Below are 42,935 nucleotides of genomic sequence, written 5' to 3'. Positions count from 1 at the left end.
CCTGGGCGACGGTTTCGTCCTGACGACGGGCACGGGTTGGACGCTGGCCGAGACCCAGGTTGACGCCGCGCGGTACAAATCGGCCGCCCGACTGGGACGCGACGCCGCGGCGGCCGGCGACACCAGCCAGGCGGTGGCCCGCTTCGAGGAGGCGCTCGCCCTGTGGCGCGGAATCCCCGAGCTGCCCGAGAGCCGACGGGGCACCTCCGAGAAAACGCGGTGGATCGAGGGCCACGCCGCACTGGTGGAGGACCGGGCCGACGCGCTGCTCGCGACCGGCCGGGCCGCGGAGATCATCGGCGAACTCGAGGCCGCCGTGGCCGATGCGCCCCTGCGCGAACGGCGTTGGGGCCAGCTGATGCTCGCGCTGTACCGCGCCGGCAGGCAGGGCGAGGCACTCGGCGCGTACCAGCGTGCGCGCGCGCTGCTCGCCGACGAATTGGGGGTCGACCCGGGACCGGACCTTCGCCGGCTGGAGGCCGCGATCGTCGCGCAGGACTCCGCGCTGGAAACGCCTGCTGCACAACAACTCCCGTCAGTGACTCGGGCGGTGACGTTCCTGCTGACCGACATCGAGGGGTCGACGGCCGCATGGGAGGCAGACGCCGGGGCCATGGCGGTGGCGCTGGCACGGCACGACGAACTCGTCGAGCAGGTCGTGACGTCCCGTGGGGGCCGGCTGATCAAGACCCGCGGCGAGGGCGACGCCACATTCTCGGTGTTCGAGCGACCGTCAGCGGCCGCCGCGGCGGCCATCGAGCTTCAAGATGCGATCGTTCACGAGCCCTGGGCGTTGCGCGAGCCCATGCGTATTCGCGTGGCTTTGCACACCGGGGAGGTCGAATTTCGCGATGGCGACTACTTCGGCCGCGCCGTCAACCGCGCCGCCCGCCTCCGGTCGCTGGCTAGCGGTGGCCAGATCCTCTGCTCGGGTGCGACGGCGGAGCTCGTCATCGACTCACTGCCCGATGACGTCGCGCTCGCCGATCTGGGGACGCGCCAGCTGCGCAATCTGGCGCGCCCGGAACACGTTTTCGAACTCCGATTGCAGACCACCCTGCTCGACCATCCCCCGGATTCGACCGAGGTGCCCCTGGAACGCCCGAGCCTGCCTCCCGTTCTCGCGGGCACCGGGCCGTTCGTGGGGCGCGGGCACGAGCTCGAGCGGCTGTCGTCGGCGTGGCAGGCCGCGCTCGCCGGTGGCACCAATGCACTGCTGATCGCGGGCGAACCAGGTGTCGGTAAGACGCGTCTGGCCGGCGAATGGTCGCGACAAGCGTATGACCAAGGCGCACTGGTTATTTACGGCAGATGCGACGAGGACCTCGGTGCGCCGTACCAGCCGTTCGCGGAAGCGCTGCGTGCGCTGGTGCCGTGCCTGGGTGCGGGTGGGCTTCGTGGGCTGCGGGGCGTGGAAGCGCTCCTCACACTGGTGCCCGGGCTGGCCGATCTGCTGCCCGACCTGGCGGCGCCCACGCGCGCCGACCCGGACACCGAACGGTACGCACTTTTCGACGCCGTCGTCGCGCTGTTGGCCATGGCCTCGGCGAGCGCGCCGGTCGTCCTGATCCTCGACGACCTGCACTGGGCGGCCAAGCCCACGCTGCTGCTGTTACGACATCTCCTGCGTTTCGGCGAACACGCCCGCATGCAGATCATCGGCACCTACCGCAGCACCGACCTCGATCGCTCCCATCCCCTGGCGGCGATGCTCGCCGACCTCCACCGCGACGGCACGGCCAGCCGGCTTAGCCTGAGCGGCCTCGACGAGGACGACGTGACCGCTTACGTCGCCGAGGCGGGCTACAACGACGAAGAGCTCGCCCGGGCACTGGCGTCGGTCACGGGTGGCAATCCGTTCTTCCTCATCGAGGCTCTGCGCCACGTGGATGAAAGCGGCGGTCGCTGGGACCAGAGCACCCTGCCCCAGGGGGTGCGCGAGGCGGTGAGTCGCCGCCTTTCACGGCTTCCGGCGGAGGCGAACAAGGCGCTTGCCGCGGCCGCCGTGGTCGGCAGCCGGTTCGCCTTGGATCTGGTGGAACGCGTGCTGGAGGACGACCTGGTCGACGCGTTCGACGAGGCGTGCAAGGCCGGCATCGTCATCGAAGAGCCCGGCGGTCGCTACCGGTTCAACCACGCGATTGTCCGGCAGTCGCTGCTGGCCGAGTTGCCGTCGGTGCGGCGGATGCGGCTGCACCAGCGCATTGCCGCAACGTTGGAAAGCGAGCCGGGCGCAGACGACGAGCTGCTGGCCGAACTGGCGTACCACTACTTCGAATGTGCGTGGGCGGGCAACGCGGCGAAGGCGGTCGAATACTGCCGGCGTGCCGCGGACCAGGCGATGGCACGGCTCGCCTACGAAGGCGCGGCGGACCTCTACGACCGCGCCCTGCACGCACTCGAGGAGATCGACGAGGAGTTGCCCGACCGCGACGCCCAGACGGCCGAGTTGTTGATAGCGCGTTGCGAGGCCCTGCTGGCCGCCGGTGACGTGGCTTCAGCGGCAAGTGCGGTGGCCCAATTGCAAAGCGCGAGCGCCGATTCGAGGCAACTGGCGGCGTGGGCCACCTGCTTCGACGGCCAGCTCTCGATGCTGATCCACCCGGAGCGACTGGACGACGTGGCGGCCGCGGTTGGCTCGGCCGCCGGCGAGTTGGCCCAATTAGGCGATGCCGCCGGAGAAGCTATGGCGCACACCGTGCGCGCCGGATGCCTCGCCCGGCTGGGACGAATCGGCGACGGCGAAATCGCTCTGGACGACGCTCTTTCGGCGGCGCGGCGCGCCCGTGAACACCGCCGGGTGAACGCGGTTCTGGCGAACGCACCGCTTGCGGCGCTGTGGGGCCCGAATCCCGTTCCACGCGCGGGTGGGCGGTGCCTGGACGTGGTGCGGCTGCTCCGAATCACCACGGAATCACCGGCGGTCGAGGCGACATCGACGCGGTGCCAAGCGGTGTTGGAGGCCTTCCGCGGACGGGGGGCGGCGGCGCGACGGATGATCGACTCGGCCCGGCGCACGGCCACCGAGCTCGGACTGCGCCATTCCCTAATGGAGGTCGAGCAGTTCGCCGGGATCGTGGAACTGGTGGTTGACGAACCCGCGGCGGCCGAGCCACACTTGCGCAAGGCCTACAACGGCTTTCGTCGCATGGGGCTGGACGCCGATACCGCCGAAACCGCGGCGCTGCTGGGCCGCGCGTGTCTCGCACTCGACCGAGACGCCGAGGCCGACGAATTGTGCACCGAGAGTGAGAGTCTCGCCGGCCACGCGCTGAAGGCCTCGATCGCCTGGCGCACGCTGCGGGCGCGGCTGCTGTCGCGGCGCGGTGATCACGACGCGGCGCGGCGGGTCGCCGAGGAAGCCGTCGGTCTCGCTGAGCGTACCGACGCGCTGGTGGATCACGGCGATGCGTGCCTGACGCTGGCAACGGTTGTGGGTGCCGCCGGCGACGTTGCGGGTGCGCGGGCCGCCGCCGAGCGGGCGGTTGAATTGTACGAGCGGAAAGGCGCTGCGGCGCTTGCCGAAAAGGCGCGCGGCCTGGTCGGCGATCGTGTCGTCGCGGCTCCTCAAGCGCCGCGAGAAGCTTCACCGCCCGTCGAACTCGACAACGCATGCGTCCGCTCGGTGCGTGAGTTGGACACCGCGATCGACCGGGATGCCTGGGAAGAAACTGAGCGGCGACTCGCGCCCGAGATCGCCCTTGAGAGTCGGCGCAAGGTCGTCGGATTCCCCCGCACAGTGGTCACGCCTTCCCAATGGGTCAACGACGTCGTCAAGAGCACGCGCGCGCTGGGCGGTGTATGGCACGGTCACGCAACCGTCGCCGTACGCGGTGAGCGGCTGGCGCTCACGCGATTGGAAGTGCACATGGCGGATACCAGTCCCGGTGCGCCGCGCGACGACTCGCTGCAATTGTTCGGCCTCGACGATGACGGGCGAATCCGGCTGCACCTGTGGTTCGACATCGATGACCTCGACGCCGCGCTCACCGAACTCGACTCCCGATTCGAGGCGGAGCAACCACCCGGGCGACGGTTGGAAAACACGGCGGCGCGGGTGTTCGAGCATGTCTGGTCACATTTCGCGACCCGCAACTGGGACGCCTTGGCGGACACCGTCGCCGACGACTATGTCGGCACCGATCACCGGCGGGTCGTGAGCGCTGAGACGCAGCTTAGTCGAGATGACGTGGTCAGAGACTTGCGGGCGGCGGCCGACGTCGGCTTCACGATCTCGATGATCAGCGCCGTGGCGATCCGCGGTGAGCGTCTCGTCCTGGCAGTTGTTCGCGCGGCCGGCCAAGACCCCGAGGCGATTCAGAACGACGCCCTCAACGTCGTCGAGATCGACGCCGACGACCGAGTCGCGAAGGTCTTCACGTACGACGTCGACGACTTCGGCGCCGCCATCGCACGGCTCGAAAGATGTTACGGCGCTGGCGAGGCGGCACCGTGTGCCCATGCGTGGCGTGTCATCACGGGAGCCTATGCCGCGCTCGACCGACATGAGATCGCCGCGACGACGCCGGACTTCGCGAGCATTGACCACCGACGTGGGGCAAGGTTCGCGCCTGGTGACCTGATCGCATATGTCCGTGTTACCTGGGATCTCGCAGGGGACGGCAGTACGTACGTCGAGGATGTGCATAGGTTGAACAACCTCGGGGCGGTCGTCACCCATGTGACGCGTGGAAGGTCGCGGGAGGGCTTCGAGGCCGAATGGCGGGAAATCTTCCTTCTCACAGTCGAAGGTGACCTCCTCAGTCGCTGCGAGCTCTTCGACGAGGCCGACATCGACGCCGCGCTCGCAAGGTTCGAACAGCTCAGCCGCCCGGCATCGCGTCTGGAAAATGCAGCAACAATGGCATTCGACCACTTCTGGTCGCACTTTGCGGCGCGCGACTGGGATGCGCTGGGCGACAGCATCGCCGATAGCTTCTCCGGCGCTGACCACCGACGGGTGGTGAATGAGGGAAGCAGACGCGGTCGAGATGCAGTGATCGAAAATCTGAAAGTGTCCGCAGACATCGGCTTTACGATATCGATGTTGGATGTCGTCGCGGTCCGCGGTGCGCACCTCGCTCTCGTACGCGTACGCGCCTCCGGCCGCGATCCCGAGACGATTCAAGGCGTTGCCTTGAATATCGTCGAAGTTGACGCCGACGAGCGGATCACCGCGATCGTGGTCTTCGATCTCGACGACATAGACGCCGCATTCGGAGAGCTCGATCGTCGATACCTTGCCGGTGAGGCAGCCAATTACGCCCATACCTGGTCGCTCGTTATGGAGGCATTCGCGGCGCTGAACCAGCGGAGAATTCCGAAGACAACCCCCGAATGGGCGAGCATCGACCACCGACGACTCGCACCAATCGGCGCGGGTGACCTAGGCGCATATCTCCTCGCTACATGGGAGCTCTCGCCGCAGTCTCGCATCTACATTGAAGCCGTGCACCGGCTAGGCAATATCGGCGCCGTGCTTACCCACGTGGCCATCGGGACATCGCCAGACGGATTCGACGCCGAGTGGCGGGTGACCGACGTTGTGATGTTCGACGGTGACCGGATCAGCCGCAGCGAGCTTTTCGACGACTCGGACGTGGCCGCCGCACTGACGAGGTTGGATCAGCTCAGCCGGCCGGCAGCGCGGCTCGAGAACACCGCAAGCGAAATCCACAAGCGCGTGCAAGCGTGTTTCGCGACCCGTGACTGGGATGCGATATCTGCGATGGCGGCCGACGATGTGTGCACCGACGATCGCCGTCGTACAGTGAATTCCGGCGTGCGAAAGGGCCGTAACGCCGTACTCGAAGAGATGGCGGCAACGTTCGAAATCGGCGTCGAGAGCTTGACCTCGGATATCATCGGCACCCGTGGCGACCGCCTCACGCTATGCCGCACCCAAACCTGGGGCCGGGACAAACGCCCAGAGGCGTTCCATACCGACGTCTTCGACATCTTCGAAGTCAATGCCGACGCAAAAGCTCTGGCACGGATCATCTTTGATATCAACGACTTCGACGCCGCCATCGATGAGCTCGAGGCACGATACATCGCCGGCGAGGCAGCCGCTCATGCACGCACGTGGTCAGTCATCGCGCAAAGCTTTGCCTCGATCAATAGGCGCGAAATGCCCACGACAACATCGGATTGGGTAAACATCGACCACCGGCGAGGGACGTCAATCGCGCCAGGTGAGATGGCTGCCTTGATGGGCGCCGCATGGAGTTCTTCGTCTGATCTACGTTGCTACATCGAATCGGTGCACCGTCTGAACGATCGCGGTGTGGTGATCACGCACGTCGCACGTGAAATCTCGCCCGACGGTTTCCACGCTGAATGGCGAGTGATCAGCGTCATCACGGTCGAGGGCGACCTGATCAACCGAACTGAGGTATTCGACGAGGCAGAGCTCGACGCCGCGCTGGCACGGTTTGATCAGCTCAGCCAGTCGGCGCACCTGGTGGAAAACGCCGCAACCCGAGCCGGACAGCGGTACCTGGCGTTCTTCGCCGCCGGCGACTGGGACGCCATGGCGACGATGCTGGACGACAACCTCGTATACGACGACCGCCGTCGTGTAATAGGCGCGGGTCCCCAACATAGTCGAGACGCTCAGATCGCCGACATGAGGACAGTCGCCGGTCTCTGGCCCGCGACCGTGGTGGCAACCGTGGTGGCGACTCGTGGCGCGCGCCTTACCCTCATGCGCCTGCGCTTCGCCGATCGCGATCACGGGCTCGACGCATTTCTCACCGACGTCGTCGGCGTGCTCGAACTCAATCCCGACGGGTTGATTACCTCAGTAGTCTTCTTCGATACCGAAGACGTCGGCGCCGCATTCGAAGAACTCGACTCCCGTTACCTCAAAGGCGAAGCGGCTACGCACTCGCGGGCGTGGTCAGTCATCATGGATGGCTATGCCGCACTGAACCGGCACGAACTACCCGCGACTACACCGGATTTCGCCAGCGTCGACCACCGTCGGGGTACGGCTCACGCTCCCGGCGAGCTGATTGAATACGTCCGCGCCGGATGGGATCTCGACCAGAGAATTCGAACCTACCCAGAGGTGGTGCATCGGCTGAGCGACCTGGGAGCCGTCTACACCCACGTCGCGCATGGCACGTCGCACGAGGGCTTCGACGCTGAGTGGCGAGGGATCAGTCTCGTCATGGTCGACGGTGAACTTGTCAGCCGCTCCGAAGTCTTCGACGAAGCAGACCTCGGCGTCGCAATTGCCCGGTTTGAGGATCTCACCCGTCAGACACGGCGGCTGGAGAATGCAGCGACCCGCGCGGAAGACCGATTCTTCGCGCACTCGGCGGCCAGCGATTGGGCGGCGGTCGGCGAAATCCTGGCCGGCAACAGCCTCGTCGACGATCGCCGTCGGGCGGTGAACGTCGGGATCTGGGACGGTCGCGATGCCGTGATGGCGAACATGCAAGCCTTAGCCGAGGGCCTTGCCCAGGTAACGCTGACGGCAATTGCGACCCGCGGTGACCGCCTCGCCCTCATCCTTATCCGCTCCTTCGAACCCCACTTGCAACGCGGCGAATTCGTCATCGAGATGCTGGGGATCACCGAGATCGACACAGACGGGCGAATTGCGGCCCACGTCTTATTCGACGCCACCGACTTTGATGCCGCCTTTGAAGGACTAGAAGCCCGGTACCTCGCCGGAGAAGCGGCCGAATATGCCCGCACGTGGTCGATCATCACGCAGGCCTATGCCGCGGTTAATCGTCACGAGCTACCGCCGACGACGCCGGACTGGGCCAACGTCGACCACCGAAGAGGAATAGCGTTCGCACCGGGCAATCTGGACGCATATCTCAGAGCGTCGTGGGACCTGCTCGCTCCAGGGCTCAGCGCCTACATCGAAACCGTGCATCGGTTGACGGAGCTCGGCGCGGTCGTCACCCGGGTTGTCGAAGGGACGTCGAGCGACGGCTTCCAGGCCGAATGGCGAGAGATCGGCATCTCGACGGTCGACGGTGATCTGATCAATCGCTCCGAGATCTTCGACGAAGCGGACATTGATGGCGCCCTTGCCCGCTTTGAGGAATTGCAAGCGCGGCCACACCGCCCCGTCAATGCGGCAAGCCAAGTGAGTGAACGGTTTTGGACCTGCCTCACGAGGCGAGACTGGACAGCGATGGCCGAGGTACTCGCCGAGAACGTTGTGTCGCATGACAACCGGCGGGTCGTCAACTCCGGTGTACTACGCGGGCGCGCTACGAATATCGCCAACCTGCGGGCGGTCGCCGAGGTCGGATTCGAACGTCTTGTCTCGACGGTCCTCGCGATTCGCGGGCAACGCCTTGCCCTCACTCGTATTTGGTCCTCCGCCCAGGGATGTGAGCCCGGGGAGATCAGCGCGGACATGATCGGCGTCGTGGAGATCGACAGCGACAATCGGATGATTGTTCACTCCATCTTCGACACCGACGACTTCGAACCCGCCGTTGCCGAACTCGAAACCCGGTACATCGCCGGCGAAGCGGCCACCCACGCGCGCGCATGGTCGCTGGTTGTGCAAGGCCACGCTCAGTTCAATCGGCGCGAGCCTCTCGCGATGATGCCGGACGTGGTTTACATCGACCATCGACGAAGCGTGACAATCGAGGGCGCCGATCTGGCCACCTCCGTTCGTGCCGTGTGGGACCTTCTCCCGCAGGTGCACGTCTACGTAGAGACTGTGCACCGGCTAACCGAACTTGGAGCCGTCGTCACCCAAGTGGTGAAAGGGACTTCACAAGAGGGATTCGACGCCGAGTGGCAGACGATCACTATTTGCACCTTCGAAGGTGACCGGCTCAGCCGATACGAAGTCTTCGAAGAGGACGACCTGGACGCCGCGCTTGCCAGGTTCGAGGAGCTGGGCCGCCCGACACGGCGGCTGCAGAACGCAGCAAGCCGAGCCGAAGACCAACTTTTTGCGCGCTCGGCGGCTCATGATTGGGCGGCGATCGCCGAAATCCTGGCCGAGGACAGCGTCGTCGACGATCGCCGTCGGGTGGTGAATGTCGGATTCTGGGACGGTCGCGAGGCCGTGATGGCGAACATGCAAGCCCTGGCCGAGGGTCTTGCGCAGGTAACGCTGACGGTCATCGCGACCCGCGGCGAGCGCCTCGCGCTGATTCTCGTCCGCTCCTTCAACCCCGATTCAGAGCGCGGGGAATTCGCCATCGAGCTGCTGGGAGTCGTCGAGATCGACACCGACAAGCGGATTGCGGCCCATATCTTCTTCGACGTCGACGACACCGATGCCGCTTTTGATGAGCTCGACGCTCGCTATGTCGCCGGTGAGGCTGCCGCCCACGCGCACGCCTGGTCGGTTGTCGCGAGTTCATATGCCGCGATGAACCGGCGCGAGCTCTTCCCGACCACGCCGGATTGGGTGAACATCGATCACCGACGACCGGGCATCATCGAGGAAGGAGGTCTGAACGCATCCCTCCTTTCCCTGTGGCAACTGACCAAGCACGTCATCTTCCGCGTCGAGGCCGTGCATCGGTTGACCGAACTCGGAGTGGTTTGCTCCCATGTGGCGCACGGCGTTTCGCGGGACGGCTTCGACGCCGAGTGGCGCGGGATCGAAGTCCAGACCGTCGATGGTCCAATGATCAGCCGCTGCGAAATCTTCGACGAAACGGATCTCGACGCCGCGCTCGCAAGGTTCGATGAGCTCGTCGGAAGCACCGGTGACTGAGACGGTGGCACAACAACCGCTTTATCTGTTTGCGGACAGCCAGCTGCTGTTCTGGAAGCGCCGAGACCGCCTGCTCCTCGAGGAAGCCCTCGATGGGTTGGCGCGCGACACACCGCTTAGCGCGGCCTATATCGGTGCCTCCAACGGGGATCGTCCCGAGTACTACGGGATCTTCGAGGCGGCAATGGACGCGCTCGGGGTCACCGACCGTCGGATGATCGATTCGTCGTTCGGCCCCGCCGATCGCGCTTTCCTCGAGCGTGCCTGGTTGATCGTCCTCGCCGGCGGCGATGTACGGCTCGGCTGGGACACGTTCGAGCACACCGGCATGAAGGACGTGATCTTGCGCAGGCACGCCCAAGGGGCGGTCCTGGTGGGTGTTTCGGCGGGAGCGGTCCAGCTCGGACGCTATGGGATCGTCGAGACGCCCGATTCCGCCTCGCTCGAACTACTCGCTGTGTTCAACCTCGTCCCGATGGTGATCGACGCGCATGACGAGCGGGGCGGCTGGGGGCGGTTGTCGCGCATGATTCATGTACTCGAGGGGGCGGTCAGCGGGCTGGGGATCCCGTCCGGTGGCGGAGTCATCCTGCACGTGGACGGCACTATCGAGCCTCTGCGTCATCCCGCGCATGAATTTCACTTCGAGGGCGGTCGCGTCACCCACTCGGTGTTGGGCGCCGAAGACGACAGCTGATTTTCTCGCACCGCAACGAAGTTCGGGACGATCAGCATCACCATCGCGTTGTGACGGTTGGCCGTTGCAATAGTGACTTTCGGCCCGAGTAACGAACCCCCGCCGGTGTCCAGAGTGAATACCATGCCAACCGCCGGTAATAGCCGCATAAAGGAGCCAGCTATGTTCTTCGCGCATCTGATCCCGCGTCGGCTACTAGTCGGGGCCGTCGGTACTGGCGCGGTCACCGGCACGCTTCTATGTGCCACCGCGGCAACCGCTGCCGCTGACCCCCCGCCCCGGCCCCCCAACTGCACGGCAGCGGACGTAGCCGGCGTCGCGGCGGGTGTCGCGGCGGCGCTCTCGAGCTACCTGTTCACCCATCCGGACCTGAACGGGTTCTACACCGACCTTCAGGATCGGCCCAAAGATCAGATCCGCGACGACGTGCAGCAGTATTTCGGCGCCAATCCGGAGGAGCAGGCCGATCTGGAGAACATCCGCCAGCCGATGGTTGACGTCAGACAGCGTTGCCAGTGGACGCCGCTGCTCGGACAGGGCGGCGCAACCCCTTGAGCGATCGGGACAGGAACACCCGAACTTGCCACCGGTCAGAGTTAAGGAGATCCGGATGAACTCGTGGGTGCGGTCATGGACCGCGGGGGGCATAGCGGTATTGGCGCTCACGGCAATTCCTGAGCTGTATGCCGTCGTACAGCCTTCCGGTGTGGCTAACGCGGACGTCTGCGCAAGCGTCGGCAACCGCGTCTCAGTGAGCGGGTGCACCAACGTCGCCGATACGATCAACGCCAACGTCCCGCCGCCGGGCGCGTATGCGCCACTGCCGCAGGACTTTCCGCCCCCACCGCCACCGGTGAACGTCTGTGTCGGAGCCGGCCGGCGAATTCACGTAAGCGGATGCTTCTGAAGCGGCAGTCCCTACACCGATCGCCGCGCAGTTCCGCTACCCCGACCTCGCCCCGTGCGGTGCGCTGCTAGCACGTCAGCGTTAGCCAACGATTGGGCCTGAGCTGCCAGCGTCGATGCCCGGTTGGCGTGGGCGACGGCTTCCGAGTCGTTTGTCGCCTGCTTGCCGTGCGCCGCAGCCAAATGCCGCTTCGCGTCTTCGAACCTGGATTGAGCCTCGGCGCCGACGCTCTCGCGATGCCTGGCGACGTAATCGGAGATCTGGCGCACCCTGCCGTCCGCGGTGGAAATCGCCTGCCCCAACGAAGCGCCACGCCCGTCGATGTAGCCATCGGTCGGCTCGACCCGACGGCGGTGGCGCGCGCGGTAGAGCAGGAAAGCCACCACGACGATCACCGCGAAGACAATGACGCCGATCGCAATCGGCACCCAGATCGGCGTCCCGGGCTTGGGCGAGCTTGCCGACTTGTTCAACCCGTCGGCCGCGGCGACCGCCGCACCGCTCCAGTCTTTAGCGGCCAGCGCCGGCTCAATTTGTTTGGATCGCAGACCGATCAACTCGGCCGGTGTGAGCCCCTGCACCTGCGGCGGCACCGTGAACGCGTACAGCTTGGTGTTCGTTGCTACGGCCAGCAGCGCGTCATGGTCGCCCATCCGAGTCTCGCTGCGGGTCCGGTCGGCCCAGTTGTCGGGCTTGAACCTGGAGAAGTTGTCGACGTAAACCACCCACAGTTGGATGTGCCGATCGCGGTAAAGCCGGTCGATTGCCGAGCTGACCGCTGCCCGGCCGGAATCCGTCAATACCCCGGTGCTGTCAGTGATGTGATCCGTGAGCTTGGACGGCGGTTGCGCGCCGGCGGGACTTGCAGACAGCAGCCCCGCCATGAGCATCGTCAGGATCACACCGACCAGGCGAACTACCCGCATACGGGTAATTTAGCCGTCATTCGCGGAAAGGCGGACACCTGCAGCTCGCAGAAATGATCGGGCCGAGGAAAACACTGGGCCGTAGGGGCTCGCGCTGGCATGGTGGCGTTTCGTGCGGGTGTGGCTGAGCGGCTAGGCAGCGGCCTGCAAAGCCGTATACACGGGTTCGAGTCCCGTCACTCGCTCTGCGCCACGGCGTCGAGGTAGAACCATCGGCCGGCGCGGCGCTCGAAGCGACTGCGTTCGTGCAGGCTGCCCGCGCGGCCCGCGGACTCGAACCGGGCCGTGAATTCCACCTCCCCGTGATCGTCGTCCGGACCACCCGCGACGGTGTCGATCACGTTCAGGCCAATCCAGGTGGTGCCCGGGTCAATCGTCACGTCGGCCGGACGCGTGCGCGGGTGCCATGTCCGGTAGAGGTAGCCGGCGTCTCCGTAGGCGAATGCCGAATACCGCGACCGCATCAATTCCTCGGCCGACCGGGCCTGCGACTCGCCGTGATGGAATGGCCCGCAACAGGCGAGATAGCGTTTGGCACTGCCGCACGGACACGGTTCGTTCATGTCAAGAGCCTGACAGAGCGTTACGGTTACTCCCCCATCGGCGCCGCACCGGCGGCGTCCTGCAGGATCTGCTGCAACTTGTCGAGCGGATCGCCTCCCGCGGGATCAAGCCGCCGTGGGGGGATCTCCCGGCCGTCGGGTGCGACGGTGGGCAGCGGCGGCGGTGGGGATGGTGCCGCTGGCGGTGGGAGCGGTGGCGGTGGCGGGGTTGCCGGCGGCGGAGCATTGAGCGCAGTTCGTTTGGCCGCCAACCGGTTCGCGGCGTCGTCCCGGATGGTCCGCCGCTGGGGATCCGGATCGCTATTGCCGACAAAGCAGCCTTGCGGCGCCTGGTCTATGACCGACAGCGCGCTCGCATAACGTTCCTCGGCGCGCGCCCGATCCCCCGCCGTCGCGGAACGGTCGCCCTCGGTCTCGCGCACCAGTTCGAGGTTGACACGCACCGGGCAGGAGCCGTCGGTGTCCGTGCGAGCAAGCGCTTCGGAGAAGTTAGTGTCGGCATCGTCGAGCCGGCCGTCAAGCACGGCGGCGGTGCCCGCAGCGAACGGCGCCTTCGCAGGTTCCACCACGTTGACCACTCCGAGGATCGCCGCATCGGCTCGCACGGTGTTCCCGTCGCCGTTCGCGAAGGCGTGGGTCGCCGAATTGCCGGCCACCACAACGGAGAACAGCTTGACGGCAATCAGCAGCGCTATGGCGGCGGCCGGGGCCGAGTAGGTCAGCAGCCGCCGTCGCAGCCGCAGCCGTGCCGGTTTCGAGGTCACGATGTCAGATCCCGCCGGGCGATACGGCCACGCCGGAATTCGCGAACCGATAGGTAGATCTCGGCGAGCAGCAGCCCCGCGGCGAGCAGCGCAGGCAGCCAGTACAGCTCGGTCCGTCCACCGACCTCCACCCGGAAATCCGGCGTGCGGGGCAAGTCCGGCCGAAACGACTGCCCCGGGTCCCGATGGACGTATGGCACGTCGAGTTGTGCTGCGATTCTTCGCAATTCGACCTCATTGATCGCGTCGGTACGGCCGTAGCCCAGCACCGCTCCGCCGGTCACCGCGCTCTGCGCGAGGCTGAAGTCGCCCTGGGGTACACGCGATCCGGGCGCACCGGAGCCGAAGTAGAGCACCACATTTCGCGATCCCGGATACTGCTGCGCCGCCTGGATCAACTGGTACCGCAGCACGTTGTCCGCCGAGGCACCGTTCAGGTCGGGACGCGCGTTTTCGGAGCCGAGTGCGGCGACGGTCGGGCGCAGGCTCCAGACGTCCTCGGACAGCGGCCAGTCCAGCGAGGCGCGCGACGCGAAGTCGACGAGCGCGTACCGTGCCCCCGGATACTCCTTGATCACCGCGCCGATGTCGTCGCGCATCCCTGCGATCCGTGGTTCACCGGCGCCGTAGTCGTGGACGCCCGAGTCGGCCGACCGATCGACGACGAGGAACACGTTGAGGTTAGCGCCGGGCGCTCGCGTTGCGTCGCGGCGGTTTTCGTCGCTGCGAAGCCCGGGGCGGGTGGTGGCGGCGATAAGCAGCAGCACCGCGAACGTCACGCCGGTCCACCGCAGCGCCGCGCGGCCACGCCGGCGCCCCGCCGACAGGAGCACCTGGCGCAGCGCCACCAGTCGCGCCAGGAGTAGCGCGCCGGCGACGACCGCGAAGATCGCCCAGGGCAGCAAGGGATCGAACGTCATCGGCGTAACACCAATAGCGCCACCGACAGCACGGCCGCCGACAGCAACGCGATTACCAGCGGTACCGCCGGCTCATCCCGGACGTCCGCGGCCACGACGGTGCCGTCGGCCAGGCGTGCGGGTGGGGCATGTGCACGAATTTCGTTGACTGCCTTGATCACCGATCCGCGTCCAGGTGCGAGGTACCGACCGCCGGTCCGCTCGACGAGGGCGACCAGCGATGAGCTGGCGGACGAGGGGGCCGTGTCGATGACATTGAGTTGTGTTCCCGCGCGCTGGGCCACGTCCCGCACACCGGCGTCGGTGAACAGTTCGGCACGCGAGTCCCCGGCGGCACGGAGATCCGAGGGGCCGAGATAGATCACTGACCGCCGATGCGTGCCGCCCTCCTCGATGGGAGGGAATCCCGACATACAGAGCGCCAGAACGTCGTTCACGCTCGTCGCATAGTCCGTATAGGGCACCGGGGGGGCGAACGACGCGGGCTGCGCCGCATGTGCGCCGGTGTACTCGCCGAATCGCGCCGCGGCGTACTGATGATCGCGCGTCAGCGGCACCAGACGGCGGTTGACCGAGGTCAAGCCGATGCGCTGGCGCGGCGGAGACGTGCCGGCTTGGCGCGTGAAGTAGTCGAGCAGTTCAGCCGTCGCCGGATCGGTCACCGACTGCCCGACACACAGCATGATGTCCTCGGGGTGAGCGGCGTCGAAATCGTTGCTGGGCACGGCCGGGCGGGCCGCCGCCCACGAGGCGGCGCCGAACATGGCCGTCAGCACCACCAAAGTGACAATCGTTGACAGTGATCGCAGCCGGGCCACCTTCGCGTACTCGGGCAATCGGGTCAGCCGTGCGACGTTGGCCAGCGGGCGAAGTCGCCGACGGGCGGCCGTCATGGGCAGCCATATCGCCAACGCCACCACCGCGGCGAAGCAGGCCAGTCCAATGGCCCCTACCGGCCACCACTTCAGGTCCACGAGCGGATCAACTCCCGCGCACGGGCACTCACGTCGGCGACGTTGACGCGCGCCTCGGCGTTGAACTGCCCGTCGCCGAGCCGCGTCAGCAGCGGTGCGACAGCCGCCAGGTTCGCATCGGCCAGCGCCCCGACGTGTAAATACTGCGCCCGGGCACCTGTCGCTTGATGGAGAAAGCTGCGCACTGTTCGGCTGATCGCCGAGCACGCCGCGGGTGCCGAAATCCTTCCGGCATCGTGCTCGTCGGCGATGTCCTGCACGCGGCGGGCGAAGCGGTTGCGGATCAGCCAGGCGTGCGCTCGCCGCAGAACGGGGATGCGCCGCAGTTGGTGCGATGGGAGCGTCCACACGAAAAGCGCCGCATACCAGGTGATTATGGCAAGCGCCAACAGCAGGCCGAGCCACAGCCACCACGACGAGTAGGGCTGCGGACCAAACACGTGACGCAGCAGATCATCCGGCACGGGCGGCCACCTCGGTCAGGCGAACGAGTTCGCGCCGGATGTGATCGCTGCCCGCGATGGTCGCGTGGGGAATCGCGTGACCGGTGAGGAACGCGTCGAGGCGGTTGCGGCGGGACTGCTCGGCGCGACGATATGCGGTGACGACCCGCGGGCCGAGGTCGGCTCCATTAAGGACGAAACGACCGGTGGCGACGTCGTATCCGTCGGTGTTGTCGGGACCCACCGCTGGCATGTCCGACACCATCGCCCACATGATGTCGTGGCGTCCGCCCAGTCTGGCGAGCACCGCGCCGAGTCTGTCGTCGACCTCGGGCTCATCGGATACCACGATGATCAGCATGGTGTGCCGGTAATGCGTTGCCACGTAGTCAAGTTGGGTTGTGACGTCACTGTGGCCGGGGTTGGTCGTAGTGTGCTGGTACCAGCGGTGCAGTAGTCCCTCGATGTGCGGCTCGCCCCGCCGCTGCGGAACGTTCACACTGCCGCGGCGGTCGCCGTAGACCATGCCGATCTGATCCGAGCGCCGGAGACCGATCAACCCCACCGCGCCCATGATGTGCGCGGCTACGTCGCGTTTGACCTCCCCACTCGGGGCGAGCGCGGACATGTTGCGACCCGCATCGGCGACGAGCAGAATCTTGTGGTGCTTCTCGGAGACGAACCGCTTGATGAGCACGCTGCCCGATCGCGCAGAGGCCTTCCAGTCGATGTCCCGGACGTCGTCGCCGGGCACGTACGGGCGCAGGTCGTCGAATTCCATGCTGCGCGTATGCAATAACGCATAGCGGCCGCCTTCGAGCATGCCGCGGGTGTCGGTGCCGAAGTGCGCCTTGGCACGGTTGAGGTGCTTACCCAAGACGACCTCAGGGGACGCGGACGGCCCGCAGGGCGGCGTCGATGACGACCTCGGGGGTGATATCGGCGCTGGCTGCTTCGAATCCAAGGATGAGCCGGTGCCGCAGCACCCGGTGCGCGAGCTTCGCGATGTCCTCGGGCAATACGTGTGCACGCCCGGACAGCACGGCCTGCGCCCGGGCCGCCTTGCAGAACGCGATCGTGGCGCGGGGGCTGGCGCCGTATTCGACCAGACGCGCGAGCTGCTTGGGCAGCGCCCGCGCGGGATGACGGGTCACGTCGACCAGCTGGCTGGCATAGAGCATCAGGGCGCGGTCCATGTGGACGTGGCGGACCACGTCCTGGACGCGGAGCACGTCGTCGAGAGTGGCCACCGGCGGGGCGGGCCGTCCCTTGTCGTAGAGGCCGGCGTCGATCCGCGACATCACTTCCACCTCCTCCTGCGGGGAGGGGTAGCGCACGATCTCCTTGAGCAGGAAGCGGTCGGTCTGCGCCTCGGAGAGCGGATAAGTGCCTTCCTGGTCGACGGGGTTCTGGGTGGCGACGACCAGAAACGGGTCCGCGAGCGGGTGCACCTGCCCGGCGATCGTGGTCTGACGCTCCTCCATCGCCTCGAGCATGGCGCTCTGCGTCTTCGCGCTGGACCGGTTGATCTCGTCGAGCAGCACGATGTTGGCGTGCACCGGACCTAGTTGGGTGACGAAGGAGTTGGTTGCCGAGTCATAAATCTGTGTGCCGATGATGTCGCTGGGCAGCAGGTCGGGCGTGCATTGGATGCGTTGAAAGCGGCCGTGAATCGACTCGGCGAGCACCTTGGCTGCGGTGGTCTTGGCCAGGCCCGGCACGCTTTCCAACAGGATGTGACCGCCCGCCAGCAGGCCGATGAGTAGCGACTCGCGTAAGTCGTGCTGCCCGACGATCTTGGCCGCGAAGGCCGAGGAGATGGCGTCAACGATCCCCCGGACGTCGTCGATTTCGTGCTGATCCGGTTGTGTCCTGGCTGTAGTCATACGCCCGGGGGGATACCCCGGTCCCGAATTCCCACACGTGGGGCCGACCTCGTGCGACGCGACTGCTCCCGAGCCCTTGCCTGGAAACGACGATGGGAACAACTTTGGGACACGGTCAATTGCCGATGGGTGGCCGGGGTTCGCCGGCCACGGGAGGAAACGGGCCCTCGCCCTCCTCGGGCACCACCGGCTCAGGGTCCCGCTTGGGCTTGGACTGAGAGTCGTCGGCGGCGTCGTTGGGCGCTTCATCCTCATGGCGTCGGCTCATTCAACCCAATCTATGACTTGCGCCGCCTGCGTGGCTCGGCACCGGCAGGGTCTGGCGGCAGAAGCGGGGGTTCGCGTGTCCTCATCGCAGGACCGATAGATTTCCGTCGAATTGAGGACGTCCGGACACAGGTCCGTTATGGCGAAATGAAAGGGGGGGCCGACTCGCTCTCGCGAACCTATGCATTTGTGGCTTGCGTCAATCTCTGCGCTCCATCTCGGGCCAATCCATTAAGTCTTCAAGGCCTACCCCCAAGGCAAGGACGAGAAGACGCTCGTCGTTGTCCGAGACCAGCAGCTTGGGGCCGTCCGCGGCCGTACCGCATGCCAGATAGCCAATCGGAATCATCAGCGTGTAGTTATCCCGGAATCCAGGAATGGGACCGGACCAATAGCACCGTAGGAGTTTGCTATCGGCGGGGAATCCATGAAATGGTCGCATCTCGAAATTTTTGGTCGGTCCGGCAACTGGCGAGACTGGACGCGTGCCATCTCCCTCTCGGCCCTCGGTTCGCACTGGATGGCAACTGTCGGGGCGGCAGCCTCTCGACAGCATCCCATCAGGCCCCAGGTCGCGTCGAAAAGCATTTGAGCTGCCATGATAGCGGAACCTGGTGACGGCCGTTATGAACAATCTGCCAACCATGCTGCCCCGCCTTGCAAACTCGGATGTGCGGCTAGTTCGCAGGCGACTTGGGCGTCTCGAACAAGAGGGATTCGCCCCGATCCGGCGAGGACTTTACCCGAGAGAATATGAGGTGAGAGTCAATTGAGTTTGCTGACAGGGCTGTAACCGAGGATCGATACTGCACGCATAGCTTCGAGCACGTCGCCCTCGACACCCGGGAGGCAAATCCGCAAGGTGTAATTACCGAACGGAAGACGATCCCAAATGATGGACGGAACACTCCTCAATGCGTGGTCCGTGTCCGAGGCCCGGGTGGAGTGGCGCTTTCTCGGTCATAACGCGACGGAAGTCCCGCAGGACATGGGCCCTAAGACCCTACTCCCGTAGTCGTGCACATTGGTCGGATGAAAAAGAGTTGTCGCATAACTCAATCCAAATCGCTGGAAGAAACACGTCATTATCGAGTTCCGAGGAGGACCTCATGTCAAACAGTTTGAGCACCAAGATCATTGCGTCGGTCGGCCTTGCGCTCCTTGGCGCTGCCACGACCAACGCCATCGCCGCGGCCAATCCGCTCCCGTCCCCGCCCCCGTTGGCGGGCCCTATCAACAGCGTCGACGGATGGGGTGGTGACAAGACCGTGGCCTGCGACAACGGCACGTTGTACGTCAGCGGCGGCAACCATGTAGTCACCGTCACCGGGAACTGCGACGTACTGAACGTTTCCGGGGTCGGGCACAAGGTCACCGTCGACTCGGCCAACTCCATCATGGTGTCCGGCAATTCGAACGACATCACATACCACTCCGGCACACCGGCGGTCAACAACACCGGCAACCAGAACGTCGTGCACCAGGGCTGAGTCCCCATCTTCGGCCGGGCCCCGCCCGCGAATGTGACGTCGGGCGGGCCCGGATCGGATGACGCGCTCCGTTCGCCCTGAGTGTGGGAGTCACCCATCACCGGTGCAGTCGCGACGAAGCACCGGCCCCCTCGTCGCCATCGAACGTCAGATCCTTCCTCGGCGCCTGAAACGTGCTGTGAGACAGCGCTTGCCAGCGCGGGCTCGGCTCTGATTACTACGCCCGACGCATTCCCGAGCGCTGGAAACACTGCGCGCCTTATGGCGTCGTCTGCGGTGTGGACGCGAGAGCCGCGAAGCAGGAGGGCAGCGGGGCCGGCGACAGCTCGCTTCCGGGACTTTCGCCACTAGCCGGTAGCACCCGGCTGAGGTTAACTGCGAACACGCAACTCCACCACGCTGCGCATACGGTTACGACAAAGGCAGACTGATGAAGAGAGCAATATTGGGGGTGTCTGCGGCAGCGGTCATAGCACTCGTACCAATCTCTGTTCCCGTAGCACCGGCACGCGTCGGCGATCCCTGTGTCGACATCACCGATCCCGCCGCCCACCAGGCGTGCATCGACAATTACATGCGCGAGATCTACAGACGCGAACTCGGCCAGTGCGAGGCGAGCCCAAATCACGGACAAATAGGCCAGGTCTGTGGCTGACCACCTCGGGCCCCTACCCCGTCAACCAGCTGCACGTTCAGAGCCGGTGGGGCTGTTCAGAGCCGGTGGGGCGGGCGGGGCTCGAACCCGCGACCAACGGATTATGAGTCCGCGGCTCTAACCAACTGAGCTACCGCCCCTAGCGATGTTCCGTAGGAAACGGTAGCCGAACGCCAACATCAATGTCCGTCGGGCGGTTATCCCGGGTAGGTCAGGTGTTCGGCCGTTCAGCGGCGCCGGTTATAGCATTTCGTCGGTTGCTGGCAACGAATCGCGAGAGGCCAGAGCGCTTGCCGTCGCCGCCGAGATCACACGTCGCGGCTCAGCGGAGAGGAGGGCCATGGCCGACGTCATGACGCTCGGCCTGACGACCGCCGAGGCAACCGAGCGGCGCGCGATGGGCGGTACCAACAAGCTCCCCGCCGCGAGGCGGCCGTCGATCGCCCGCCGGCTGCTCGGGGAGCTGACGCACTTTTTCGCGCTGCTGCTGTGGGCGGCCGCAGTGCTCGCCTTCCTGGCGAAGCTGCCACAACTCAGCGTCGCCATCATCGCGGTAATCGTGGTGAACGGGATCTTCTCCTTGATCCAACAAGCGCGGGCAGACCGCGCCGCCGACCGGCTCCAGGAGATGCTGCCGACCCGCGTAACGGTCTTGCGCGACGGCGCTCGGCGGGTGATCGAGGCCGAGGACGTGGTCGTCGACGACGTGCTGCTACTGGAAAGCGGCGACCGCGTTCCCGCCGACGCCGTGGTGCTCAGCCAGAATCGGTTGCTGGTCGACTCCTCCATGCTCACCGGTGAGAGCGAGGCCGGCGCAGTCGCAGCAGGTGAACCGCTGTTCGCCGGCACTTTCGTCGTGGAAGGAGATTCGCGCGCACTGGTGACCGCGATCGGCCAACAGACCCGCCTGGCCGGCATCACCCGGCTGACCACCTCGGCCAGGAAACCGGACACCCCACTGACGCGCGGTTTGCGCGGTGTCGTGCGCCTGATCGCAGCGATCGCAATCAGTGTGGGTGTGTTGTTCCTGCTCGTTTCTATGCTCGTGGGCAACCCGATCCAGCAGGCCTTCGTTTTTGCGATCGGCGTCACGGTCGCCCTGGTCCCCGAGGCGTTGCTGCCCACCGTGACGCTCTCCCTCGCCTGGGGCTCGGAGCAGATGGCGAAACGGCAGATCCTGGTCCGCAACCTCGAGGCCGTCGAGACGCTCGGTTCCACGACGTTCATCTGTACCGACAAGACGGGAACCCTCACCCGCAATCAGATGACGGTGGTCGAAGCCTGGACGCCGGCCGGCTCGTCGACCATCGACGGTGCCGGTTACGGCCCCAAAGCCCGGTTCACGTGGTCTTCACCGACTGCGGAGCAGTCCGTTCGCCGGCTCGCGCTAGCCGGAGAACGCTGCTCCACCGGATACGCCGAAGAAGTCGACGGGCAGTGGCGGGCCCACGGCGACCCCATGGAGGCTGCCCTCGACACCTTCGCCCGACGACTCGGCATCGACACCGTCGAGGACCGTCGCACCGTCCATGCCGAACTGCGGTTCCCCTTCGATCCCCGACTGCGCCGCATGGCCGTCGTGCTGACAAACGAAACCGTGGTGAAAGGCGCACCGGATGCCGTGCTTCCGCTCTGCGGTGACGACCCCGCAGCACACCGGGCCGTCGACGCCCTGACTGCCCGGGGGCTCCGGGTGCTCGCCGTCGCCGCGGGCCCGAGGGCCAGCCGTACCCCCCGGGATCAACAGGAATGCGAAGAGGGTTTGTCCCTGCTCGGCCTCGTGGCGCTCGAGGATCCGCCACGTGAGGACATCTCCGCATCGCTCGACGCGTGCCGCAAAGCGGGAGTGAAGGTGGCGATGGTGACCGGTGATCATCCGGCCACCGCCACGGCCATCGCCAACGAGGTGCGGCTACGGGCCGCCGACTCACCGGTGCTGTTGGGAGCGGAGCTACCGGAGGACGAGCAGCATCTCGGCGCTGTCCTCGACCACGACGGGGTGGTGATCGCTCGGGTGTCTCCCGAGGACAAACTCCGCATCGCCCGTGCGCTTCGCTCCCGGGGCCACGTGGTGGCGATGACCGGCGACGGAGTCAACGACGCACCGGCGTTGCACGAGTCCGACATCGGTGTGGCGATGGGCCGGTCCGGCACCGACGTCGCACGCGAAGCGGCCGACCTCGTTCTGCTCGACGATTCTTTCGCCGGCATCGTGGCCGGCATCGAGCAAGGGCGCGCCACCTTCGTCAATATCCGCCGGTTCCTGACCTACCACCTGACCGACAACGTTGCCGAGCTTGCACCCTTCCTCGTTTGGGCGCTTTCGGGCGGCCTGTTTCCCCTCGCGCTCGGTGTTCTGCAGATCATCGCACTCGACATCGGCACCGACACCCTGTCGGCTGTCGCGCTCGGCGCCGAGCCGCCCGCCAAGCACCTGCTCGAGGGGCCTCCGGTTCACGGACGACTGATGAACCGCACTGTGCTGCACCGCGCATTCGGGGTGCTGGGCCCGCTCGAGGCCGTCGTCTCGCTGACCGCCTTCGTCGTATCCCTGATGGCGCTCGGCTGGCGTCCCGCAAACCCGTTCCCGGCCGGACACGACCTGGCGATGGCTTCCGGCGCGGCGTTCATCACAGTCGTCCTCGCCCAGACCGCCAACGTCTTTGCGTGCCGGTCCTCCTCGCGCTGGCCAGGAGCGTTGGGCTGGCTCACCAACCGGCTCCTGGTACCCGCGGCGTTCATCGGGCTGGCCTTCTCCCTTGTCGAACTGTGGGTACCCCCCATTGCGCGCTTGCTCGGTCAATGGAATCCGCCCCTGTGGGGTTGGGTCGTCGCGGTCGCCGCAGTGCCGATCCTGTTCGGCGTCGACACGGTGGATAAGTACCGACGGACGCATCGCAGGCGGCCGCGACCGGCCTCAGAAGCTCGGAACTAACGCCAAAAACCCTTACGCGCAGCAAGATTGGGCGGCCATGCACAGGCGTCCAGGCAGCCCCCGAAGGGCATCACATGGGCGCCGGTTGCCCGGGGACCTGTCGCGCGGCCTCATCCTTCATCTTGGGAATCATGTCCGGTGCGTAGACATAGACCGCAGATTCAACTTCCCACTCGGCCTGGGCTTGGCTCATCGGCGTGGTTCTGGTGATCATGTTGATCAGCTCCTGACCCTCTCCGAACGGATTCGGGTTGGACCGGACCTGAGAGGCGAACCAGCGCCCCTCGGCGGCCTCGCTGCAGTCGTTGAAATCGGCGTTGTGAACCATCTTGTTCTGCGCCAGCAGCTTGATGTACTGATCGTCGGCGGGGCTCATGTTGCACGACGCCGAGGCGTGCGGCGCTGTCAGCACGGCACCACCGAACATCGCGGCCCCCACCACAACGGCGGCCCCCGCCGCCAACTGCGCGCGCGATCGTGAAATCGTCACTTCTCCAGACCCCCTCATCATGGAAATTTGCTACTGTGCCCTTCGCGCTAACGCTCGGGTACCACCGTCGACGAGCAGGTCAAACGACCGGCTCGTCGAACATTGAATGAACAGCGGTTAGCCAAAAAGCTTGCGCGACACTGCATATAACGAAAGGCGGTTGGCACTCACGCGACGAAAGGCCGCCGTAAAATGGCGATCGGACACTCGCCGGCGCCCAGCCGCGCCGGCGCCTTGCGTGAGTTAGCTGGCAGAGCCGCGTCGTTACGCCGTCGGCCAGTCAGCGTGAGCGGCCTGATCCTTGATCTTCGGGATCACGTCCGGCGCGTAGACGTAGATCGCCGACTCGACCTCCCACTCGGCCTGCGCCTGGCTCATCGACGTGGTGTTGGTGATCATGTTGACCAGCTCCTGGGCCTCTCCGAACGGATTCGGGTGGTTCCGGACCTGGTCGGCGAACCACCGTCCCTCGGCGGCCTCAGTGCAATCGCTGAAGTCGGCGTTGTGGACCATCTTGTTCTGCGCGAGCAGCTGAATGTACTGGTCGTCCTTGGGACTCAAGTTGCAGGACGCCGAAGCTTGCGGTGCCGAGAGCACCGCGCCACCGAGCATCGAGGCACCCAGCGCGACGCCGGCAACCCAAACCGATGACCCGCGCATGCGCGAACGCGAACGGGTGGTTGTCATCTCCGGTCCTCCCTCTGCGTGGGAGCGATTTGCTCTCCGACGCAAGCCAAGCCTTGTGTGGTAACTGCTAACCGACAGCGATCCGGGCAACGGCTAACAGTCACGCGGTGTATGGTCGTCAACTCAGGCGCCGCTGCCATCTGAGATCACCGGCACATATGAGTTCACATATGAGTTTTGGTGTCGGGACATAAATTTAGCCAGTACCCGCGGCCCGAGCGGCGAACTTTAGTTTGCGTGACCGTGTACGGATGGTTAACATTTGCTACTTCGCCCCGGGCATCGGGCCGTCGTCCGATCCACTTCGGCTGAGGCATCACAGCCAGGGTCGAAAGCCTCTTGACCAGCGGCTAATCGCCCCGCACCCGACGCCACGCCGGCCGCGGAAAGTATCAGTTGAAGACGGTCTTGCCGTCGGCTCCGAGCAGATATCGCTCGGTACCGTGCTCGACCCGAGGGGCGTCGGCGCCTAACGCGACGGCGACTTTGTTGCTTGCATTCCGCATGATGTCAAAGGTGAGCTCCACGGCCTCGGCATCGGAGAACCGGGAGCGCACCTCGGCGGCATCGTCGGCGGCGAGGTGCGCAGGGGTCCAAATTAACGCATCGGCGTAGCGCAGGGCCGCTTTCGCGCGGTCGTCGAGCAGATCCGACGACTCGAAGCGGTCGATCTCGTCGTAGAGCGCCTCCGAACCGCCGGCATCCAGCGCGGTGCCCTCCCGCAGCGACTTGCACAACCGGCAGTTGTGCTGAGCCGCCCCGCGCAGTCGGACCAGCTCGGAGGTGACGGGGTCCAGCGCCCGCATCCGGGCCACCGAAGGCAAGAAATCGTTGAACACCGCTCCCGACGGCTCGGTGGTGCGATCCCATTCGATGGCGCCGTCGACCCAGCCCAAATACTCCGAGCCGACGCCGAGCGCTTCGAGCCCGGCCCGTACCCGGGGAACGAAGTCGGCGATATACATCAGGACCACTACGCCAAACGCCTTGTCGCCCAGGTGTTTAATCAGCCGGGACCGATGCCCGTCGGTGATCGCGGAAACGTCGGCGCTGAACTGCTCGGCGAACTCGATGGTGGCGACTTCGGCCTCCGACTCGGGCGTGCCGACCTCGATACGACTCGGCAGTGGCGGGAGCGACAGCGTCTGGGCGCACGTCCGCCGAACCAGGGCTGCGATGCGCGCGTCCGGCGGCGATCCCGGAGACAGTGCCACCAACCGTGTGAGCTGATCTTCTTGGACCGAAACCGGAGCCGCCATTCGTCACACGCTAGAACGCGACCGGCCCAGCGGCAATCGCCTATTGCGCCTGGCTCACCGAAGACATGTAGAAGTCCGGTATCCGCAGCGACGGCATGGCCGCGCGGGTGGCCCAGTCCGCCCACTCCCGGGGCAGGGTCTTCTCGCTCGCCCCGGCCTCGGTGACCCGCCGCAGCAGGTCCAGCGGGCTCTCGTTGAACCGGAAGTTGTTGACGGCGGCGGTCACCTCGCCATCTTCGATGAGGTAGACGCCGTCGCGGGTCAATCCCGTGAGCAGCAGCGTGGTGGGGTCCACCTCGCGGATGTACCACAGTGTGGTCAGCAGCAGGCCGCGTTCGGTGGCCGCGATCATGTCGGCAAGCTCGGCCGACCCACCGGTCATCACCAGGTTGTCGGCGGCCACCGCGACGTCGGCATCGAATTTGGCCGCCGTCGCACGCGGGTAGGCCAGCGCATTGATCACCCCGTTGCGGATCCAGTCCACTTGACCGATCTCCATGCCGTTGTCGAACACCGACGCCGTCTCCGACGAGCTGCTCACCGCGACGAACGGCGTGCATGCCAGGCCCGGCGCCATCGGATCGGAGAACAGGGTCAGCGGCAATTCGGTGAGCCGCTCCCCCACCCGCGTCCCGCCGCCGGGCGCCGAGAACGCGGTGCGGCCCTCCCTGGCACCCCGGCCGGCCATCGACCAGGCGAGGTAAAGCATCATGTCGGCCACCGTGGAGGGCGGCATGATCGTCTCGTAGCGTCCCGCGGGCAGTTCCACGCGGCGCTCGGCCCAGCCGAGCCGCATCGACAGCTCTTCGAGCAGCGAATCCATTGGCACGTCGACGAAGTCGGGCGTCCCAATACCGGCCCACGCGCTCGCGTCGCCGCGCTTGCCGTTGATCTCCACCGCCCCGGCGGGCTGGGTGTAGCGCCGGCGCACTCCGGTCGACGATGCCAGGAACGTCGTCGAAACGCTATGGTGCGCAAAGCCATACAGCCGGTCGGTGCCGCGGAAGCCGCGGCTCAAGGAGTCGGCGACCTCGGCGAACACCAACGGTCCGGTGCCGGGCGCCGGCGCGTCCCAATCGACGGGCACCCCGGTATCGGTCAACAGCGGCGCGGCGTCACCGGCCTCGGGCGCCGAGCGGGCCGCCTCCTGGGACGCCGCCACCAACTCGGGGATCACCCGCGGGTCCACCTCGGCGGAGACCATCGTGCCGATCCGCGCGCTGGACCCTTCGCGGACGACGGAGATCACCGTGATGCTGCGGTTCACCGAAACACCGTTGGTGGTCATCGAATTGCCCGCCCAGCGTAGCGTCGCCTCGACCTTGTCGGTGACGAGCACCATGGTCTCGCTCGCGCCGCCGAGTTTGGCGGCCTCCTCCAAAACGAGGTTGACGACATGCTGCGGGGTGATCATCGGCCGCCCTCGGTTCGGGTGTTGAGCACGTTGACGCCGCGGAACAAGGCCGACGGGCAGCCGTGGCTGACCGGGGCGATCTGGCCGGGCTGCGCCTTGCCGCAGTTGAACGCGCCCCCCAACCGCCAAGTCGACGGGCCGCCCACGGCTTCCATGGAGTTCCAGAAATCGGTGGTGGTGGCCTGGTAGGCGACGTCTCGCAATTGACCGTCCAGCCGACCGTCGCGGATGCGAAAGAATCGCTGACCGGTGAACTGAAAGTTGTAGCGCTGCATGTCGATTGACCACGACTTGTCGCCGATGATGTAGATGCCGTCCTCGACACGGCTGATCAGGTCGGCGGTGCTGACGTCCTCGCGCGCCGGCTGCAGCGACACGTTGGCCATCCGCTGAATCGGCACGTGATGCGGCGAGTCGGCGTACGAGCACCCGTTGGACCGCGGCTGCCCCAGACGAGGAGCGAACACCCGGTCGAGCTGATAGCCGACAAACACCCCGTCGCGCACCAGATCCCAGCTTTGCGCGGCCACGCCCTCGTCGTCGTAACCGATGGTGGCCAGGCCGTGGTCGACGGTGCGGTCGGCGGTCACGTTCATCACCGGGGAGCCGTACCGCATGGTGCCGAGTTTGTCAGGGGTGGCGAAAGAGGTTCCCGCGTAGGCGGCTTCGTAGCCGATGGCCCGGTCGTATTCGGTTGCGTGCCCGATGGATTCGTGAATGGTCAGCCACAGGTTGGTGGGGTCGATCACCAGGTCTTTGCGCCCCGCCGCCACGCTGGGCGCCTTGACCTTTTCGGCGAGCAGCGACGGCAACTGCGCCAGCTCGTCCGTCCAGTTCCACACCTCGTCGCCGGCCAGCACTTCCCAGCCGCGCCCCATCGGCGGGGCCAGCGTGCGCATCGAGTCGAAGCTGCCCGCCGCGGCGTCGACGGTGACCGCCTCCAGCGACGGCTGCACCCGCACCCGCTGCTGGGTGATCGACGATCCGAAGGTATCGGCGTAGAAGGTCTGCTCCTTGACGGCGGTGAGCACGGCCGACACGTGGTCGACGCCGTCGGCACTGAGCAGCCGGCCGGAGTATTCCTCCAGCACGCCGATCTTGTCGGCCGCCGGCACGCTGAACGGGTCGATCCGGTAGTCGGACACCCAGGTGGCGTCGGCGTAGACCGGCTCGGGCGCCAACTCGACGCGCTCGCTATTCAACGTCGCCAGGGTGGTGGCCACTTGCACGGCTCGACGCGCCGTCTCGGCGGCAACCGAGGGCGCCAGTTCCGCGTGCGAGGCGAATCCCCACGTGCCATCGACGATCACCCGCACCGCCAAACCGACCTCGCGATTGACGACCGCCGTCTCCAGCTCGCCGTCGCGCAGCTGGATGATCTCGGTCACGATGCGGTGAACCCGCAGGTCGGCGTAGCTTGCACCGGCCGCGCTGGCCGACGAAAGCGCGGCCTCGGCCAACTGGTGGCGCGGCAGATTCAGGAAGTCGGCATCGATCCCCCGGTTCGGTGTCACGGATCCACCGTAACGGCCGTTCGCCCCAAACCCCGGCCCCGCCCGCTTTAATTACCTCCATGGCCAGCGGCGCCCTGAGGACACAGCCTCGCTCCACCGCGCTGGGCTATGCCCTGCTGGCGCCGAGCTTGTTCGGGGTCGTGGCCTTCTTGCTGCTGCCCATCCTCGTGGTGATTTGGCTCAGCCTCTACCGCTGGGACCTGCTGGGCCCGCTGCACTATGTGGGCGTTGCCAACTGGCGGTCGGTGCTGACGGATCGCAACTTCGCCAACTCGCTGATCGTCACGGCCCTCTTCGTGGCGATCGTGGTGCCGGCGCAGACGGTGCTGGGCCTGCTGGCCGCTTCCATGCTGGCGCGGCAGCTTCCCGGCACCGGGCTGTTCCGCACCCTCTACGTGCTGCCGTGGATCTGCGCGCCGCTCGCGATCGCCGTGTTGTGGCGCTGGATTCTGGCCCCCACGGACGGGGCCGTGAGCACTGTGCTGGGACACAGCATCGAATGGCTGTCGGACCCCAGCTTCGCCCTGCCGCTTGTGTCGGCCGTCGTCGTGTGGACCAACGTCGGCTACGTCTCGCTGTCGTTCCTGGCGGGCCTGCTGGCGATCCCCGACGACGTTCACGCCGCCGCGCGCACCGACGGCGCCACCGCATGGCAACGGTTCTGGCGCATCACCCTGCCCATGCTGCGGCCGACGACATTCTTCGTCCTGGTGACCGGGATCGTCAGCACGGCACAGGTTTTCGATATGGTCTATGCGCTGACCGGCGGCGGACCGGGGGGCAGCACCGACCTGGTGGCTCACCGCATCTACGCCGAGGCTTTCGGCGCGGCTGCCATCGGGCGCGCGTCGGTGATGGCGGTGGTGCTGTTCGTCATCCTGATCGGCGTCACCATGGTGCAGCACCTCTACTTCCGGCGGCGGATCAGCTATGACCTCACTTAGCCGGCTCGCAATTTACGGCGGACTCATCCTCGGTGCGCTGATCACGTTGGTCCCCTTCCTACTTGGTCTGTTGACCTCGTTCACCTCGGCACATCAGTTCGCCACCGGTACGCCGCTACAACTGCCGCGGCCGTTCACCTTGTCCAACTACGCCGACCTCGGTGGAGCCGGATTCGGCCGCGCGGCGGCGGTGACGGCCTTGATGACCGCGGTGATCCTGGTGGGCCAGTTGACCTTTTCGGTGCTGGCCGCATACGCGTTCGCGCGCTTGCAGTTTCCCGGGCGCGACGCACTGTTCTGGGTCTACATCGCGACGTTGATGGTGCCGGGAACCGTGACCGTAGTGCCGCTGTATTTGATGATGGCCCAGCTCGGCCTGCGCAACACGTTCTGGGCGCTGGTATTGCCGTTCATGTTCGGCTCGCCGTATGCGATCTTCTTGCTGCGGGAGCACTTTCGCATCATCCCGAACGACTTGGTCAACGCCGCCCACCTGGACGGGGCCAACACTTTGGACGTGATAGTGCACGTGGTGATTCCGTCCAGCCGGCCGGTGCTGGCGGCCTTGACGCTGATCACGGTGGTCTCGCAGTGGAATAACTTCATGTGGCCGTTGGTGATCACCAGCGGGCACAAGTGGCGGGTGCTCACGGTGGCGACGGCCGACCTGCAGTCGCGGTTCAACTCCCAGTGGACGCTGGTCATGGCGGCGACGACGGTCGCGATCGTCCCGCTGATCGCACTGTTCGTGGTTTTCCAGCGCCACATCGTCGCATCGATCGTCGTCTCGGGGCTCAAGTGAGCCGCCCGCACACCGAGATTCCCGTCACGGCTGCGATTTCGGGTGATCCACGACCACCGCGGCAATCTCGGTGCAGCCCATGACTCGCCCGCGCTTTTCGACGCTGATGGCCGGGGCGCTCGCGCTGGTCGCGGTGCTGTTGGGTGCGACCGCGGTGCTGCTGGACTACTCCGGCCAACCCCCCGGCGGCAAGATCGTCGTGACGGTGCGGGTCTGGGCCGAACAAATCGCCACGGCTTATCGGCAGTCGTTCGAGGCGTTCAATCGCACGCATCCCGATATCGCGGTGCACACCAGCGTGGTTGCGTATTCGACGTACTTCGACACGCTACGCACCGATATCGCCGGCGGGAGTGCCGACGACATCTTCTGGCTTTCCAACGCCTATCTGGCCGCCTACGCCGACAGCGGCCGGCTGATGAACATCGGCACGACACTCGAGCCGGGGTCCGCCTCGGCGTGGGACTCGGCGGTCGTCGACCAGTTCACCCGCGGAGGCGCGCTGTGGGGGGTGCCGCAGCTGACCGATGCCGGGATCGCGCTGTATTACAACGCGGACCTGCTCGCCGCGGCCGGCGTCGACCCCGCCCGGCTGAACGGGTTGCGGTGGAGCCCCGGCGAGGGTGACACGCTGCGGCCCATGCTCGCCCGGCTCACTTTGGACGCCGACGGACGTCGCGGAAACACGGCGGGTTTCGATGCCGGCCGAGTACGACAGTGGGGCTACAACGCCGCCAACGACCCACAGGGTATCTACCTCAACTACATCGGCTCGGCCGGCGGCATCTTCCAGCGCGGCGACACGTTCGCGTTCGACAATCCCGGCGCCGTGCAAGCCTTCCGCTATCTGGTCCGCCTGATCAACGACGACCACGTCGCGCCGCCCGCCTCGGACACCAACGACAACGGTGACTTCTCCCGCAACCAGTTCCTGGCCGGCAGGATGGCGCTGTTCCAGTCCGGCACCTACAACCTGGCGCCGGTGGCCCGCGATGCCCGCTTCCGCTGGGGAGTGGCGATGATGCCGGTGGGCCCGGTCGGCCGGGTGAGCGTCACGAACGGCATTGCGGCGGCGGGCAACGCCGCGACGAAACACCCCGAGGCCGTCCGTCAGGTCCTGGCGTGGATGGGCAGCAAGGCGGGCAACGAGTTCCTGGGGCGCGAGGGCGCGGCCATCCCGGCGGTCCTGTCGGCTCAGCCGGTTTACTTCCATTACTGGTCCGCCAGAGGCGTCGACGTCACACCCTTCTTCGCGGTGCTCAACGGCCCGCGCATCGCGGCCCCCGGCGGGGCAGGCTTCGCGGCCGGCAACGACGCCCTGCAGCCCTATTTCGACGAAATGTTCTTGGGCCGCGGCGATGTCGCGGTAGCCCTGAAACGGGCGCAAGCGGCCGCCAACGCGGCTGCGCAGCGCTAGCCCGGCAACACCAGCACCGGCACGGGGCTTTCCCGGATGATCTTGGCGCTGCGGGAACCGAGGAAGACCCGCCGGATGTCGCCGCGCGGCCGGGTGCCCAATGCCAGGATCTCACCCTCCTGCCAATTCGCCTTCGCCAGCGCGTCTTTCCAACTGCGGCCGGTAACCACCTGCAGCGCAACGTCTTCACTGACGATCCCGTTTGTCTTCAGCTCTTCGAGGATGCCGCGCACTTGTGACGCCCAGGCCTGCAACACTTCATCCTCGACCTCAAGCCCGACCTCCGGCGGATACATCGTCTTGCCGCGGACCGCGAACGTGATCACCCGCACCGGTACACCGAACCGCTGCCCGAACTCGAAGCAGCGTCTCACCACGTCGACCGCATCGGGGGTGGCCGAGTAGGCACAGCTGAGGCGGGTCAACTTGCCTTGGTGCGCAGGGTAATTGCGCGGGCTGATGGCCACCGGCACGTGCGACGCGTGCAGCAGCCAGTCGGCGGTGGAGCCGATCAGCACCTGGCCGCGCCCGCCGCTGGGCAACGAGCCCAGCACGAGCACGTCGGCGTCAATCTCGTGGGTGACCTCGAGGAGTCCCCCCGACACCGAGCCGTGTGCGCGGTGCACGTAGGTGACCTCGATGTCGTCGGCCACCTTGTCCAAAAAGCGGGCGGCCTCGTTCGCCGACTCCGCGGCCAGCGCGTCGGCCCACATCTCGTATTCGGCGTCGACGCGGGCGCGCGACGGAGTCAGCCAGGGCTTGGGCACAATCGTCACCACGGTGAGCGAGGTGCCGCGGGTGCGCGCGATACGTACGCCCAAATGCAATCCCGAGAGCCCAACCTTGCCGGCCCGGTAGCCGACGACGACGCTCATAGCGCGTCTCGCTCGAGCGTTTCGCTGTTGAGCGCGCTGTGATGGCGGCCCCACACGAAGTAGAAGATTAACGCGAGCGCGACCCAGCCGCTGAACGCGATCCAGGTGTACCAGTGCAGGCTGGCGAGGATGTACCCGCACGCCAACACCGAAAGGACGGGCGTGACGGGGTAACCGGGGACCTTGAATCCCCGGGGCAGGTCGGGTTCACGCACCCGCAAGATGATCACTCCGGCGGAAACGACCACGAACGCGGTGAGCGTCCCGATGGACACCATGTCCGCCAACTTCTCCAGCGGTATGAAGGCGGCCAACGCCGAGGCGGCGATCGCCACGATCACCGTGTTGCTCACCGGGGTCATGGTGCTCGTGTTCACGCGCGCGAATCGCGACGGCAATAACCCGTCGCGGCCCATGGCGAAGAGGATGCGCGTCTGTCCGTACATGGTGACCAAAGTGACGGAGAAGATCGAGATGACGGCGCCGGCGGCCAGGATCGTGCTTGCCCAGCTGCCGCGCGTGACCTTGTCGAGGATGGTGGCCAGGCCGGCCTCCTGTTGCCCGGCGAAGTCCTGCCACGGCTGAGTGCCCAGCGCGGCGAGCGCGACGAGCACATACACGCTAGTGACCGTTACCAGCGCCGCGATCAACGCGCGGGGCATGGTCTTCTGCGGGTTCTTCACTTCGTCGCCGGCGGTCGACACGGCATCGAGACCGATATAGGAGAAGAAGATGGTGCCCGCGGCCGAGCCGATGCCCGCCGCACCGAACGGCGCAAAGTCGCGGAGATGGGTCGCGTCGAACGCGGTGAAGCCGATGATCACGAAGATGACCAGCACGCCCAGCTTGACCAGCACCATGATCGTGTTGACCCGGGCCGACTCGCTGGCGCCGCGGATGAGCAGCAGCGCGCACATAGCGAGCAAGATGATCGCCGGCAGGTTCACGAAGCCGGGACGCGCATCCCATGGCGCGGCGGACACCGCGTGCGGAAATTGGATTCCGAACACATTGCTGAGCAACTTGTTGAGGTAGCCGCTCCAGTTCACCGCGACCGCGGCGGTCGACACCCCGTACTCCAGCAGCAGGCACGCCGCCACCCCCATCGCGACGACCTCACCCAGGGTGGTGTACGCGTAGGAGTACGACGACCCGGAAACCGGTACCGCGGAGGCCAATTCGGCGTAGCAGATGGCCGCGAGCCCAGCGGCGAGCCCGGCGATGAGGAACGACAGAATGACTCCGGGGCCGGCTTCGGGCACGGCTTGAGACATGACGAAGAAGATGCCCGTCCCGACCGTCGAGCCGACCCCGAACATGGTCAGCTGGAAGGTGCCGATGGTCCGCTTGAGGTGGTCCGCGGCCCCGTACGCGACGGGCGTGCCCACAACCGGGCGGCGCCGCAGCATCTGCTCTTTCAAGCTGATCGACGTGGGTGGCAATTACCCCTCCTTGCTCGATCAGCTGATTATGGGCCAGCCCCCCGCAACGCCATAGCGAACTGCTCAATCGCCCAGTCGATCTCCTGCTCGCCGATCACCAGCGGTGGCGCGAACCGCAACGTCGACCCGTGCGTGTCCTTCACCAACACACCACGATCGGCCAGCCGAAGACTCAGCTGCTTGCCCGTCCCGAGCGCGGGGTCGACGTCGACGCCGGCCCACAGTCCCAGGCCGCGCACCGCCACGACACCGTGGCCAAGCAGGCCTCGCAGGCGCCCGTGCAGGTGTGCGCCCAATTTCGCCGAGCGGGCTTGAAACTCTCCGCGGCCCAGCATGGAAACCACGGTGGTGCCGATAGCGGCCGCCAACGGATTACCACCGAAGGTCGAGCCGTGTTCGCCGGGATGCAGCACACCCAGCACCTCGTCGTCGGCGACCACCGCCGACAAGGGAACCACACCGCCGCCCAGCGCCTTGCCGAGCAGGTAGACGTCCGGCACCACGCCCCAGTGGTCGCAGGCGAAGGTGCGCCCCGTGCGCGCCAGGCCAGACTGAATCTCGTCGGCGATCATAAGAACGTGGTGCTCGCTGCACAGGGCGCGCACGGTCGGCAGGTAGTCGTCGGGCGGGACGACGATGCCGGCCTCGCCCTGGATCGGCTCGAGCAGGACCGCGACGGTGTCGTCGTCGATCGCGCGGGCCAGCGCGGCGGCATCCCCGAAGGGCACGGAGCGGAAACCCGGGGTGAATGGTCCGAATCCATCCCGCGCCGCCGGATCCGAGGAGAAGCTGACGATGCTGATCGTGCGGCCGTGGAAGTTGTTGTCCGCGACGATGATATTGGCCCGGCCATCGGGCACGCCCTTGACCTCCGCACCCCACTTGCGCGCGACCTTGAGACCGCTCTCCACGGCTTCTGCGCCCGAGTTCATCGGCAACACCAGGTCTTTGCCGCACAGCCGGGCAAGGGCGGCGCAGAACGGACCGAGGGTGTCGGAATGGAACGCGCGGCTCACCAACGTAACGGTGTCGAGCTGGGCGTGGGCCGCCGCGGTGATCTCCGGGTTGCGATGGCCGAAGTTGACCGCTGAATAGGCGGCCAGGCAATCCAAATAGCGCCGGCCCTCCACGTCGGTGATCCACGCACCCTCGGCGCTGGCCGCCACCACGGGCAACGGCGAATAGTTGTGTGCCGCAAAGCGTTCGACCAAGCCGATCGCCGATTCGGTCCGGGTCGAGGTCCGGGCGTCGAGGATCGTCATGGAAACACCTCCAATGTGCAGCACTTGACCGAACCGCCGCCCTTGAGGAGTTCGGACAGCTCGACGCCGATCGGCTCGAAACCGGCCGCACGCAGCTGCGCGGCGAAACCCGTTGCCGCGGCAGGGAGGACGACGTGCAGGCCATCGGAGACGACGTTGAGGCCGAGCACGAACGCGTCGGCGCTTGCGACCACGATCGCGCCGGGAAACAGAGCCTGCAGTTGGTCCCGCGCGGGCGCGCTGAACGCCGGCGGGTAGAACGCGATGGTCTGGTCGTCGAGAACCGCCAGCGCGGTGTCGAGGTGATAAAAGCGTGGATCCACCAACTCGAGTGAGACGACCGGCGCCCGCAGCGCCGCGGAGATTTCCGCGTGTGCACGCCGGTCGGTGCGAAAGCCATAGCCCGCCAACACCGTCTCCCCGACCATCAGCAAGTCGCCCTGCCCCTCGTTGACATGACGGGTGGACACCGGCCGGTACCCGAACGAGGACATCCATTCGGCGTAGGCGCGTGATTCGCCCGCCCGCTCGGCGAATCGAAATCTCGCGACGATCGCGACGTCGCCCGCGATGAATCCGCCGTTTGCGGCGTACACCATGTCCGGGAGGCCGGGCACGGGCTTGATCACCTCCACCCGGTGCCCCAGCCGTAGGTAGGCCGCGCGCAGGGAGTTCCATTGGGCCATCGCGACGCCCACGTCGACGGGGGTGGCGATGTCCATCCACGGGTTGATCGCGTACTCCACCGCGAAGAACTCCGGCGGCGTCATCGCGTACCGGCGGGCCCGCGGCGTGCGGACGAGCTTGCCGGTCGCGCGTGGCGCAACGTACGAATCCGTCATAGATCAACGGTATTTCCGGCAGCTCAAACAAGCAAACGACGTTTCTTGCGCGTCTATAGTTGATTTATTGCACCAAGCCGCGCGTCGCGGCGATTTATTAAGGGGTAACGGATGGACCGCCTGGATGGGACGGACGAGCGCATCCTCTCCGAGTTGACCAGAAACGCACGGGCCACCTTCGCGGAAATCGGCCAGACGGTGAACCTCTCGGCGCCGGCGGTCAAGCGCCGCGTCGACCGGATGGTCGACGACGGGGTGATCAGGGGCTTCACGACGGTCGTCGACCCTAACGCGCTCGGCTGGAAGACAGAGGCCTACGTGCAGGTGTTCTGCCACGGCACGATCGAGCCCGATCGGCTCCGCGCGGCGTGGGTGGACATGCCCGAGGTGGTCAGCGCGGCGACGGTCACCGGCACGTCGGATGCGATCCTGCACGTACTGGCCCGCGACATGCGGCATCTAGAGGCGGCCCTCGAACGCATCCGCTCGAGCGCGGACATCGAGCGCAGCGAAAGCATCGTGGTGTTGTCGAACCTCATCGACCGCATGCGAACTTAGCGGCGTTGCGCTTCCGGCCATCTGGCGACCTTCGAATGTGCTATCGCCCGCGATATCAAATTCGCCGACCATGTAATGCCCACAGGATGGGTCTCATGTGGCACACGTGATTCAGCGATCGAACGCAGCCGCAATCAGGCGCCTCAGCCTCGACGGCCCCGCCGTCGGCGGCCGGCGAGATGCATAGGGCCACGGGCGGTTTCGCTCCGGGACGGAACTGGCCCTGGCCTGCTTGAGCTCCATCCGCAGGTGCTGACGCACGCTGTGCAGATCCGGATCGGTCCAACGGTTGATCGCTTCGATCGGGTCCACGGTGAGGTCGTATAGCTCCCACTGATCGTCGAGCGGGGAGGTCCGGTAAGCCTCTCCCCCGAGCCCATTGGCCGCCAAGTGCCGCACTCCTGGCTCCGTCCAGGTGCCCGGGTCGTCGAAGGTGCGCACCAGCTTCCAGAGATGGCCTGCGCAACCGGGAACCGTCGCGTCGTCGACGCGGACCACCAGACCCTCGAAGTTGGAGGCGGTGTGGGCCGGGACGCGGATGCGCAGCGGCGCAGGCGGATTGACGGTCCGCTTCAGGCGGCGAGCCAATCCCGACGCGCCGCTATCCCCTTCGAGCATGTTGTCGCGGGTCATCAGGTAGACGGCACGAGTCTCGTCGGCCGCGGCGCCGTCCACGACGGGCATGAGGTTCCGGCCGGGCAGCCGATGCACTTCCGAGAACGACTGGGCCAGCGTGGCGGAGGCCGCCGCGACATCGATGCCCGCCGCCGCCAGCAGCGTGGGGACCAGGTCGACGTGGGAGGTGGGTGCGGCGACAAGCCGTGGCCGCGTCGAGCGCTCGCCGATGCGCGCGATGACGAAGGGGACGCGGGTGGCCTCGTCGTAGAGGTTGAACCATTTCTGGTGCAGACCGCCGTGGGCGCCCAGCAGATCGCCGTGATCGGCCGTGCGCACCAAAACAGCATTGCGCGAGCCGCCTTCGGTGACGGCCCGCCTGACGCGGTCGATCGGCCCGTCCACCTCGGCGTGCAGCCGGTAATACAGGTCGCGGTAGCGCTGCGCGTTGCGCTCGTAGGTCCGCTCGATCGCGGGCGCGGGGCCGTAGCCGGAGTAGTAAGCCTCGCGAAAGGCGATCTGCGCCGCCGGTTTCGTGGACAGGTCTTCGTCCGCGGTGGGCGCGGCGGGCACCGCGGGCGGGTCGAGTGGCGACGGCTTGACCGGGCTGCGCCGGGACCAGGTCGGGAACAGCACGATGTCATGGGGATTGACGAAGCTGGCGACCAGGAGGAACGGGCGCAGCGCGGCCGGGTCGCCGTCGCGGCGACGGGCATAGCGGTCGGCGAGCCACGCGACCACCCGAGCGGCGATCAGCGGGTCGCGGCGGATACCGGCGTCGGCCAGCGCCGCCCCGTGCGGCTCCGGGCCGACCCACCCCGAGAATCCGAACGGCCCCAACCGATCCGCCTCCAGGTAGCGCCGCACCGCGGCGGCGTCGACGACACCGTTCTCGTCGTTGGTCGCCAGCGGCCCACCGGTCCTCGGGTCGGTGAGGTCGGCGTGCGAGATGTGCCACTTGCCGTCGTAATGGGTGTCGTATCCGGCCGCCCGGAACCAATTGCCGAGCGTGGGGACCTCGCCCGCACGCAGCCAGCGCATGCGCGAATCGCCGGCGGTCTTTCCGATGCCGTCGGTCTGGGTGACGCCGTGCAAGTCAGGATAGTGACCGGTGAAAATCGTTGGGCGGCTTGGCACGCAGGCCAGCGAGCCGGTGTAGTGCCGAGTGAAGCTGACCCCGTGGTCCTGAAACCACTTGCGGCCGGTGAGTGTCCGGTCGCGCCACGCGAGCACGTCGGGAGCCTCGTACGGGGGCACCGCACGTTCCTCGTCCGTCATGATGACGATGACGTCGGGGCGATCAGACACCAGCACGCTCCAATCGATTCGCAAGCCCGGCGAGCATCGCCTCGGACTGTCGCGCGAGTACGCGGCACAGGACCCGTTCGGCCAGCTTTTGCATTGCGTGCGGACCGATTTCGACGGTGCTGGTGAGGGTCACCGCCGTCGCGGCGGCCGAATCACCGGTGGATGCCAGCGTCCAGCGGTTGGACACCCTGCGCAGGCGTCTGGGCAGGCCTTCGATGTCGTAGCCGAGCGCGCGGGGCGGGTCGAACTCGGTGATGCGCTCGACGAGGGCGTCGCGGTTGACCTGCACCCGCCGGGCGGTCCCGACGGGAGCTCCGCCGGGGCCGGAGGACAAGATGCACGAGTGGTCGACGTTGCCGGCCCACGAACTGATCGCCCCGAAGTCCGCCAGCGTCTCCCAGATGTCACCGATGCGAGCCGCGATCGTGCGAGTCCGGTGAATGTCGGCCACGCGCTCACGCTACGCGAACGACTAGTGAGTCAGGTGGAATATCGTCTCGATCGCCACCGCGGCACCGCTGACCGCGAGGGTGACCGCGAGCGTCGCCCAATCACCCAATCTCGGCCGCGCCGGGTCGGCCGAGAGCTGACCGGTGCCGCCCCGAGCGGTGATCGCGTCGCCCATCTCATCGGCGCGCCGCAGGGTCACCACGATGGCGGCGGCCACCAGGTCGATCGAGTTGCCCGTCGTTTGGCGGACCCGAGCCTTGCGACCCTGGGGCATGTGGTTGGGCCGCAATCGACGAGCTGCGTAGAGCACCTGAAATTCCTCGATCAACAGCGGGAAGGCGCGTAGCGCCAGGGCCAAGGCCACCGCCCACTCGTCGACCGGAATCCGCAGCCACCTGAACGGGCGACCCAAAATGGCCAGCGCCGGCGCGATTTCGGCGACGTTGGTGGTCCAGGACACCATGGCCCCCAACCCGAGCAGAACGATCGATAGCGCGGTGATCCGCAGGAAGTTCAACGCTCCACCGAGGCCGATGCCAACACCGTGAATCGAGACCACCGGACTGCCGCCGGCCAACGCCGCGGTCACGAATCCCAATGCCAGGAGGACCCACAGCCACCGCGGAATCGACGGAACCGCACCCCGGGGGATGTGTGCGATCCAGATCGCCGCCGCCACGAGCACTGCCACCGCCCCGATCGTCACCCAACCCGGATAGAGGGTCAGCAACACCGAAACACCGAATACCACCAGCAGTTTGGTGCCGGCCCATAAGTTGTGAATGGCCGACCTTCCGGGCACCGGAACCAGCAGCACCACCGGACGAGAACCGCGCCTGCTCCGCCCGGATGCCGTGGACGAGGATGAGGTTGCCGTCACGCCACACCCCCGGCCGTGGCGGTGGCCGGCATAGACTCCAGCGCGCCATTCTGCAGATGCAAAACGCGTGGGCACACCTCTTCCAAACCGACGAAGTCGTGCGAGATGACCACCACTGTCAGGCCTCGGTGACGTCGCAGGTCGGCCAGCAGGCGCAGCAGGCCCCGCTGGCTGGAAATGTCCAGTCCGGCTAACGGCTCGTCGAGGATCAACACGCGTGGCGAACACGCCAGCAGTCCGGCCAGCACCACTCGTCGCATTTCGCCACCGCTGAGCTGGTCGATGCGGCGATTGCCCATCGCGGGCTCCAGACCTACCGCGCCAAGGGCAGCCGCCACGCGGTTCACGTCGCGCTCCGAAAACCCTGCCACGGAAGCGATTTCCAGGCCAACGTGGCTGCGCATCAGTTGCAGCCTCGAAGTCTGAAACGACAACCCCACCGCGCCGACGTGCTCACGGATGGGTTGACCGTCGAGCAAACAGGCACCGCTGGTGGGAGCGGTCAGCCCGGCCATGATCCACGCCAGCGTCGACTTACCCGACCCGTTGCCGCCGTGGATCAAAATTCCGTCGCCCTGTTCGACTACGAAGCTGATACCGCGCAGCGCGGTCTTCTGCCAGGGCGTGCCGCTGTTGTATTCGTGTCGGACGTCGACGATTTCGAGTACCGGCTTGTTGAAGGCCCGCTTGAGGGCCGGGGCCGGGGCGGGGGGCGGGGCCGTCTCGACCGTGCCGGCGTTGTCAGAGGAATCGCTGAGGTTGATGGTCCGGTCCGCCGACGCGGCCTCATTGTCGAAATGCGTGATGTGCACCAACGCCGTCCGATGCCGTTGGGGAAGGCCTGACAGCACGTTCAACAGGACGTTACGGCCCTGCTGATCGACCATGCTGGTGAACTCGTCAGCGATCAGCAGCGCCGGTTCCCGGGCGAGCGCCGCGGCCAGAGCGAGGCGCTGCAGTTCCCCGCCGGACAGGCTGCCGGTATCGCGCTCGGCAAAACCCTCGAGACCCACTTCGCGGAGCAAGTGGTCGACATCGACCTCGGTGCCCGGCGGCAGCCCCCAGACCACATCATCGGCGACCCGGGTTCCCAAGACCTGGCTCTTCGGATGCTGCAGGACAAGCGCCGTGCCGCCCAACATGCCCAACCCCACTGCGCCCGGGCGCTGCACGGTACCCGACGTCGGTTGCCGACCCGCCAAGATCAGCGTCAACGTCGTCTTTCCCGAACCGTTGGCGCCGATGACGGCAATGTGTTCGCCGACTTGGAGTTCCAGGCTGATTTCGCGCAGCGCGTCTTGCTTCGCGTGCGGGTAGCGGAACCGCACCCTGTCCAGTCGCACCGGTACCGGCCCGATCGGGGCGCCGGGCGCTTCGTCCGGAGCGTCGAGTTTGTGCACGTCCGGAACGTTGCCCATCCGGTCCAGCAGGCGCGAAAGCGCCCACCAACCGATCAACGACGAGAACATCACCCCGTAGGTGACGTAGCCGAGCATCAGCCACGGCCAGTAATGCAGCCCGAATTCGAAGCACCGCTTCACGTCGGCGCCGAGCCATTGCAGGTCCACCCGGGTGAGGAATGCGACAACACCGTCGACGTTGGCCGTCATCACCTGAAAGATCAGATGCCGCAGCCGATTCAGCACCGTCAACATGCCGACCGTGGCGGCCGCGACGGCGACTCCGGCAACAAGGGAGGAGGCGAGCACCGTCGGGGTGCCCCGTCCCCTGCGCTTGACGAAGCCGGTCAACCCACCGATATACGCACAGTTGACGACGGTCAGGAAACCGCCCAGTCCAGAGATGAGGAAGGCGATCATCCCGGCAGCAAACGTCGCGGCGACCAGCACTCGCAACCGGTAACGGTAGGCCAGCAGCCCCATCGGCACGGTGCCCAGCAGTGCCAACCCCTGGGCAAACGGAATCACCCCGGCGATGATCGCGATCACCGCGCAGAGCGCCCCCATGACCGATGCCTGTGCCAACTCGGCCGGTTGTAAAGGTCCACCCCGACGACGCGAACGGACGGGGCGACGGGCATTCACTTCACTGATTGTGCCAGGGCGCGGCGCCAAGTCGCTTCATCACACCGAGTAACTTCCGACCCGGTTCGACCGGCCGCCACTCGTCTCGCTTAGCAAAGCTATGGAACTATGGGTACATGGACAGAGTTGTCGAGACCGCAAACATCGAGGCCCAACAGCTGGGCGCGGATTTGCTCGCCGTGGTGGCGCGGCTCAACCGGCTGGCCACCCAGCGGATCCAGATGCCCTTGCCCGCGGCGCAGGCCAGGCTGCTTGCCACGATCGAAGCGCACGGCGAGGCCCGGATCGGCGACCTCGCCGGCGTCGATCACTGCTCGCAACCGACCATGACCACCCAGGTCCGCCGGCTCGAAGACGCCGGCCTGGTCACCCGGACCGTCGACCCAGGCGACGCGCGCGCCGTCCGGATCCGCATCACTCCCCAAGGAAAGCGCACGCTCAACGCGGTTCGCGCCGACCGCGCCGCCGCGATCGAACCGCAACTCGCGTTGCTCGAGCCGGTCGACCGCCAGGTGCTGACGGACGCGGTAAAGGTATTGCGCCGGCTTCTCGACAATGCATCGGTGGCGGGCCGGCGTAACACGCTGTGATCGCAGGACCCCGGTGGATAGCCGGCGACCGGCGGGTAGACACTAATTCGAGCTGACCGGCGTGAGGAAAGGTGGCGGCCATGCGGCCCGAGGCTTCCGCGTACAGAGCCTCCCCGTTGACCGTGTGGGTCGGGTCGATGAGGTTCGACTTCGCCCCGGGCCGAGACGTGATCGTCGGTTACGGTCCGGGCAGCGACATCGCCCTCGAGCGGTTCCTGAATCCGGCCGCGCCGCCGCCACCGCCCCGCCCTGAAGTGATATTGCGTTTCGCCGGTACCCACTGGGTGGCCATCGACCTGAGCCACAACGGCATCTTCGTCGACGGTGCACGGGCGTCGACGACGAACATTCGCGACGGTCAGGCGATCAGCATCGGCGATCCACAGCGGGGCCCGCGGC

The 42,935-nt window shown here is 66.5% G+C and carries 33 protein-coding genes, 2 tRNA genes and 1 pseudogene; 13 read left to right on the top strand and 23 right to left on the bottom strand.

Annotation, left to right across the window (positions count from 1 at the left end):
- The 4 genes from A5711_RS22965 to A5711_RS27845 all read left to right on the top strand — a co-directional run.
- The coding region (locus A5711_RS22965) for a BTAD domain-containing putative transcriptional regulator (protein WP_067950612.1) at window positions 1–9,715 on the top strand (9,715 nt) is incomplete at its 5' end.
- Window positions 9,708–10,412, top strand: a complete 705-nt coding sequence (locus A5711_RS22960; protein ID WP_231987533.1) for a Type 1 glutamine amidotransferase-like domain-containing protein — start codon at window positions 9,708–9,710, stop codon at window positions 10,410–10,412. The genes A5711_RS22965 and A5711_RS22960, both read left to right, overlap by 8 nt.
- A gap of 162 nt (window positions 10,413–10,574) precedes the next feature.
- Window positions 10,575–10,967 carry a heme-binding protein gene (locus tag A5711_RS22955; protein ID WP_067950608.1) on the top strand — a complete coding sequence of 131 codons (393 nt, stop codon included), beginning with the start codon at window positions 10,575–10,577 and terminating at the stop codon, window positions 10,965–10,967.
- A 55-nt stretch (window positions 10,968–11,022) separates the two neighbouring features.
- A complete protein-coding gene (locus A5711_RS27845) occupies window positions 11,023–11,319 on the top strand; it encodes a hypothetical protein (RefSeq protein WP_082953340.1) in 297 nt (98 codons plus the stop codon).
- Between the two features lie 11 nt (window positions 11,320–11,330).
- On the opposite strand, the gene A5711_RS22950 is transcribed toward A5711_RS27845, so the two are convergent.
- A complete protein-coding gene (locus A5711_RS22950) occupies window positions 11,331–12,245 on the bottom strand; it encodes a YgcG family protein (protein WP_067950607.1) in 915 nt (304 codons plus the stop codon).
- Window positions 12,246–12,359: 114 nt separating this feature from the next.
- Between A5711_RS22950 and A5711_RS22945 the strand changes: the two genes are divergently transcribed.
- A tRNA-Cys gene (locus A5711_RS22945) sits at window positions 12,360–12,430 on the top strand.
- Here the strand turns inward: A5711_RS22945 and A5711_RS22940 are convergent.
- The 8 genes from A5711_RS22940 to A5711_RS27040 form a co-directional block, all read right to left on the bottom strand.
- Complete coding sequence (locus A5711_RS22940) at window positions 12,422–12,808, bottom strand: YchJ family protein (protein WP_067950605.1); 387 nt, start codon at window positions 12,806–12,808, stop codon at window positions 12,422–12,424. The two genes, A5711_RS22945 and A5711_RS22940, sit on opposite strands and share 9 nt — an antisense overlap.
- 26 nt (window positions 12,809–12,834) lie before the next feature.
- Window positions 12,835–13,572 (bottom strand): hypothetical protein, encoded by a 738-nt coding sequence (locus tag A5711_RS22935; protein ID WP_067950603.1) that lies wholly within the window; start codon window positions 13,570–13,572, stop codon window positions 12,835–12,837.
- Entirely contained in the window at window positions 13,569–14,492 is a 924-nt protein-coding gene (locus A5711_RS22930; protein ID WP_067950601.1) for a hypothetical protein, read from the bottom strand. Before A5711_RS22930 ends, A5711_RS22935 begins: the two co-directional genes overlap by 4 nt.
- On the bottom strand, window positions 14,489–15,466 hold the full coding sequence (locus tag A5711_RS22925) for a hypothetical protein (RefSeq protein WP_067950599.1): 978 nt from the start codon (window positions 15,464–15,466) through the stop codon (window positions 14,489–14,491). Before A5711_RS22925 ends, A5711_RS22930 begins: the two co-directional genes overlap by 4 nt.
- Window positions 15,457–15,930: a hypothetical protein gene (locus tag A5711_RS22920; RefSeq protein ID WP_067950597.1), complete on the bottom strand. Its 474-nt coding sequence runs from the start codon at window positions 15,928–15,930 to the stop codon at window positions 15,457–15,459. The genes A5711_RS22925 and A5711_RS22920 overlap by 10 nt, the downstream gene beginning before the upstream one ends.
- Window positions 15,920–16,786: a DUF58 domain-containing protein gene (locus tag A5711_RS22915; RefSeq protein ID WP_067950595.1), complete on the bottom strand. Its 867-nt coding sequence runs from the start codon at window positions 16,784–16,786 to the stop codon at window positions 15,920–15,922. The genes A5711_RS22920 and A5711_RS22915 overlap by 11 nt, the downstream gene beginning before the upstream one ends.
- A gap of 7 nt (window positions 16,787–16,793) precedes the next feature.
- Window positions 16,794–17,795: a MoxR family ATPase gene (locus A5711_RS22910; protein WP_067950593.1), complete on the bottom strand. Its 1,002-nt coding sequence runs from the start codon at window positions 17,793–17,795 to the stop codon at window positions 16,794–16,796.
- Window positions 17,796–17,910: 115 nt separating this feature from the next.
- Window positions 17,911–18,063 (bottom strand): hypothetical protein, encoded by a 153-nt coding sequence (locus A5711_RS27040; RefSeq protein ID WP_156745034.1) that lies wholly within the window; start codon window positions 18,061–18,063, stop codon window positions 17,911–17,913.
- A 1,108-nt stretch (window positions 18,064–19,171) separates the two neighbouring features.
- Here A5711_RS27040 and A5711_RS22905 point away from each other — a divergent pair.
- Window positions 19,172–19,552 carry a DUF3060 domain-containing protein gene (locus tag A5711_RS22905; RefSeq protein ID WP_067950591.1) on the top strand — a complete coding sequence of 127 codons (381 nt, stop codon included), beginning with the start codon at window positions 19,172–19,174 and terminating at the stop codon, window positions 19,550–19,552.
- A 721-nt stretch (window positions 19,553–20,273) separates the two neighbouring features.
- On the opposite strand, the gene A5711_RS22900 is transcribed toward A5711_RS22905, so the two are convergent.
- Window positions 20,274–20,347: transfer RNA gene (locus A5711_RS22900), tRNA-Ile, on the bottom strand.
- A gap of 200 nt (window positions 20,348–20,547) precedes the next feature.
- On the opposite strand from A5711_RS22900, the gene A5711_RS22895 reads away from it, so the two are divergent.
- Window positions 20,548–23,142 (top strand): cation-transporting P-type ATPase, encoded by a 2,595-nt coding sequence (locus tag A5711_RS22895; RefSeq protein WP_067950589.1) that lies wholly within the window; start codon window positions 20,548–20,550, stop codon window positions 23,140–23,142.
- Between the two features lie 70 nt (window positions 23,143–23,212).
- Here the strand turns inward: A5711_RS22895 and A5711_RS22890 are convergent, their stop codons facing one another.
- The 5 genes from A5711_RS22890 to A5711_RS22870 all read right to left on the bottom strand — a co-directional run bounded on the left by A5711_RS22890 (window position 23,213) and on the right by A5711_RS22870 (window position 28,506).
- A complete protein-coding gene (locus tag A5711_RS22890) occupies window positions 23,213–23,569 on the bottom strand; it encodes a hypothetical protein (protein ID WP_231972045.1) in 357 nt (118 codons plus the stop codon).
- A gap of 327 nt (window positions 23,570–23,896) precedes the next feature.
- Window positions 23,897–24,319, bottom strand: a complete 423-nt coding sequence (locus tag A5711_RS22885) for a hypothetical protein (protein WP_231972042.1) — start codon at window positions 24,317–24,319, stop codon at window positions 23,897–23,899.
- A gap of 392 nt (window positions 24,320–24,711) precedes the next feature.
- A complete protein-coding gene (locus A5711_RS22880) occupies window positions 24,712–25,578 on the bottom strand; it encodes a carboxymuconolactone decarboxylase family protein (RefSeq protein ID WP_067950586.1) in 867 nt (288 codons plus the stop codon).
- Window positions 25,579–25,618: 40 nt separating this feature from the next.
- A complete protein-coding gene (locus tag A5711_RS22875) occupies window positions 25,619–26,992 on the bottom strand; it encodes a TldD/PmbA family protein (protein ID WP_067950584.1) in 1,374 nt (457 codons plus the stop codon).
- The gene (locus tag A5711_RS22870) at window positions 26,989–28,506 is read right to left on the bottom strand and encodes a TldD/PmbA family protein (protein WP_067950583.1); all 1,518 of its coding nucleotides are present in this window, start codon (window positions 28,504–28,506) and stop codon (window positions 26,989–26,991) included. The genes A5711_RS22875 and A5711_RS22870 overlap by 4 nt, the downstream gene beginning before the upstream one ends.
- 74 nt (window positions 28,507–28,580) lie before the next feature.
- Here A5711_RS22870 and A5711_RS22865 point away from each other — a divergent pair, with 74 nt between their 5' ends.
- The 3 genes from A5711_RS22865 (at window position 28,581) to A5711_RS22855 (ending at window position 31,669) form a co-directional block, all read left to right on the top strand.
- On the top strand, window positions 28,581–29,450 hold the full coding sequence (locus A5711_RS22865) for a carbohydrate ABC transporter permease (protein ID WP_156745036.1): 870 nt from the start codon (window positions 28,581–28,583) through the stop codon (window positions 29,448–29,450).
- Complete coding sequence (locus A5711_RS22860) at window positions 29,437–30,252, top strand: carbohydrate ABC transporter permease (RefSeq protein ID WP_066949185.1); 816 nt, start codon at window positions 29,437–29,439, stop codon at window positions 30,250–30,252. The genes A5711_RS22865 and A5711_RS22860 overlap by 14 nt, the downstream gene beginning before the upstream one ends.
- Before the next feature lie 79 nt (window positions 30,253–30,331).
- Complete coding sequence (locus A5711_RS22855; protein ID WP_067950579.1) at window positions 30,332–31,669, top strand: sugar ABC transporter substrate-binding protein; 1,338 nt, start codon at window positions 30,332–30,334, stop codon at window positions 31,667–31,669.
- Here A5711_RS22855 and A5711_RS22850 read toward each other — a convergent pair.
- Genes A5711_RS22850 through ddaH form a run of 4 tightly spaced genes read right to left on the bottom strand, consistent with a single transcriptional unit; the run spans window position 31,666 to window position 36,090 of the window.
- Window positions 31,666–32,544: a universal stress protein gene (locus A5711_RS22850; protein ID WP_067950577.1), complete on the bottom strand. Its 879-nt coding sequence runs from the start codon at window positions 32,542–32,544 to the stop codon at window positions 31,666–31,668. The two genes, A5711_RS22855 and A5711_RS22850, sit on opposite strands and share 4 nt — an antisense overlap.
- Window positions 32,541–33,986 carry an amino acid permease gene (locus A5711_RS22845; RefSeq protein ID WP_156745033.1) on the bottom strand — a complete coding sequence of 482 codons (1,446 nt, stop codon included), beginning with the start codon at window positions 33,984–33,986 and terminating at the stop codon, window positions 32,541–32,543. Before A5711_RS22845 ends, A5711_RS22850 begins: the two co-directional genes overlap by 4 nt.
- 26 nt (window positions 33,987–34,012) lie before the next feature.
- Window positions 34,013–35,248: an ornithine--oxo-acid transaminase gene (gene rocD / locus A5711_RS22840; protein WP_067950573.1), complete on the bottom strand. Its 1,236-nt coding sequence runs from the start codon at window positions 35,246–35,248 to the stop codon at window positions 34,013–34,015.
- Window positions 35,245–36,090, bottom strand: a complete 846-nt coding sequence (ddaH, locus tag A5711_RS22835; RefSeq protein ID WP_067950571.1) for a dimethylargininase — start codon at window positions 36,088–36,090, stop codon at window positions 35,245–35,247. Before ddaH ends, rocD begins: the two co-directional genes overlap by 4 nt.
- 111 nt (window positions 36,091–36,201) lie before the next feature.
- Here ddaH and A5711_RS22830 point away from each other — a divergent pair, with 111 nt between their 5' ends.
- A complete protein-coding gene (locus A5711_RS22830) occupies window positions 36,202–36,648 on the top strand; it encodes an Lrp/AsnC family transcriptional regulator (RefSeq protein ID WP_067950569.1) in 447 nt (148 codons plus the stop codon).
- A gap of 111 nt (window positions 36,649–36,759) precedes the next feature.
- Here the strand turns inward: A5711_RS22830 and A5711_RS22825 are convergent, their stop codons facing one another.
- The 4 genes from A5711_RS22825 to A5711_RS22810 are packed head-to-tail and all read right to left on the bottom strand — an operon-like array spanning window position 36,760 to window position 41,868.
- Window positions 36,760–38,571: a sulfatase-like hydrolase/transferase gene (locus A5711_RS22825; protein ID WP_067950614.1), complete on the bottom strand. Its 1,812-nt coding sequence runs from the start codon at window positions 38,569–38,571 to the stop codon at window positions 36,760–36,762.
- Window positions 38,564–39,022: an SRPBCC family protein gene (locus A5711_RS22820; RefSeq protein ID WP_067950568.1), complete on the bottom strand. Its 459-nt coding sequence runs from the start codon at window positions 39,020–39,022 to the stop codon at window positions 38,564–38,566. The genes A5711_RS22825 and A5711_RS22820 overlap by 8 nt, the downstream gene beginning before the upstream one ends.
- A 21-nt stretch (window positions 39,023–39,043) precedes the next feature.
- On the bottom strand, window positions 39,044–39,901 hold the full coding sequence (locus A5711_RS22815) for a CbiQ family ECF transporter T component (protein WP_067950566.1): 858 nt from the start codon (window positions 39,899–39,901) through the stop codon (window positions 39,044–39,046).
- A complete protein-coding gene (locus A5711_RS22810) occupies window positions 39,898–41,868 on the bottom strand; it encodes an ABC transporter ATP-binding protein (protein ID WP_156745035.1) in 1,971 nt (656 codons plus the stop codon). Before A5711_RS22810 ends, A5711_RS22815 begins: the two co-directional genes overlap by 4 nt.
- A 194-nt stretch (window positions 41,869–42,062) precedes the next feature.
- On the opposite strand from A5711_RS22810, the gene A5711_RS22805 reads away from it, so the two are divergent.
- Entirely contained in the window at window positions 42,063–42,536 is a 474-nt protein-coding gene (locus A5711_RS22805) for a MarR family winged helix-turn-helix transcriptional regulator (RefSeq protein ID WP_067950561.1), read from the top strand.
- Window positions 42,537–42,616: 80 nt separating this feature from the next.
- Window positions 42,617–42,935 (top strand): annotated as a pseudogene (locus tag A5711_RS22800) (FHA domain-containing protein); the annotation flags it as partial.

Source organism: Mycobacterium sp. E2238 (genome assembly GCF_001672665.1).
GTDB lineage: Bacteria > Actinomycetota > Actinomycetes > Mycobacteriales > Mycobacteriaceae > Mycobacterium.
This window is presented reverse-complemented; position numbering and strand designations above follow the sequence as displayed.

Coding starts and splice junctions, on each gene's coding strand:
- A5711_RS22930 (WP_067950601.1), bottom strand. CDS start 14,492: ATGACGTTCGATCCCTTGCTGCCCTGGGCGATCTTCGCGGTCGTCGCC.
- A5711_RS22885 (WP_231972042.1), bottom strand. CDS start 24,319: ATGACAACCACCCGTTCGCGTTCGCGCATGCGCGGGTCATCGGTTTGG.
- A5711_RS22910 (WP_067950593.1), bottom strand. CDS start 17,795: ATGACTACAGCCAGGACACAACCGGATCAGCACGAAATCGACGACGTC.
- A5711_RS22850 (WP_067950577.1), bottom strand. CDS start 32,544: ATGAGCGTCGTCGTCGGCTACCGGGCCGGCAAGGTTGGGCTCTCGGGA.
- A5711_RS22810 (WP_156745035.1), bottom strand. CDS start 41,868: ATGGGGGCGCTCTGCGCGGTGATCGCGATCATCGCCGGGGTGATTCCG.
- A5711_RS22805 (WP_067950561.1), top strand. CDS start 42,063: ATGGACAGAGTTGTCGAGACCGCAAACATCGAGGCCCAACAGCTGGGC.
- A5711_RS22955 (WP_067950608.1), top strand. CDS start 10,575: ATGTTCTTCGCGCATCTGATCCCGCGTCGGCTACTAGTCGGGGCCGTC.
- rocD (WP_067950573.1), bottom strand. CDS start 35,248: ATGACGATCCTCGACGCCCGGACCTCGACCCGGACCGAATCGGCGATC.
- A5711_RS22855 (WP_067950579.1), top strand. CDS start 30,332: ATGACTCGCCCGCGCTTTTCGACGCTGATGGCCGGGGCGCTCGCGCTG.
- A5711_RS22940 (WP_067950605.1), bottom strand. CDS start 12,808: ATGAACGAACCGTGTCCGTGCGGCAGTGCCAAACGCTATCTCGCCTGT.
- A5711_RS22880 (WP_067950586.1), bottom strand. CDS start 25,578: ATGGCGGCTCCGGTTTCGGTCCAAGAAGATCAGCTCACACGGTTGGTG.
- A5711_RS22860 (WP_066949185.1), top strand. CDS start 29,437: ATGACCTCACTTAGCCGGCTCGCAATTTACGGCGGACTCATCCTCGGT.
- A5711_RS22830 (WP_067950569.1), top strand. CDS start 36,202: ATGGACCGCCTGGATGGGACGGACGAGCGCATCCTCTCCGAGTTGACC.
- A5711_RS27040 (WP_156745034.1), bottom strand. CDS start 18,063: ATGAGCCGACGCCATGAGGATGAAGCGCCCAACGACGCCGCCGACGAC.
- A5711_RS22875 (WP_067950584.1), bottom strand. CDS start 26,992: ATGATCACCCCGCAGCATGTCGTCAACCTCGTTTTGGAGGAGGCCGCC.
- A5711_RS22895 (WP_067950589.1), top strand. CDS start 20,548: ATGGCCGACGTCATGACGCTCGGCCTGACGACCGCCGAGGCAACCGAG.
- A5711_RS22890 (WP_231972045.1), bottom strand. CDS start 23,569: ATGTTCGGTGGTGCCGTGCTGACAGCGCCGCACGCCTCGGCGTCGTGC.
- A5711_RS22950 (WP_067950607.1), bottom strand. CDS start 12,245: ATGCGGGTAGTTCGCCTGGTCGGTGTGATCCTGACGATGCTCATGGCG.
- A5711_RS27845 (WP_082953340.1), top strand. CDS start 11,023: ATGAACTCGTGGGTGCGGTCATGGACCGCGGGGGGCATAGCGGTATTG.
- A5711_RS22905 (WP_067950591.1), top strand. CDS start 19,172: ATGTCAAACAGTTTGAGCACCAAGATCATTGCGTCGGTCGGCCTTGCG.
- ddaH (WP_067950571.1), bottom strand. CDS start 36,090: ATGACGGATTCGTACGTTGCGCCACGCGCGACCGGCAAGCTCGTCCGC.